Annotated in this window: 63 protein-coding genes and 4 pseudogenes (1 of these 67 running past the window's edge); 37 read left to right on the plus strand and 30 right to left on the minus strand. The window is 62.2% G+C overall.

Translation table 11 applies throughout. From position 1 onward, the window contains the following. Positions 1–340: 340 nt before the first annotated feature. On the plus strand, positions 341–655 hold the full coding sequence (locus BOO71_RS08525; RefSeq protein ID WP_075831523.1) for a hypothetical protein: 315 nt from the start codon (positions 341–343) through the stop codon (positions 653–655). 173 nt (positions 656–828) lie between these two features. On the opposite strand, the gene BOO71_RS08530 is transcribed toward BOO71_RS08525, so the two are convergent. Continuing rightward, a complete protein-coding gene (locus tag BOO71_RS08530; RefSeq protein ID WP_075831524.1) occupies positions 829–1,341 on the minus strand; it encodes a hypothetical protein in 513 nt (170 codons plus the stop codon). Positions 1,342–1,814: 473 nt separating this feature from the next. Between BOO71_RS08530 and BOO71_RS28280 the strand changes: the two genes are divergently transcribed. The 5 genes from BOO71_RS28280 to BOO71_RS08555 all read left to right on the plus strand — a co-directional run bounded on the left by BOO71_RS28280 (position 1,815) and on the right by BOO71_RS08555 (position 6,459). Beyond that, on the plus strand, positions 1,815–2,918 hold the full coding sequence (locus BOO71_RS28280; RefSeq protein ID WP_439823021.1) for an IS1 family transposase: 1,104 nt from the start codon (positions 1,815–1,817) through the stop codon (positions 2,916–2,918). 73 nt (positions 2,919–2,991) lie between these two features. Beyond that, positions 2,992–3,999: a hypothetical protein gene (locus BOO71_RS08540; RefSeq protein ID WP_075831525.1), complete on the plus strand. Its 1,008-nt coding sequence runs from the start codon at positions 2,992–2,994 to the stop codon at positions 3,997–3,999. A 51-nt stretch (positions 4,000–4,050) separates the two neighbouring features. Beyond that, positions 4,051–4,587: a hypothetical protein gene (locus tag BOO71_RS08545; RefSeq protein WP_075831526.1), complete on the plus strand. Its 537-nt coding sequence runs from the start codon at positions 4,051–4,053 to the stop codon at positions 4,585–4,587. Between the two features lie 155 nt (positions 4,588–4,742). After that, positions 4,743–5,324 carry a hypothetical protein gene (locus tag BOO71_RS28695; RefSeq protein WP_254843089.1) on the plus strand — a complete coding sequence of 194 codons (582 nt, stop codon included), beginning with the start codon at positions 4,743–4,745 and terminating at the stop codon, positions 5,322–5,324. A 331-nt stretch (positions 5,325–5,655) separates the two neighbouring features. Further along, positions 5,656–6,459: a hypothetical protein gene (locus BOO71_RS08555; protein WP_139322841.1), complete on the plus strand. Its 804-nt coding sequence runs from the start codon at positions 5,656–5,658 to the stop codon at positions 6,457–6,459. Between the two features lie 63 nt (positions 6,460–6,522). On the opposite strand, the gene BOO71_RS08560 is transcribed toward BOO71_RS08555, so the two are convergent. From BOO71_RS08560 to BOO71_RS08570, 3 genes are all read right to left on the minus strand, one after another. Next, entirely contained in the window at positions 6,523–6,981 is a 459-nt protein-coding gene (locus BOO71_RS08560; protein WP_075831528.1) for a hypothetical protein, read from the minus strand. A gap of 287 nt (positions 6,982–7,268) precedes the next feature. Then, the gene (locus tag BOO71_RS08565) at positions 7,269–8,195 is read right to left on the minus strand and encodes a hypothetical protein (protein WP_139322842.1); all 927 of its coding nucleotides are present in this window, start codon (positions 8,193–8,195) and stop codon (positions 7,269–7,271) included. A gap of 334 nt (positions 8,196–8,529) precedes the next feature. Continuing rightward, positions 8,530–9,219, minus strand: coding sequence for a DedA family protein (locus tag BOO71_RS08570; protein WP_254843090.1), 690 nt, complete (start codon positions 9,217–9,219; stop codon positions 8,530–8,532). A gap of 147 nt (positions 9,220–9,366) precedes the next feature. Between BOO71_RS08570 and BOO71_RS08575 the strand changes: the two are divergent. Then, positions 9,367–10,077, plus strand: a pseudogene (locus BOO71_RS08575) (IS6 family transposase). A 116-nt stretch (positions 10,078–10,193) separates the two neighbouring features. Here BOO71_RS08575 and BOO71_RS28285 read toward each other — a convergent pair. Then, positions 10,194–10,448 (minus strand): hypothetical protein, encoded by a 255-nt coding sequence (locus BOO71_RS28285; protein ID WP_075831530.1) that lies wholly within the window; start codon positions 10,446–10,448, stop codon positions 10,194–10,196. A gap of 98 nt (positions 10,449–10,546) precedes the next feature. After that, positions 10,547–10,663: pseudogene (locus BOO71_RS29175) on the minus strand (transposase); the annotation flags it as partial. Positions 10,664–11,015: 352 nt separating this feature from the next. Between BOO71_RS29175 and BOO71_RS08590 the strand changes: the two are divergent. From BOO71_RS08590 to BOO71_RS08615, 6 genes are all read left to right on the plus strand, one after another. Then, positions 11,016–11,747: a hypothetical protein gene (locus tag BOO71_RS08590; RefSeq protein WP_075831531.1), complete on the plus strand. Its 732-nt coding sequence runs from the start codon at positions 11,016–11,018 to the stop codon at positions 11,745–11,747. 80 nt (positions 11,748–11,827) lie between these two features. Continuing rightward, positions 11,828–12,058, plus strand: coding sequence for a DUF302 domain-containing protein (locus tag BOO71_RS08595; RefSeq protein WP_175607406.1), 231 nt, complete (start codon positions 11,828–11,830; stop codon positions 12,056–12,058). Positions 12,059–12,218: 160 nt separating this feature from the next. After that, positions 12,219–12,464 (plus strand): SHOCT domain-containing protein, encoded by a 246-nt coding sequence (locus tag BOO71_RS08600; protein WP_075831533.1) that lies wholly within the window; start codon positions 12,219–12,221, stop codon positions 12,462–12,464. 105 nt (positions 12,465–12,569) lie between these two features. Next, positions 12,570–12,692 (plus strand): CBS domain-containing protein, encoded by a 123-nt coding sequence (locus BOO71_RS08605; protein WP_075831534.1) that lies wholly within the window; start codon positions 12,570–12,572, stop codon positions 12,690–12,692. 389 nt (positions 12,693–13,081) lie between these two features. Further along, positions 13,082–13,705: a class I SAM-dependent methyltransferase gene (locus tag BOO71_RS08610; protein ID WP_075831535.1), complete on the plus strand. Its 624-nt coding sequence runs from the start codon at positions 13,082–13,084 to the stop codon at positions 13,703–13,705. Next, positions 13,702–14,160 carry a hypothetical protein gene (locus BOO71_RS08615; RefSeq protein WP_075831536.1) on the plus strand — a complete coding sequence of 153 codons (459 nt, stop codon included), beginning with the start codon at positions 13,702–13,704 and terminating at the stop codon, positions 14,158–14,160. Before BOO71_RS08610 ends, BOO71_RS08615 begins: the two co-directional genes overlap by 4 nt. Here the strand turns inward: BOO71_RS08615 and BOO71_RS28700 are convergent. From BOO71_RS28700 to BOO71_RS08630, 4 genes and pseudogenes are all read right to left on the minus strand, one after another. Then, positions 14,151–14,341 (minus strand): annotated as a pseudogene (locus tag BOO71_RS28700) (IS4 family transposase); the annotation flags it as partial. The gene BOO71_RS08615 and the pseudogene BOO71_RS28700 overlap by 10 nt on opposite strands. A gap of 385 nt (positions 14,342–14,726) precedes the next feature. Continuing rightward, positions 14,727–15,887: a sensor histidine kinase gene (locus tag BOO71_RS08620; RefSeq protein ID WP_075831537.1), complete on the minus strand. Its 1,161-nt coding sequence runs from the start codon at positions 15,885–15,887 to the stop codon at positions 14,727–14,729. Beyond that, a complete protein-coding gene (locus BOO71_RS08625) occupies positions 15,877–16,578 on the minus strand; it encodes a response regulator transcription factor (protein ID WP_075831538.1) in 702 nt (233 codons plus the stop codon). The genes BOO71_RS08620 and BOO71_RS08625 overlap by 11 nt, the downstream gene beginning before the upstream one ends. A gap of 31 nt (positions 16,579–16,609) precedes the next feature. Then, positions 16,610–17,011, minus strand: coding sequence for a TlpA family protein disulfide reductase (locus BOO71_RS08630; protein ID WP_075831539.1), 402 nt, complete (start codon positions 17,009–17,011; stop codon positions 16,610–16,612). A 34-nt stretch (positions 17,012–17,045) separates the two neighbouring features. Between BOO71_RS08630 and BOO71_RS27745 the strand changes: the two genes are divergently transcribed. From BOO71_RS27745 to BOO71_RS08685, 11 genes are all read left to right on the plus strand, one after another. Then, positions 17,046–17,207: a hypothetical protein gene (locus tag BOO71_RS27745; protein ID WP_175607407.1), complete on the plus strand. Its 162-nt coding sequence runs from the start codon at positions 17,046–17,048 to the stop codon at positions 17,205–17,207. Between the two features lie 20 nt (positions 17,208–17,227). Continuing rightward, positions 17,228–18,292, plus strand: coding sequence for a peptidase C39 family protein (locus BOO71_RS08635; protein WP_254843091.1), 1,065 nt, complete (start codon positions 17,228–17,230; stop codon positions 18,290–18,292). Positions 18,293–18,592: 300 nt separating this feature from the next. Continuing rightward, entirely contained in the window at positions 18,593–19,027 is a 435-nt protein-coding gene (locus BOO71_RS08640) for a four-helix bundle copper-binding protein (RefSeq protein ID WP_075831540.1), read from the plus strand. A 93-nt stretch (positions 19,028–19,120) separates the two neighbouring features. Further along, positions 19,121–19,651 (plus strand): DUF305 domain-containing protein, encoded by a 531-nt coding sequence (locus BOO71_RS08645; protein WP_217694871.1) that lies wholly within the window; start codon positions 19,121–19,123, stop codon positions 19,649–19,651. A gap of 19 nt (positions 19,652–19,670) precedes the next feature. After that, a complete protein-coding gene (locus BOO71_RS08650; RefSeq protein ID WP_075831541.1) occupies positions 19,671–19,988 on the plus strand; it encodes an NADH-quinone oxidoreductase subunit A in 318 nt (105 codons plus the stop codon). Then, complete coding sequence (locus tag BOO71_RS08655; protein ID WP_075831542.1) at positions 19,979–20,887, plus strand: complex I subunit 1/NuoH family protein; 909 nt, start codon at positions 19,979–19,981, stop codon at positions 20,885–20,887. The genes BOO71_RS08650 and BOO71_RS08655 overlap by 10 nt, the downstream gene beginning before the upstream one ends. Beyond that, positions 20,884–22,047, plus strand: a complete 1,164-nt coding sequence (locus tag BOO71_RS28295; RefSeq protein WP_217694872.1) for an NADH-quinone oxidoreductase subunit J — start codon at positions 20,884–20,886, stop codon at positions 22,045–22,047. The genes BOO71_RS08655 and BOO71_RS28295 overlap by 4 nt, the downstream gene beginning before the upstream one ends. After that, positions 22,044–22,355 carry an NADH-quinone oxidoreductase subunit NuoK gene (nuoK, locus tag BOO71_RS08670; RefSeq protein ID WP_075831543.1) on the plus strand — a complete coding sequence of 104 codons (312 nt, stop codon included), beginning with the start codon at positions 22,044–22,046 and terminating at the stop codon, positions 22,353–22,355. Before BOO71_RS28295 ends, nuoK begins: the two co-directional genes overlap by 4 nt. Beyond that, positions 22,352–24,259, plus strand: coding sequence for an NADH-quinone oxidoreductase subunit 5 family protein (locus BOO71_RS08675; RefSeq protein WP_075831544.1), 1,908 nt, complete (start codon positions 22,352–22,354; stop codon positions 24,257–24,259). Before nuoK ends, BOO71_RS08675 begins: the two co-directional genes overlap by 4 nt. Positions 24,260–24,317: 58 nt before the next feature. Further along, positions 24,318–25,820, plus strand: a complete 1,503-nt coding sequence (locus BOO71_RS08680; RefSeq protein WP_075831545.1) for a complex I subunit 4 family protein — start codon at positions 24,318–24,320, stop codon at positions 25,818–25,820. Further along, the gene (locus BOO71_RS08685; RefSeq protein WP_217694873.1) at positions 25,817–27,250 is read left to right on the plus strand and encodes an NADH-quinone oxidoreductase subunit N; all 1,434 of its coding nucleotides are present in this window, start codon (positions 25,817–25,819) and stop codon (positions 27,248–27,250) included. The genes BOO71_RS08680 and BOO71_RS08685 overlap by 4 nt, the downstream gene beginning before the upstream one ends. Before the next feature lie 133 nt (positions 27,251–27,383). Here the strand turns inward: BOO71_RS08685 and BOO71_RS08690 are convergent, their stop codons facing one another. The 6 genes from BOO71_RS08690 to BOO71_RS08715 form a co-directional block, all read right to left on the minus strand. Then, positions 27,384–27,806, minus strand: coding sequence for a TlpA family protein disulfide reductase (locus BOO71_RS08690; RefSeq protein ID WP_075831546.1), 423 nt, complete (start codon positions 27,804–27,806; stop codon positions 27,384–27,386). A gap of 233 nt (positions 27,807–28,039) precedes the next feature. Then, positions 28,040–29,137 carry a sensor histidine kinase gene (locus tag BOO71_RS08695; RefSeq protein ID WP_075831547.1) on the minus strand — a complete coding sequence of 366 codons (1,098 nt, stop codon included), beginning with the start codon at positions 29,135–29,137 and terminating at the stop codon, positions 28,040–28,042. A gap of 34 nt (positions 29,138–29,171) precedes the next feature. Further along, positions 29,172–29,843, minus strand: coding sequence for a winged helix-turn-helix domain-containing protein (locus BOO71_RS08700; RefSeq protein ID WP_075831548.1), 672 nt, complete (start codon positions 29,841–29,843; stop codon positions 29,172–29,174). Between the two features lie 22 nt (positions 29,844–29,865). After that, positions 29,866–30,453, minus strand: coding sequence for a DUF305 domain-containing protein (locus BOO71_RS08705; RefSeq protein ID WP_075831549.1), 588 nt, complete (start codon positions 30,451–30,453; stop codon positions 29,866–29,868). Between the two features lie 148 nt (positions 30,454–30,601). Beyond that, positions 30,602–30,865: a metal-sensitive transcriptional regulator gene (locus BOO71_RS08710; protein ID WP_075831550.1), complete on the minus strand. Its 264-nt coding sequence runs from the start codon at positions 30,863–30,865 to the stop codon at positions 30,602–30,604. A gap of 85 nt (positions 30,866–30,950) precedes the next feature. Beyond that, the gene (locus BOO71_RS08715; RefSeq protein ID WP_075831551.1) at positions 30,951–31,154 is read right to left on the minus strand and encodes a CopZ family metallochaperone; all 204 of its coding nucleotides are present in this window, start codon (positions 31,152–31,154) and stop codon (positions 30,951–30,953) included. Between the two features lie 161 nt (positions 31,155–31,315). On the opposite strand from BOO71_RS08715, the gene BOO71_RS08720 reads away from it, so the two are divergent. Together BOO71_RS08720 and BOO71_RS08725 are read left to right on the plus strand one after the other, a co-directional pair. After that, entirely contained in the window at positions 31,316–33,841 is a 2,526-nt protein-coding gene (locus BOO71_RS08720; protein ID WP_075831552.1) for a heavy metal translocating P-type ATPase, read from the plus strand. Between the two features lie 60 nt (positions 33,842–33,901). Further along, a complete protein-coding gene (locus BOO71_RS08725; RefSeq protein WP_075831553.1) occupies positions 33,902–34,309 on the plus strand; it encodes a hypothetical protein in 408 nt (135 codons plus the stop codon). Positions 34,310–34,409: 100 nt separating this feature from the next. Here the strand turns inward: BOO71_RS08725 and BOO71_RS08730 are convergent, their stop codons facing one another. The 6 genes from BOO71_RS08730 to BOO71_RS08755 are packed head-to-tail and all read right to left on the minus strand — an operon-like array spanning position 34,410 to position 40,135. Then, a complete protein-coding gene (locus tag BOO71_RS08730) occupies positions 34,410–35,147 on the minus strand; it encodes a ZIP family metal transporter (protein WP_075831554.1) in 738 nt (245 codons plus the stop codon). Beyond that, a complete protein-coding gene (locus BOO71_RS08735) occupies positions 35,144–35,392 on the minus strand; it encodes a glutaredoxin family protein (protein ID WP_075831555.1) in 249 nt (82 codons plus the stop codon). Before BOO71_RS08735 ends, BOO71_RS08730 begins: the two co-directional genes overlap by 4 nt. Before the next feature lie 22 nt (positions 35,393–35,414). Beyond that, a complete protein-coding gene (locus BOO71_RS08740; RefSeq protein ID WP_075831556.1) occupies positions 35,415–35,849 on the minus strand; it encodes a hypothetical protein in 435 nt (144 codons plus the stop codon). Further along, a complete protein-coding gene (locus BOO71_RS08745) occupies positions 35,849–37,942 on the minus strand; it encodes a hydantoinase/oxoprolinase family protein (RefSeq protein ID WP_075831557.1) in 2,094 nt (697 codons plus the stop codon). The genes BOO71_RS08740 and BOO71_RS08745 overlap by 1 nt, the downstream gene beginning before the upstream one ends. Further along, entirely contained in the window at positions 37,929–39,149 is a 1,221-nt protein-coding gene (locus BOO71_RS08750; RefSeq protein WP_254843092.1) for an FTR1 family iron permease, read from the minus strand. Before BOO71_RS08750 ends, BOO71_RS08745 begins: the two co-directional genes overlap by 14 nt. Beyond that, positions 39,146–40,135 carry a hypothetical protein gene (locus tag BOO71_RS08755; RefSeq protein ID WP_075831558.1) on the minus strand — a complete coding sequence of 330 codons (990 nt, stop codon included), beginning with the start codon at positions 40,133–40,135 and terminating at the stop codon, positions 39,146–39,148. The genes BOO71_RS08750 and BOO71_RS08755 overlap by 4 nt, the downstream gene beginning before the upstream one ends. Before the next feature lie 172 nt (positions 40,136–40,307). Between BOO71_RS08755 and BOO71_RS28705 the strand changes: the two are divergent. The 6 genes and pseudogenes from BOO71_RS28705 to BOO71_RS08785 form a co-directional block, all read left to right on the plus strand. Next, positions 40,308–40,871: pseudogene (locus tag BOO71_RS28705) on the plus strand (IS701 family transposase); the annotation flags it as partial. A 95-nt stretch (positions 40,872–40,966) separates the two neighbouring features. Continuing rightward, entirely contained in the window at positions 40,967–41,401 is a 435-nt protein-coding gene (locus tag BOO71_RS28710; RefSeq protein ID WP_254843093.1) for a hypothetical protein, read from the plus strand. Continuing rightward, positions 41,398–41,874 carry a transposase gene (locus tag BOO71_RS28310; protein WP_217694875.1) on the plus strand — a complete coding sequence of 159 codons (477 nt, stop codon included), beginning with the start codon at positions 41,398–41,400 and terminating at the stop codon, positions 41,872–41,874. The genes BOO71_RS28710 and BOO71_RS28310 overlap by 4 nt, the downstream gene beginning before the upstream one ends. 42 nt (positions 41,875–41,916) lie before the next feature. Then, positions 41,917–42,363: a hypothetical protein gene (locus tag BOO71_RS29295; RefSeq protein ID WP_075831561.1), complete on the plus strand. Its 447-nt coding sequence runs from the start codon at positions 41,917–41,919 to the stop codon at positions 42,361–42,363. A 79-nt stretch (positions 42,364–42,442) separates the two neighbouring features. After that, positions 42,443–43,426 carry an IS4 family transposase gene (locus BOO71_RS08780; RefSeq protein WP_075831562.1) on the plus strand — a complete coding sequence of 328 codons (984 nt, stop codon included), beginning with the start codon at positions 42,443–42,445 and terminating at the stop codon, positions 43,424–43,426. 74 nt (positions 43,427–43,500) lie between these two features. Then, positions 43,501–44,733, plus strand: a complete 1,233-nt coding sequence (locus BOO71_RS08785) for an IS701 family transposase (RefSeq protein WP_439823022.1) — start codon at positions 43,501–43,503, stop codon at positions 44,731–44,733. A 217-nt stretch (positions 44,734–44,950) separates the two neighbouring features. Here BOO71_RS08785 and BOO71_RS26880 read toward each other — a convergent pair whose 3' ends face one another. Then, positions 44,951–45,418 (minus strand): hypothetical protein, encoded by a 468-nt coding sequence (locus BOO71_RS26880; protein WP_139322843.1) that lies wholly within the window; start codon positions 45,416–45,418, stop codon positions 44,951–44,953. Position 45,419: 1 nt separating this feature from the next. Then, complete coding sequence (locus BOO71_RS26885; RefSeq protein WP_075831563.1) at positions 45,420–46,061, minus strand: hypothetical protein; 642 nt, start codon at positions 46,059–46,061, stop codon at positions 45,420–45,422. Between the two features lie 40 nt (positions 46,062–46,101). Between BOO71_RS26885 and BOO71_RS08800 the strand changes: the two genes are divergently transcribed. Beyond that, entirely contained in the window at positions 46,102–46,407 is a 306-nt protein-coding gene (locus BOO71_RS08800) for a VIT1/CCC1 transporter family protein (RefSeq protein WP_083653261.1), read from the plus strand. Between the two features lie 144 nt (positions 46,408–46,551). On the opposite strand, the gene BOO71_RS08805 is transcribed toward BOO71_RS08800, so the two are convergent. From BOO71_RS08805 to BOO71_RS08815, 4 genes are all read right to left on the minus strand, one after another. Next, entirely contained in the window at positions 46,552–46,974 is a 423-nt protein-coding gene (locus BOO71_RS08805) for an IS630 family transposase (RefSeq protein WP_083653263.1), read from the minus strand. Continuing rightward, a complete protein-coding gene (locus BOO71_RS29055; protein ID WP_303046722.1) occupies positions 46,975–47,097 on the minus strand; it encodes a hypothetical protein in 123 nt (40 codons plus the stop codon). It lies immediately after the preceding gene. Then, the gene (locus BOO71_RS08810; RefSeq protein ID WP_075831564.1) at positions 47,094–47,561 is read right to left on the minus strand and encodes a rhodanese-like domain-containing protein; all 468 of its coding nucleotides are present in this window, start codon (positions 47,559–47,561) and stop codon (positions 47,094–47,096) included. The genes BOO71_RS29055 and BOO71_RS08810 overlap by 4 nt, the downstream gene beginning before the upstream one ends. Before the next feature lie 151 nt (positions 47,562–47,712). Beyond that, positions 47,713–48,204 carry a hypothetical protein gene (locus tag BOO71_RS08815; RefSeq protein WP_139322844.1) on the minus strand — a complete coding sequence of 164 codons (492 nt, stop codon included), beginning with the start codon at positions 48,202–48,204 and terminating at the stop codon, positions 47,713–47,715. A gap of 48 nt (positions 48,205–48,252) precedes the next feature. On the opposite strand from BOO71_RS08815, the gene BOO71_RS08820 reads away from it, so the two are divergent. Then, complete coding sequence (locus BOO71_RS08820) at positions 48,253–48,972, plus strand: hypothetical protein (protein WP_139322845.1); 720 nt, start codon at positions 48,253–48,255, stop codon at positions 48,970–48,972. A 324-nt stretch (positions 48,973–49,296) separates the two neighbouring features. Here the strand turns inward: BOO71_RS08820 and BOO71_RS08825 are convergent, their stop codons facing one another. Next, positions 49,297–50,805, minus strand: a complete 1,509-nt coding sequence (locus tag BOO71_RS08825; RefSeq protein ID WP_083653267.1) for an outer membrane protein assembly factor BamB family protein — start codon at positions 50,803–50,805, stop codon at positions 49,297–49,299. A gap of 542 nt (positions 50,806–51,347) precedes the next feature. Next, on the minus strand, positions 51,348–51,617 hold the full coding sequence (locus tag BOO71_RS08830) for a hypothetical protein (RefSeq protein ID WP_139322846.1): 270 nt from the start codon (positions 51,615–51,617) through the stop codon (positions 51,348–51,350). Positions 51,618–52,264: 647 nt separating this feature from the next. Between BOO71_RS08830 and BOO71_RS08835 the strand changes: the two genes are divergently transcribed. From BOO71_RS08835 to BOO71_RS08845, 3 genes are all read left to right on the plus strand, one after another. After that, positions 52,265–53,920: a molybdopterin-dependent oxidoreductase gene (locus BOO71_RS08835; protein WP_075831568.1), complete on the plus strand. Its 1,656-nt coding sequence runs from the start codon at positions 52,265–52,267 to the stop codon at positions 53,918–53,920. A gap of 89 nt (positions 53,921–54,009) precedes the next feature. Beyond that, positions 54,010–54,798 carry an IS5 family transposase gene (locus tag BOO71_RS08840; RefSeq protein ID WP_083653269.1) on the plus strand — a complete coding sequence of 263 codons (789 nt, stop codon included), beginning with the start codon at positions 54,010–54,012 and terminating at the stop codon, positions 54,796–54,798. A 114-nt stretch (positions 54,799–54,912) separates the two neighbouring features. After that, positions 54,913–54,956 carry the 5' end (the start) of a non-heme iron oxygenase ferredoxin subunit gene (locus BOO71_RS08845; RefSeq protein WP_075831570.1) on the plus strand. The gene runs 262 nt beyond the window's last position, so 44 of the gene's 306 nt are visible here — the first part of the coding sequence; the start codon lies at positions 54,913–54,915; its stop codon lies off the right edge, out of view.

Genomic DNA, 54,956 nt, shown 5'->3' on the forward strand with positions numbered 1-54,956 from the left:
ACCAACAGCACCTGAAGATAGGCGGCCTGGGTGGAACGCAGGCTGGTTCCAGGGAGCAGGGCCGCTAGAATCTGGCTGGGGGTCGTCCGTTTTGTTGCCACACATCAACATGGACGATCCCCACCCCATTCGTCAAAAACCTTCCGGAGTACTGCCAAGAGAGACAGGATTAGGAAAGGTTCTCGAACAGGCAGTACACCAAGTTGTCTTGGAGGATGGCTGGAGAAAATGTTGGGGCTGTGGAAGTGCGCTAGACTTTCAACTCAAAAGACCGCTTTCAGGATGTTAAGTTCTTGCAAGAACCGCTCTGCACAGGGTTGTACGAGCGGGGAGGCTCACCATGAAAAAAGCACTGCTGCTGTCCGCCGTGGCCGCCCTCGCCCTCTCCTCCTGCGCCCCGCGTTACAACCCCAACGCGCAGAAGCCCGACGTGGATCTGTCCTGCTCCGAGGTCCGCAGCGAGATCACCCGCGCAGAGTCAGCCCGTGCCGAGGCCACCAGCAACCGGGGCCTCAGCACCCAGAACGTCGCATGGGCCATCTTCTTCATCCCAGGCGTTGTGGCGAACGAGTACACCAACGATCAGGTGCAGAAGGCCGCCGACGAACGCATTGGCAAACTGAACCAGTTGTACGCCGTTAAACGCTGTAACTAATCTTTTCGGCAACACGACGAACCCGCCCCAGTCGGCGGGTTTTTCCATGCACCTTCCGCTGGCCGACTTTCTCGGCCAGCCCTGTCGTCATCCGCCCAGATCGTGGTTGACGCCCGCCACAGAACTCTTGCTGTGCCCCACACTCTCGCACGGAATCTGCCCAGTTGATGACGTTATTTACTGGTCCATTCAATCGTCTGCGTGGAGCCGCCCAGGTTCTTTACTTCGCCCGTAGAGGCGGTCAACGTCAGGGTGGCGGATGTGCTGGCGGTGGCATTCAAGAGGAGTGTCACGCTGCCGTCCACGCCCGTCATGGTCTCATATTTCACCGTTTGATCTGGCGAGATGGTGGCTGCAATCGCCGTGGATTGGTTATTGACGATACTGGAGATCACATAGAGTGGGTTCTTCCCGGTGTTCTTCACTTCCCAGGTCACCGCCACGCCTGCCACCGGATTATCGTTCTTGTCGGTGGCGACCACCGGGACCATGATTTCACCCTGATCCCCGCTGGCAACGGTGGGCGTGGCGTTCGTGCTGACTGCGGCCTTAACCTCTAATTCCTCGATTTCCACCTTGGCGACGGGGCCAACAGCACTGGGTGGAAGAGCGGGAATGTCTGAGACAGACACCTGAGCGGAGGCAAGGGGCAGCAGTAGGGCGGCGGTCAGGATCAGGTGACGCATCAGGAACTCCTTTGGGGTAAAACTTGATTTCAGGTGGATAGGCTGGCGGCTTCAGACGATGGGGCACTTCATCCCTCATCAGCCTGGGTGTCCAAAGTGTACTTGGTCATGCCTCAGAGGTCACGCGCCGGACCACACCCATATGTCAAACAAGACGCCGACAGAAATGGCTTGCATTGCGGCACGTGTGAGGCTGGATGCAACCCAGTCAGGCCGTGTGGTAGAGGACTGGTGCCTGCTGGCGCTGGCTTCAGCTCCTGAAGACAACGCTTCCTGCCACTGGCGCACCTATTCTCTTGAATGTCAGGTGCTGATGTTTTTCGCTCAAAAGCGCTGTCCTCATTATCTCGAGGCGGAGGCCCGACAGCGTCATCCAGAAGCTGGGTGTTCCCGATGGCCTTCTCGCGGTAGAAGGCTGGAATCATGCCCGACATGCCTGACATGAGTGGCGTCCGGGGATACGCCCCGGACGTATGCAATCACCCTCACTCGACAGTTTCCGCTGCCAGGGCCCTGCTTGTCCAGCCGCTGGCCAGCCAGGTCTCGGGAATATTCGTCACCGCAAGTGGTACGACACGCGCTCGGGGCCGCGCCGGTTGCTCCGCTGCTCGACCTGCGCCCGGGAATTCAGTGAACTCAAAGGCACTGCCCTCTGGAACGTGAAGCTCCCCTGTGAGCGGGTGGAGAGCATCGTGGAGCACGTGACGCGCGGGAACAGCTTCAAGCAAACCGCTGAACTCACCCATACCCACCGCACCACCGTCTCCCGGCTGGCGTGCATCGCAGGTGAACACGCTGCGCGTGTTCACGATCAACACGCCCAGGATCTGCACGTGACGAGCCTCCAGGCCGATGAACGGCACGGCTTCGTGGGGCGTAAGGATCAGCCGTGCTGGGAGGCCACGGTGATCGACCCATGCTCAAAATTCATCGTCCAGAACGCTCTGGGGGCGAGAGCGACTGATCTGGCAGTGCGGTTGCTGTTCGGCGCCCGTTCACGGCTGCACGATCCACATGGCGTTGTGCTCTTCACCGATGGCTGGCTTCCGTATGAATCGCTGTTCCCAGCCGTGTTTGGACGCCCCTTCCAGCCCCAGCGTCAGGGGAAGCGTGGACGCTTCCCCAAACTTCAGTACCGCATTCCCCGGACTTCAGGGCACGTGCGCATCATCAAGACGTATCAAGGCAAGCGCGTCGTGGACATCCGTATCGAACGCGCCGCTGGGAGCCAGCGGCGCGTCAATCAGGAGCTGGCCTCTCTCGGCGACAACACCCCCAACACCTCGGCAGTGGAACGGCACACCGGGACGGCCCGGCGCATGAATCCACACCAGGTCCGCAGAAGCCTCGCGTTCGCGAGGCTTCCCCACGTCCGTCAGACGGTGAGCGATCTGGTGGGCGGGGTCTACAACTTCTGTCGGGTGAACCGGAGCCTGCGAGTCAAGCTGGATGAACCGGTGGGGCGTCGTCAATATGCGCAACGGACGCCAGCAATGGCCATCGGGATCACGGACACGGTGTCGAGCGTGCTGCGCCTGCTCGGCACCGTGGTCCTGCCGAAACCATGTCGGTCATGATTCCAGCCTTCTACCCTTCTCGCCACGTCGGAAATGCGGCAACCCTCATCATCCCCGCCGCGTATCGTGGGGTATGCACAGATCCCTGCTGACCCTGACCACCATCGCCCTGATGGCCTCTACTCCAGCGCAGGCGCAGACTTTGCAAACCTTGACGCAGGCCAAGGCCATCACGCGGCTGCTGTCCGCGCCGGAAATCAAGGCAGAATGGTTCTCGCCGGACTTTCTGGCGCAGGTGTCATTTGAGACCGTTGCGGCGCAATTGCAGAGCGTCAGCACCACCTACGGCAAGTTCATACGACTGGACACCATCCAGGACCGCCCCTTGGCCATCTACGAGCGCGGAACCCTGGTGATCACGGCCGCCTCTCTGGACGGTCAAGGCAAACTGACCGCTTTCGGTACAGCAACTGGCCCGGCCTCAATGGCGGCTGATCCGGCGGCGGCGCGGGGCGAACAAGCCAAGGTAGCGACGCTGCTGGAGAAGCTTTTCAGGTCCGATCCGCTCGACCTGTCACTGATCAACCCGTCGTTTCTGGAGCAGGCCAGCGCGGAAGACCTGACCACGTTATTCGCCAGCATCCGCGCCGAGTACGGGGCGCTGCAAGACGTGCAGATTGCAGACGGCGGCTACCGACTGACCTTCGAGAAGGGTCAGTGGGACGCCACCAGTATCAGTCTGGACGGCCAGGGCCGATTCACGGGCCTGCTGCTGCGCCCGGCCGAACCGGAAGCCGCTGTGGGCAGCAGTGATGAGGCCGCCCTACAACTGACCAGCCTGTTTAAAACCGATCCTGTAGACGTGTCGCGCTTTAGCCCCGAGTTCCTGGCAGAAGCGAAGACGGACGACATCAGGGCTTTGTTTGCCAGCATTCGTGCCCAGTTCGGAACCCTCCAGAAGGTTGACCCGCAAGGTGCGGGCTGGCGTCTGACCTTTGAGAAGGGCGCGTGGGACGTGACCAGTTTCAAAGTCGATGTTCAGGGGCGGATCTCCAGCTTCTTTCTGCGACCTGTCCCGCCAGAAGTCTCCTACAAGACTCTGGCGGAAGCCCGCGCCGTCTTCGCTGCTCTCCCCGGATAGGTCAGCCTCCTCGTGCAGGAATAGGGACAGCCACAGCCTCTGGCCGCCCGCATGATCAGCGTGAGCGATAACACTGCCGCCGATCTCCTCCTGAAGTCCGTGGAGCGCGCGGGTGTGGAGGCCAGATTGGGACAGACCGACATGCCCAGCACCCGCGAGTTCTTCGTCCTCAAGAACCCGGCCAATATCGAGTTGCTACGCGCCTACCGTTCAGTGGGGCTGGACCGGGCCGCGCGAAAGGAAGTCTTGAAGCAGGCAGACGCCGCGCCACTGTCCAATGCCATGGTCTTCGTGCAGGGCCTGACCATTGCAACGGACGTGGAATGGTTTGTCAGCGCCCAGGGCCTGTGCCGCCTGATGGCGGAACTGCCCGAGACCTGGCAGAACCCTGGTGTGGCCGATCCTGCCGATTTCCCCAGTGTCAGCTTCAAGGGCGGCTCCGAACCCGGTGTGCTCAACCTGACCAACCAGCTCACCAGCAAGGTGGGCAAGATGTGGTGTGTCAGCGCCACTCGGAACCGACCTGAACCGCTGGATGAGCAGATGTTTATTGCCATGTACGCGGGCATGCTGAAGCTGCCGCACTGAACGGCGGCAGGCTCTCATCAAGGCAGGTGACCAGTCAATTGTCAGGAATCTCTTAATAATAGTATCCGAAGACTCAGTCTTAAGCCACCTGCCCCTTATGTTTGATCAATGTAAAAATCACCCATTTGACCGAAAAATATAGGAAAGTAAGAGGCATGAAAAAAATAATGATGGCAGTGGCAGCTGTAACCATGACCGGCCTTCTGGCGAGCTGTAACAGCGGCCGTGCACCGGATGGCAGCGGCAAGGGGAAAATCGACAGCATTCGCACCGAATACAAGCTGAACTCGGCTTCCGGTCGATTCGTTGCGTGTGACAATGTCACCGGTAACGGAGCGCGGAACAAGAAAACGGAAGTCGCCATCAATCTGACCTTGGAAGGTTTTGTTGAATCAGTTGTTATTGGTCTGAAGGGCAACTCTACCAGCCAGTACGACAGTAACTTCACAACTACGGTGACTGGCCAACAGCTTGCCAGCATTGGCAATGGTAAATACAGGGTGGAATTTGAGGCAAATTCCTCAACAGGCAGCGGCCTGCTTCCGCAAAGTATTATCGTCACGCCTACCACCCAGAAGGTCAAGATCGTGACTGCCGGCAATAGCCTGGGCAGCTTCTACCCTCAGCTCAAGGTTAGGACCGGATCGTCGAACTATCAGATTGACGACATTGCTCTTGGCAGTATTTCCGTATATGGCACCTGTAATGTCACATCTGTAACCAACGAAGATATCTAAACAGCATCTTTTTTATGCGCCGGGGCTGACAGCTCCGTCGTTTTTTGAAGACTCATTCGGAAGTGATTTAAGAGTGGGAAGAAGTTCCGATCCTCTCTGAGGACCTTAAAGTGTGCCGATTCTGAAGTCGCTGTGCTAAGAATCCTGCACTTATTTGGCATTCAGTCTTCGGGTATATCAAAACTCTTTACAGAAGCAAGGTTGCCATTTCATTCTGGGCAACTTGACGATTCATATATCCAAATGCCAAGACGTGGCCGATTAAGGACGCATAATCGACTCAAGACTAACTTCAATTGCGTTTTGCTTCTTAAAGCTGAACAATAGGAGCATGAAGACGCAAGCCCGCCCACTCCTCGCCCTCAGTTTTTCTGTGCTGGCTTCTTCCAGTTTGGCCGGTGGGGGAAGTGGACCTCTGCCTGTTGAGCCACTGCCCACAGTGAACTGGAATCAGGCGTTGTTTCCCCAGGCTGGTCCGCTGCGGGTGGTTCAGGGGGAAGCGAGGCGCGAGGAACCCAGTTTCTTCCCTCCGACTCACCTTGAGCTTCAACTCCAGGGTGCCCCCGACGCTTATGGCATCGAAACCACCGTCAGCATTTATCCGTTGGCCGCCCTGCTTCAGAAATACCCCGAGCAGACCGAGGGCAGCGTGGGTCAACAGGTAAAGGCCCTCCGCTCACTCCTTGAGAATCCGGCCCCACTGAACACTGCCGCCGCCTTCCGGTTGCCCGCCATAGACACCGTGAACGCGTCGCTGGCCGTGGCTGGGGCGCGCAAGAGCCTGTCGTCAGCCAATCTGCGCGGTGTACGTTACTTGGGGGCGTTCTCGCAGGACGTGCGGCGTTTCGCCAGCACCGATGTGCGTTACGTGTTCCAGGGCATCAGCCGCGACGGCAGATATCTGGTGACGGTGAACGGCTCGTTCTCTGGCAACGTGCTGCCTACCCGCGAGAGCCTGGAAGGCAGCGGATATGACGTGGCCCCCCAGCCTCAGGACAATGACAAGGACCGCGCCCGTTACGAAGGTGAAGTGAATACCTATTTCGCGGGCGTCAACAGCACGCTGGATCAGAGCAACTCCAATCCTGAGGTCACGCGGCTGGACCAGTTTGTGGAGTTGTTGCAACTCCGCTGAATGCAAGGGTCAACGAAAAGCGTCCTGACCTCATCGGTCAGGACGCTTTTCGTTGGATCAAGGTCAGTCGCCCTGGCGTTCAAGGACGTAATACACGCCGTCCCAGAGGGTTAAAGCCTCGCGGTCCGAGATCCTGAACACGGTGGCACCGAACTCAGTCCAGTCGTTGCCCGCGCACCGGATGGTCACGGTTTCCACGGCACTGCCCTTGATGCCTATTGAGGCCAGTGAAGTGCGGTAGTTCTCCAGAAAAGCCTGGTCGGTGGTGCGTGCCAGTGAATAGGTCGGGGTGTCGCAACTCTCATCAGAGACGGCGCGGTTGGCGCTGTAGGTCAGCATTTTGCCCAGGTTGGCCTTGGCCTGGTCTTCCCCCACCGAGATGCCGTCACCGAAGCGGTAGGCCGTGACCTCCCAGGTGCCGAAGATACTGACAGGCGCGCCTCCTCCCCCCGCCAGAGCCGACGGTACGAGCGCGAAACCGATGGCAAGAGATGCGGCTTTGAACCAACTCGTGTTCTGCATGATGGACCTCCCTTTGGAACACAGGCCAGGCTGTACAGACCTCTTTCCTGATCGGACTTTACCCAAATCCATCCGGTTGCGCATGCGTTTTTGCCGTTTTGCCCATCCACACGGCTTGAGCTTTTACTGAAACTTGTGCAGCCAATCGGGCGCAGACCAACCTCAGCCGCCTGCGTTCTTGATCAATCCCAGGACTCAACATCTATGTTCAGACCATGGTGATGACCGCGTGACTGGGAGGGGATTTGTCTTTCAACGCCCTACATGCCATGCCCAGGCCCGCAACCTCACTCAGTCCGTATCTCCTCTCGCTGTTGAGGTGATGACACCTGCTCCCGAAGCTCCCGGTCCTCTCGGGCCCACTCGTCAGTCTCGATTTCCGCCTCGCGCCGTTCCTGTTGCTCGGTGGCCTCCTCTGCGGCGTGGACCTCCTGCTCGTTTTCCAGTGCCACTTCCTCACCTTCGTTTGTTTCAGCGTCCAGGATGGCCTTGGCACTGCTGACGCGTTGCAGGATGTCCGAGTAGTTCAGCAGGGCGCTGGTGTTGTGGCGGATCAGCAGGGCGGTGACACTGCGGCTCAGGATCACCAGCAGGATCAGCCAGATCAGGTCCCGCACGGGGCCAGACATCGCCGCGTTGTCGCTGAAGGCGCGGGTGAGGGTGGCGCTGGCCGCGATGCCCAGCCCAATCAGGCCCAGGATGCCCCCCGCCTGCGCTGGGCCAACCACAAGTCCGGTGCGCCGGGCCACCCGCGCCTCGCGGTCCCGGTACTCATCGGCCACGAAGTTCAGGCTGGCACGGCCAAAACCCAGCAGGGCCACCACCAGTTCCTGATGGCTCACGGCAGCGCGGGTGGCAGTCTCCAGACTGTCCTCGCGGCGCCGCTGCCAGTCCTCGCGGAACTGCCGCACGGACACGCCGGTCCAGACCATCACGGTCAGCAGGGCCACCCCTACGCCGCCCAGCGTCGCTAGGTCGTTGTTGACATGCAGACCCCAGAAGGCAACTCCCCAGGCCAGCACTTCGACAACCGGAACCCACAGCAGCGGCCAGCCCCGTAGCCCGTCACGTGGGCGGGGGACAGGTTCGGGCCGGGACCGGCGGCGAACGTCTGCCAGCAGCAGGGCGCGGACAGCTTCCACGTCCGTCAGGAAAGCGCTGTATTTGCCTGCCGCCGGGACGTCCTGCGTCCGCTTTGCCATCTGCCGCGTCATCGCCCGATTATGACAAAGGCGGTCAGACGTAGAGGGGCGCGACAGAGATGTTCAGCGGGGCTACCGAAAAATCAGTCTCCGGACAAGCCGATGAATCGTTTGGCCATGGGGAAGCGGCGTTTGTTGAAATGACGGTGCATTTCTTCGATCAGCTCGGCCAAGTGGCTCAGCCTGCCTTTGGCGGTTTCTCAAGACCTATAAAATAGGGCTTGTTACGCCCAGGATCTGTTGGTGAAATTCCCAGCGAGACTGTTCGGGACCTTCGTACAAACCTGCCAGAAACTATCTATTTCATGTGGCAGTCCAAAACTGTTGTAGATGGGTGAGGACCAGGTCAGTTGTCGCCCTCTCCAGCCCCGCCGTAGGCAGACGAATCCTCGCCCCTTTCAAGTATGTTGACGCCGTCTCGCGCCTGGTAGACCTTCAGTCCCCAGATAACCAGCACGAGCAGCACCGCGCCGATGGCCAAGTCAACGCCCCAGCGCCCAACCTTTGGTAGGATCTGCGGACCGAATTTCCACAGGATCGTCTGCCAGACGCCCACATGTACCGCCGCCCCCAGCAGACTCAACAGGGTGTATTTGGGCAGGGGATAATGGCTCAGGCCAGCAAGCAGAGTCACGGGCGTGCGCAGACTACCCACTGTGCGGCTCACGATGACCAGTCCCGCGCCCCAGCGTTCCAGCAGCTGTGCCGCGCGTTGGGTACTGCGGGCTTTGAGCCAGCGGGCGGGCAGGAGATGTGCGCCCCAGCGGGCAACGGCGTAGCCCAGCAAGCTTCCCAGCCAGTTGCCCAGCACGCCCCAGATGAGCGCCGCCGTCAGGGTGGTGTGGCCCGCGTCAATGGCCGCCGCCTGGGCAAGCATGGGAATCACGCCGGGAATGCCGGGAATACCTGCTCCCTCCAGCGCCATCAGGCCGAAGGTGGACAGATTCAGGACGGCCGGATCAAGGCTGGACAGCCAGGACCACAGCCGGGAACCATGTTCCGTGGCCAGAGGCAGGGCTTCTACGAGCGTGCTCACCGGAGAAAGGCTTCCACTGCACAGCAGTGTAACCTGATCCTGATCTACACGCCTGGACTGGACTCTCTGTTCAGCGAACGGCTAGCTGCGTCATCTGTAGAATGTGCAAAGGGTTGTGGCAAGTTGTTTTGGTAGGGTGGCGCGGTGTTGAGCGGTCAGAAGCTTCCCAGATATCGGTTCCCTCGTGAGGTCATCGGGTACGCCGTGTGGCTATATCACCGGTTTACGCTGAGCTATCGGGATGTTGAATAACTCCTGCTGGAACGAGGGATCTGCGTCACCCGCGAGTCAATCCGCAGCTGGTGCATCAAGTTCAGCGACGTATTCGCCCAGGGTCTGCGCCATCGGGAGTCCCGACGGGGTTCCCGATGGCATCTCGACGAAATGCATGTGGACGTGGGCGGCATCACTCACTGGTTGTGGCGGGCGATTGATGAATATGGCATCGTGCTGGACGTTGTCCTTCAGCGGCACCGCGATACTGAGGCAGCCAAGTCCTTCTTTGTCCGCCTCCTGGGTGAGCACGACATTCCAGAGACGGTCCACACTGACAAGCTCTGGAGTTATGGGGCGGCCCTTCGTGAGCTTCCCGTGCTCCACAGTGTGGAGCACGTCCAGGTGGTCTCCACGGCCCGCTGCAACAACCTCGTGGAGCAATCTCACCGTCCCACCCGACGACAAGAGCGCCAGCAACGCGGCTTCAGATCACGACGACGCGCACAGGGATTTCTCGACCTGCACGCCCGCGTTACGAATCTGCACTACCCGGCCCGCTGCACCGTACCAGCTCATCACCGTCGCCACCACTTACAACAGGCGTTCACGCTATGGCGCGAAGTGGTGCGGCAGACGGCCTGAACTTCAGGCCGCCTGCGATGCTGAGGCGCTTTGGGTGCTGAGGAAACAACAACTTGCCACAACCCCCAGGACTGGTGGCTTGTCGGACGCGGCAGTGCCGCGTCCTCGCTTGCCTTTCAAACGTCGTCTGCGGCCAGGCCGAGATTTTTTTTCACCAGATCGCTTTGCCCCTTGTGCCCCGCCACCAGATACACCTCGTCGATCTCGACCGTGCCGGCGAGGGGAGGCGTGATGGACGCCTCCACCACGCCTTGCCGGAGACTTCGGGTCATGTTCTGAGCATCATCTTCGTTCAGGCCGAGTTCATGCGCAATCTGACGGTGACTCAGATTGAGGCCCATCAGATAGAGGCAGCGGTCAAGCGTCGTCATCGGCGCTGCTCTGACCAAGAAAGCCACCCACTGCCGGAGGGGGTGGTGGTGGCCGGCAAAGACCGTGCCGGTCAGGTCATCGAACTTCCGCTGGCAATTCAGACAGCGATTTCGCTGTCTGAACCGCTGGGTGTCTCCCGGCCTTGTTTGACGACATGCGGTGCGTGGCAGTGCGGGCATGTCACGCCACCGGGCCAACGGAGTTCCCGCACGACTTTGAAGCATTATTCATCGTCCAGGAGCTGAATCAAATTCAGCATGCCGACAGTTTACCAGAGCGTTCTCAGCTCCCTGGAATCCAGGAAGAGCCAAGATTTAATCGGAGTCCGTATGACACGCACACGACTGATCCGCACGCTGGTGGACCTTTCTGACACAGGGCTGGCCCGGCCTTCAGGTACAACCATCTGTGTTCCTGGAGCCCCACACCCACCAGTAATGCCCTGGTAATGACTGACAACTACGTTCAGAGTGCAGCGCTGGGTTCAGGACAAGCGGGTTCACTTCTGAACGGTGCTGAACACGCCTGGAAGGGATCACCACCTTCAGGTTCAACGGAGGTCCAAGATGAAAAAGACGAGCAATCAACTGCTGATCGGCACCGGACTGCTCCTGTTCGGCCTCATAGGAAGCGTGTTCGCCCAGAGCATGATGGGTCAGCCGGGAAACGGTGGGATGAGACAGGGGAATGGCCAGGGGATGATGGGCGGCAATGGCGCCAGTGTGGGAATGATGGGAGACAACGGCATGGGCAGCACAATGATGGGCCTCTACGCGCCCTCGTCACGCCCCATCTCACAGGACGAGGCCCGGCGGCGCGCACAGGGATTCGCGGGTCGGTACAGCGCTCAGGTCAAGATCAGGGACTTCATGGTCTTCGCCGAAAATGACTACTTCCAGGTGGTGGACGTTGCAACTGGCGCAGGCCTGGCCGAGGTGCTGGTCAACCGCTATACCGGGGTGGTCCAGCCTGAACCCGGCCCGAACATGCTTTGGAACACCCGCTTCGGCATGCAGGGCGGCCAGTTTGGCAACGGCATGATGGGCGGCCTCAACCAGGGCCGTCAGGTTCCTGTAGCCCCGGCCCGATATACCCAGACGGCAGCACAGAAGCTCGCCAGCACCTTTGTGGCCGGATACCTGCCCGGAAGCAAGGTGTTTGAAGGGATGCCGTTTCCTGGGTACTACACCTTCGATTATGGGCGGAAGGCCACCGAAGGCATGCTGTCGATCAATGCCTTCACCGGAGAAGTCTGGGTGCACGGCTGGCACGGCGCTTATCTCGGTGAGGTCAAGTAGACCCGTGCCGATTCAGGAGGGTCAAATGACCGACTTTGCCGTCAAGCGAACTTTTGAAGCCGATCCGGCTTCGGGGCCGTGTGGTTGGGCCTAGGGCCAGCTCGCCGGATCTGGCTCGACAGGCCCTCGAACTCGACCCGAGCATCGTCGCCCTGCTGCCCTGTGGCGCGTTCGTGATCGGCACGCAGAACGGCACGGAGGTGGGCTTTCTCAACCCGGCCCTGGCCCTCGGATTGACGGACAATGAGGCGCTCGGCCCACTCGGGGTCCAGGCCAGGGCAATGCTTCAACGGGTGCTGGCCGAGGTGTGATGCGGCGAGATCCTGATCCGCTCAACCACACCCTGAATGCTGGGCGCGAATCCATGATCCAGATCCCTTCATCCACGCGAAGACCTGGCAGACCCCGGGCGCAACCTGCCGGGAACAGCGTCAACCTCAAACGGTCACTCAAGAGAACAAAGGAGTCAAGATGAACGGTTACGGCTATGGGATGGATTCGGGAGGATTTGGATGGATCGGCATGCTGCTGTTTATGGTGGTGATCATCGTCGGGCTGGTGGTGCTGGTCCGCGCCCTCAACCAGGGTTCGCATGGGGGTCATGCGGGCAGCGTGTTCGACACGGACCGCACCCTTCAGATTGCCCGGGAGCGGTTTGCCCGGGGTGAACTGACCAAAGAGCAGTTCGAGACCCTCAAGCGCGATCTCGGACACTGACCGGCTGGCGTGGATTGGCGGCTCCGGCGCTACCGCCCAGGCTGCGTTTGATCAGCCTGGGCGGTAGCAAGGTCTCTCGCCCACACCTGTGTCAAGGAAAAGTCTATGCAAATGAAAGAAGTGATGACCGGCAACCCCGCCTGCTGCCTGCCTGACACGCCCCTGCCAGAAGCGGCCCGCACGATGGAACGACACGACTGCGGCTGTCTACCTGTGGTGGAAAAATAGAAAAACAGAAACCCTATCGGAATGATCATTGACCGGGACATTGCCGTGCGTGGCGTGACACAGAAAAAGGACGCCAATAATACGGATTCCGTATAACATGAAAGCGGCTGAGTGCCTGTCCAGCTTCGTCGTGACCGTCACCCCAGACGACAGTGAGAATGACTGCTGTAAGGTGACGGCGGACAATCAGGTACGAAGGGGTGCCGTTGTAGACGACCAGGGCGGTTGCTGCGGGCTGGTGTGACAAGCCGACGTCGCCCTCGACACCAACAGCAAGGTCGTGGGGAAAGTTTCCCGGTCGACGGACAGTTCGAATAGCCTTCAGGGCACGTCCATCTGTTTTTTGGGGACGTAACAAGGCGTCCCTGACTTCAAGGAGGAGAGCCAGCGTGGCGAATTCCGAGCGCGTCCAACACCTGTATGACCGGGCCGCAAAACGGTACGACGCCGTGACACGCCAGGCAACACTGAACGCGCTGCGCGCCAGATTGCTTTCCGGTGCCTTCGGCGACGTGCTGGAACTTGGGGTGGGAACGGGCGCGACCTTCGCGCATTATCCGCTGTCCCTACACAGCCTCACCGCCCTGGACGTCAGCGGCGCGATGCTCCGAGGTGCGCGAGTGAAGGCGCTGCCTCTGCCGTTCCCCGTTCGGCTGATGCAGCGCGACTTTCAAACCCTGCCATTTCCTGAAGGCAGCTTCGACACGGCTGTCAGCTCTCTGGCGCTGTGCGGCATACCCGATCCACAGCGCCTGTTCTCCGAGCTGCGCCGGGTCTTGCGTCCGGGCGGCCAACTCCTCGCGCTGGAACATGTTCGCCCACCCAATGCGCTGCTCGCCAGCGTCGCCAACCTGCTTGATCCGCTGTTCGATCACGTCGTCGGGTGCCATCTGAACCGGCCCACATCCGAGTTGCTGCACAACGCTGGCTTTCGGGTCGAAGTGCGGGAACGCCGCCTGGGAGGCATTCTCGTCGCGCTCAAAGCCACGCCCGAACAGGACGGTAGCGCATGACGCCTGACCGGCTTGAATTGACGCAGGCGTTGCTGAGAGTCTACGGCGTGGCGTTCGCGCTTAACTTCGCATGGGAGATGCTGCAAATGCCGCTCTTCGGCGACATGGACTGGTCGCCTGCTTCATGGGTCCTGTGTGCGGCGGCCTCGCTTGGCGACGCGGCCTTTTCGGCCGCTGCCTACGCGGCACTTGCCGTGTGGCATCGGGACACCTGGTGGATACGCCGCCGGCGTCTCCTCGATCTGACGCTGGTGGTCATGGGCGGCACTTTGTCGGCTTTCCTCGGGGAGCGGATCACGCTGGCCCTCGGCTGGTGGTCCTACCGTCCCCTGATGCCGCTCGTACCGGGGCTGGGCGTGGGTGTGGTGCCGTTCGTGCAACTGGCCGCGCTGACCGTCGTTACGTTTGAAATCATGCGCGCCTTCGGACCGGGCCGACGGACGCTTAGGAGCTGAAGGCTGGCCCCGGAGACGACTCGCTCCCACCTTACGGCCTGACTGACCTGTGTCTGGCCCCTCCGTCCTTGACTCCGCACCAGTCTCCCCTGGTTGTCATGTCCTGCTGGTCCTTCGCCCCGACATGGGTCATCCAGGCCAGCGCGATGCACAGCAATCCGAACAGTCTATATATCCGATCCGGTCCGCAGCCGTCGTGTGCAGACGCCTCAGGCCATCCGCGAGCGCTTTCACTCCCTGAAGTCGGCGTTTTGCGTCCACCCAATTGAATGGTCCCCATTCCATATTACCGCTGGATAGAGGCGGGGTTCGCACCTGAATACCCGGGCCACCGCAAAAGCTGCGGGATGGCCCAGCCCATCTTCCACGTCTGGCGAATTCTATTGCCCCCTGACAGCGGACGCCTGGCCCATCCCGCAGTCGAAAGCAGAGATTATCTGTGGCATAACGCCAGCTGGCGGTTCCCAATGGTTTTGTCAGGAGTGTCACCAAAATTCCTGAACGTCACACACCCTGCGGATGTTCAGCGGGCCGCCAGTGACGTTGGCGGCCCGCTGTTCCCTACGTCAGGCCATGTCCTGCTGGCCTGAACGCAGCCCGGACGCCGCCAGGGGAAGTTCCACGGTCACCGTGGTCCCGACACCCACCTGACTGCTGAGTGAAACGCGTCCGCCCATGGCCTGGACCAGATGTTGCGAGACGGTTAAGCCCACGCCCACGCCCACGTTCTCTTCCGCGTCCCGCGCCCGCGACTGATCTGAACGGTAAAACCGCTCGAAGACGTGCGGCAGGTCCTGCTCACGGATGCCTTCACCTGTGTCCGTAACCGTGACCTGACCGCAGGTGGGCAGTCTGCTGACCTGCACCGTCACCCCGCCACCTGTGGTGTGCCGCAGGGCATTGGACAACAGGTTGACCAGCACCTGCATCAACCGGTCAGGATCAGCCAGGACCGCCGTTTCCTGCTGCACATCCAGTTTCAGGTCCAGGTCCTTCAAGGCAAAGGGGCGCTCAAACTGGGCGAGGGCGGCGCGCGTGATCTCGCCCAGAATAACGGGCTGGTTGACCACCGACATCATTCCGGCCTCTGCCTGTGTGACCAGGGACAGGTCCTGCGTCAGCCGCTCCAGGCGGCGGATCTCGCGGAGGATGTCAGGAGCCGCCTCCTCGATGCTGAACACGCCGTCCAGCAGGCCCTCGGTCAGACCGCGCATACCTGTGAGCGGCGTGCGCAACTCGTGGGCGACGGTGCCGATCAGCTCGCGTCGCCGCTCCTCGGTGGCCTCCAGCGCCTGGGCCATGCGGTTAAAGCTGCTGGTCAACTCCCCCAGCTCGTCCCGGCCCATCTCCGGCAGCCGCTCGGCGTAGTGGCCCGCCGCGATGCGCGTGCTGGCGTGGCTCAGCCGCTGGACCGAGCGTAGGATCTGACGACTCACGAACGCGCTCACGGCCAGGGACAGCATCAGCGTCGCCACACTTGCCACGAACAGTGCGCTGCCAAATGCCCCGGTAAAGCCGTCCGAGAGCTGGCGGCGCATTTCTGGAATATCGCGAATCCCAAACATCTGCATCATCTGCTTGATGTGCGTCTGGTAGAACAGCGGCGCGCTCCACTCCGCGATCAAGATCATGGTCACGGCGGACAGGACGATCACCAGCAGGTAAGACAGCAGCAATCTGGCCCGCAAGCCGGGGCTGGTGAACCGGGACCATCCGCTATTCGGCATGGCCAAAGCGGTAGCCCACACCGCGCACGGCGTGAATGAGCCGGGGCGATTGCCCGGACTCCCCCAGTTGTTTGCGCAGGCTCACCATGTGGACGTCCACCACCCGGTCAATGCCCGGAAAGTCCTCGCCCCACACCCGCTCGATCAGCTCCGTGCGGGTGAAGACCCGCCCCGGAGTCTTGACCAGAACGTACAGGAGATCAAACTCCAGCGCGCTGAGATCCAGCCTTTGCCCGGCCAGGCGGGCCGTGCGCGTGACCGGATCAATGCGCATGTTCCCGTAGACCACGGCTGCCGGGGCCGCCTCACCGGACACGCGCCGCAGCACGGCCTTGACCCGCGCCACGAGTTCGCGTGGACTGAACGGCTTGACCATGTAATCGTCCGCCCCCAGTTCCAGCCCCAGCACCCGGTCAAGCTCTTCTCCGCGTGCGGTCAGCAAGATGATGGGGACATCAGACACGGCGCGCAGCCGCTTGCAGATTTCCAGGCCGTCCAGTCTGGGCAGCATCACATCGAGGACCACCAGCGCCAGGCCAGGAGCCTGCGCCGCCTGCAACCCGTCCAGACCGTCAGATGCAGTCAACACCTGGAAGCCCTCACGCTCCAGGTAGGCGGCCGCCACCTTGCGCACGCTGGGTTCGTCGTCGACCACCAGGATGGTTCTGGCCCCTTTTTCTGAATAGGTCATCCCGTCCTCACACCCTGAGTTGGCGCTGCGTTCAAAACGACACGCCAATCTTCCGGGCGTTCAAACGCAAACTGTCCCGGTTGAGGGGACCCGAGTGCTTGGCCTGCACGACGCCCTGCGCGTCAACGAAAAAGGTTTCTGGCACGCCAGCAACCCCAAAGTTGATGGCGGTTTGGGCTTGAGGGTCCAGGACACTGGGATAGGGTACGGCAAACTCCTGTTTGAACGCCCGCGCCGCGTCCGCCCGGTCCTGAAAGACCACACCTATCCCCCGGACGTTCCGGGCCTGCTGGGCAAATTCCCGGAGCAGCGGGGCTTCCTCCCGACAGGGGACGCACCACGACGCCCAGAAATTGATCACGGTGGGCTTGCCTGCCTGCCCGCCCAGGCTGAGGGACTGACCGCTGAGGGTCACCAGCGTAAACGCCGGCACCGGCTGTCCAATCAGGGGAGAACCTGGCCCAGCGTTGGGCTTAAAACCTGTACCGCAGGAGGCATTTGAGGCCTGGCTCGAGACCGGTCAGTTCACAGATATTCCGACGTTGGCCCGCCGCGCGCTCAAGCTTTACCCGGCCAGCAAGGAACTCCTGCGCTTCCAGGCCCAGGTCAGCCAGCAGGTGGGCCAGTGACGCTGGACGGCGGCAGGGGCTTGACACGGCGGCCCCGTGCGAGTGTGCTGCCCCTGACTTTACCCGCTGCTCTGCTGCTTTCGGGGGCGATGGCGGCCCCCTACACGCAGCAGACCAGTTACGGCGTCCCGTCTCCCCTCGTCCGGGTTGCGCAACTCAACGCCAGCGTGCCATCCACCTGGCAGGCGTTGCCGCAGATAACGGGCGGACGCCTTCAGGGGGGGGAGGTCCGCGTCGCGCCGTTCAACGAGTTGATTCCCAGTTGGAACGTCACCGGAACGCCCACCAGCGCGGCAGAGGTGGAAGTGCGGGTGCGGCGTCCTGATGGCAGTTGGACGCCCTATTTCGGCTTCGGTACCTGGAGTGCGTCCGGTGTTCGGTCCAGTGACCGCGCGGTCCGAACGCCGGACGGTGAGGTCAGGACCGACACGCTGGCGCTCCCGTTTCTCAGCGTCGCTTTTCAATTCCGCGCGGCGCTGGGGCCGGGGCTGGTCCCCCGCCTGATGTCGTTCAATACCTCGGACACTGCCCTACGCTTCCAGGACCAGGGCCGGGCGGGGCAGCCCACAGCCTGGAACAGGAGCCTGACGGTGCCAGGGCGCTCGCAGATGATCTACCCGAACGGGGGAGAGGTGTGGTGCAGCCCGACGAGCGTCAGCATGATCCTCGGCTTCTGGAAGCGCCCCGTTCGTGTGCCGGACGCCGCCCGCGCCACCTTTGATCCGGCGTATGACGGGTTTGGCAACTGGCCGTTCAACACCGCTTACGCCGCCACGCAGGGCCTCCAGGGTCTGGTGACCCGGATGGGCAGTTTGCGTGACGCTGAAGCGTATCTGGTTCGGGGCCTTCCGCTCGCCGTGAGCCTGCGCCTCAAAGCAGGGGAATTGCCCGGCGCACCCCTGTCCTGGTCCAATGGGCATCTGCTGGTCCTGCGGGGGTTTGATGCCGGGGGCAATCCAATGGTCAATGATTCGGCGGCCCGCAGCGACGACACGGTCAGCCGCGTTTATCCCCGGGCGGTGTTTGAGCGGCTGTGGCTTGGCCATGCGGGCGGCATGGCTTACGTGATGGCCCCGCAACCCTGAAAACAGTGAACTCAGAAAGTGGTCTGGTGCTGGAGCCACATGACCCTATTGCCGTGAATTCCAGGCGTTCCTCTGCTGTTATCCAGCGCTACGACTGCACGTTTCCCAGTCCATTCACCTTGAAGGATACTTAACGCAAGCCTGCGCTTTACACGAACTTAACAGGAAGCGACTTAGATCAGTGGTGCATCAGAAATTGTTCACCCGTCGGCCCGAACCCTGGCGGCCTCTCCCGACGATGATCTGATGCTCCCGGACCGCTCCGCCATTTCTTCCCATCCCATTCCTGGAGGTTTTGCCATGACCCAGAACGCCGGTTCCACCATCACCCGTATGCTGCAGATGCACCCGCAGATTGACAAGTCGCCTTTCGATCTGGGTGCGCTGACCGAGTGCATCGACGCCTGTTTCGAGTGCGCGCAGATCTGCACCTCCTGCGCCGACGCTTGCCTGGGCGAGACCGAACACGCCGGACACCTGATGCACTGCATCCGTCTCAACTCGGATTGCGCCGACATCTGCATCACCACCGGGCGCGTGCTGGTGCGCCAGACGCAGCCAGAACTGGCCGTGATCCGCGCGCAACTTCAGAGCTGCCTAGCCGCCTGCAAAGCGTGTGGTGACGAATGCCAGCAGCACGCCGAGAAGATGAGCATGAAGCACTGCGAGGTGTGCATGGAGTCTTGCCGCCGTTGCGAGCAGGCCTGCCAGGCACTGCTGGCGACCCTGAACTGAACGCCTGAAGTTCACGACGCTCGCTGCCTGCCAGGGACATCAAGCTGGCAGGCGGTTTTTTCCGCGCCCAGATGTGCGGCCCAGGAGAAATCCATGAACGAATCCATGCATCGTACGCCGGGCCACGGCGACGACAACGCCATGCCCGATCATTCCAAGAAAAAGTCGATGGGCGGCAGTTACGGACGTTTTGCCGCCATGATTGCCACCTCCACCGTGATCATGTACGGTCTGATGTACCTGAATACCTATCAGTGGGATCATATTTACTTCAGCCAGACGCGGATGTGGATGGCGCTGTACATGGGCGCGGTGATGGCCCTGATCATGCTGGGGTACATGCTGAACATGTACAAAAACAGCCGGACCAACATGGGCATCCTGATCGGCAGCGTGGCGGTCTTTGCTGGCGCGTTGTACCTGGTGCGGTCCCAGGTTACCGTGGGTGACGTGGCGTGGATGAAAGCCATGATCCCGCACCACTCCATTGCCATCCTGACCAGCGAGCGGGCGCAGATCAAAGATCCGCGCGTGCGCGAACTGGCCGACGGCATCATCAAAGCCCAGGTCCGCGAAATTGCTGAGATGAAAGTGCTGATCGCCGATCTGGAGAGCAAGAAATAATCTGGACCGGGGAGCCTCTATGCTGCTCAACCTTTACTCCGCTGTTGCGCTGGCCGCTCTGCTGGTCTTCGGGCTGGCGCTGCTGGCCGCCGCCCTCTGGCGTCCCCAGGTCCGGCACCTCACACTGCCCGACGCCTGGAAGCAGTACCGCTTCGGCTTCCCCACCTACGCCCTGATCTTTCTGGCTTTCGACATGGAAATGATCTTCATGTACCCGTGGGCCGTCGTGTTCCGGGGCATTGGGCTGGAGGCTTTTCTGGACATGCTGGTCTTTATCGCCATTCTGCTGACTGGTCTGACCTATGCCTGGAAAATGGGCGGGCTGGAATGGGAGTAGCTGGAATAGGTATAGTCGGCGGCGCTTTCCTGACCCTGCTGGCGCTGTGTGTCGGCGCGGCACTGACTTTCTGGCTGGAACGGGCGCTGACGCCCGCAGTTGGGGCCGCGCAGCCGCTCACTCTAGATCAAGACGTGCAACTGGGCCATGCGGACCGCTGGATGTATCCTGCTGGCCCCATTTCGGCGCTGTTCGGCGTGACGGCGGCGGCAGCAGTCCTGCCGTTTGGACCGGGGCTGATCGGAGCAGACCTGGGCATCGGGGCTTTTTACTTCATCGTGGTGGTGGATTTTGTGGTGCTGGGCGTGGCGCTGGGCGGCTGGGGCGCGGGAAGCCGCAACGCGGTGGAAAGTTTTTACCGCATTACTGCGCAGCTCGTGTCGTACGTGGTGCCACTGGGACTGGCCTACGTCGGCGCGCTGATGATGGCCGCCTCGCTGTCCACCACCCGCATCGTGGAGGCGCAGAGTGACGTCTGGTTCATCGTGTTGCAACCGCTGGGCTTCATCCTGTACCTGATCACCGGGCTGATGCAGGCGTACCGCGCGCCGTTTTACGAGCCGCTGTCCGAACACATTGGCGGCGGCGTGTTGAGCGCGGTAGGCGGCTGGAAAGCGCTGCTGTGGCGCGTATCGCTGGCCGGGCTGCTGTTCGTGGTCGCGGCGATGGGCGCGCTGCTCTATCTGGGCGGCTGGCTGGGACCGTGGCTGCCCGGCCCGGTGTGGATGCTGCTCAAGACCTTCGCGCTGATGGCGTTGATGCTGTGGCTGGGCCGACGCTTCAAGCCGCTCAGCACCGCGCAGATGCTGTCTCTGTCATGGCGCATCCTGATTCCCGCTGGACTTCTCAACGTGCTGATCGTCGGCGGGCTGATTCTGGCGGGGGTGGGGCCACAGTGATCCTGAGCGTAGCGATGCAGTGGCTGGCCTTCGGCCTGTTTGCCCTTCTGGCAGTGCTTGGCGCGCTGGGTATGACCACCACCATGAGTATGTTCCGCAGCGGCATCTTTTTAATGGCCTCGTTCATCGGCGTGGCGGGGCTGTTTATCCTGCTGTCCGCTGACCTGATCGGGCTGCTGCAAATCATGATGTACATCGGCGGGATGTTGGTGATGATCCTGTTCATGCTGCTGTTCTCGATGGACCCCGGCGGCGCGATGATGGCCGGGATGCAGATGTCGCCGGTGGAGCGTCTGTTCAGCCGGGGCCTGAAGCCGCAGGGCGAGAACGACGGGAACGGGCATCAGGGCCACGATATGGCCGGGATGGGCCACGGCGATGCTTCCTCCAGCGCAGATGACGGACACGGTCAGGCCGACGCACCCAGCGACGGTATGGCGGGCATGGATCACGGCAGTATGAAGATGGACATGGGCGACGGGAACCGGGCGCACCCCGCCCACCACCACGCCGCCATGAATCACGCTGGAGCGGATGAGGCGCAGATGACGCATGGGGACTCTGGCCCTGAGCAATCAACATGGGGTGCTGATCATTCCAGGATGACCCACGGTGAAATGGATGCAGGCCAGACCCAGGCCCACCACGCCATGCCGCACGGTGAAGAGCCGGGGCCGGTGTCACCGGAAAGCGGCAGCGGGCAGGCACAGATGGACCACTCCAGCATGGATCACGGGAAGATGGATATGGGTGGTATGTCCGGCATGGATCACGGCGACATGCAGATGGACGGTGACATGGGCGGTATGAACGGCGATATGGATATGGGCGGTATGGACATGAGCATGGTCACGCCCGCCCGCCCCTGGGCCGCGTGGCTGGGTCTCGCCGTGACCGCCGTGCTGGTGGGCCTGCTGCTGTGGCGTCCGGCGTGGCCCATCAGCAACGTCGCCTTCAGCACCGATTCGCCGCAGCAGATCGGCATGCTGCTGATGGGCAAATACATGATCGCCTTTGAGGGCGCGGGCCTGCTGATCCTGCTCGGCATCTTCGGCGCGGTGTTCCTGCAACGTCCCGGCTCCCATCCCTCCGATCCGGGGCGGGAGGCTTATGTGACTGCCGACAAGAATCCTGTCCCCATCTCAAAGGACGAACCGTGACCCTGCCCCTGAGCGCTTACCTGATCGTGGCGGCCCTGCTGTTCGGCATCGGCATTTACACGGTGGTGGCGCAGCGCTCCGCCGTGATGGTCCTGATGGGCGTGGAACTGCTGCTCAACGCCATTGGCCTCAACCTGATCGCCTTCTGGCGTTACGTGCGGCCTGACGACTACTCCGGCCAGATCTTTACCATCCTGATCGTGACCGTGGGGGCCATAGAAATGGCGGTGGGCCTCGCCATCATGATGCTGCTGTACCGCAACCGCCAGACGCAGCAGGTAGACGACTATCAGGAGCTGAAAGGGTGACGGCGTTGCTGCTGCTGGTGCCGCTCGCGCCGCTGACCGCCTCCCTGCTGATCGCTGTGTGGGGCAGATACGCAGGCTGGCTCAACGTCCTCGGCGTCAGCGTATCGGTGCTGGCGCTGCTGCTGATTGGCAGGGCAAGTCCGGCACTGTCGGGACCGTGGTTTGAGTCAGGATCATTTCAACTGACGGTGGGCCTGTCACTGGACGGCCTTTCCAGACTGCTGAGTTTCCTGGTTGCAGGTGTGGGCCTGCTGGTCAGCGTCTATGCGGTGGGCTACATGCGCGGCGAGACCCGGCAGCCGCGCTTCTTCGCCACCCTGTCCTTCTTCCTCGGCGCAATGCTGACGCTGGTGCTGGCCGACTCCTTCGCACTGCTGTTTGCCGCGTGGGAGGGCGTGGGACTGGCCTCTCACCTGCTGATCGGCTTCCACTTCACCCAAGTAGAGGCCCGTAAAGCTGCCCTGAGGGCGTTTCTGATGACGCGCGTGGGGGATGTGGGGCTGCTGCTCGGCTGGCTGCTAGCATTGAATTTGACGGGCACCAGCGATATTGGCGCGCTACTAGGACAGGTGGTGAATCTGCCTGCTGGAACGGTGGAACTACTGGCCCTGCTCTTTTTAATCGGGGCCATCGGCAAGAGCGCCCAACTGCCGCTGACCGCCTGGCTGCCGGACGCGATGGTGGGGCCGACGCCCGTTTCGGCGCTGCTGCACTCGGCCACGATGGTGGCGGCAGGGGTGTACCTGCTGTTGAGGCTGGAGCCACTGTTCGCCGCCGCGCCCGCCGTCTTGCTGGCGGTGGCGGTGATCGGCGGTCTGACGGCGCTATTTTCCGCCCTCGTCGCCACCGCCCAGACGGACCTCAAGCGGGTGCTGGCGTGGTCCACGGTGTCGCAGCTCGGCGAGATGTTCTTCGTCTACGGGCTGGGCGGCCCTTACGCGGCAGCCTTTCACCTGGGCGTCCATGCGCTGTTCAAGTCGGCACTGTTCCTGAGTGCTGGAGCAGTGCAGCACGCGGCAGGCACGCTGAACCTGGGCAAACTGGGCGGCCTGGGGCGGACCATGCCACTGACAGCCACGGCCTTCACCCTGGCGGGCCTGACGCTGGCGGGGGTGCCGCCCTTCGGCGCGTTCTGGAGCGAAGAAGCGATTTTAGGGACGGCGGTCCAAAGCGGCGCGTGGACCGGCCTGTTCATGCTGGGGCTGATCTTCCTGGCAGGCGTCTACATCGCGCGGGCGGGCGTGACGACATTCTGGCCGGGGGAGAGGAAGACAGAGGCGCGTGAGGTGGGCGCTTTGATGGTCTGGCCCGCGTTGATCCTGGCCGTTGCCGCGCTGTTTGGCGGTCTGCTGGGCGGGGCGCTGCGTGACCTGCTGCCGTTCCCCGAAGCCCCGGAAGTGGCGCTGGGCTGGCGAATTGCCGCTATTGCCGCCAGTGTGCTGGGCCTGGTCTGGGGCGGCGTGCGGGCGGCGCGGCTCAGCGACGCCCCCGCACTCGGAATGTGGCCGCGTGCGCTGGGTGCAGCGCTGGAAAGCCTGACTGTGGGTGTGGCGCACCTGACCTGGGCGCTGTCTCTCGCCCTGCAACGGGTGGAAGCTGGACTGGACGGCGCGGCGCGGGCGGTGGCCCATGCAGCCCTAGGCAGCAGCCGGGGCGTTCAGCATGCGGAATCCGGTCTGGACACCTCTGGGCGGGCCGTCGCCGATTTCGCCGTGTCGGGCGCGAACCTGACCGCACGCGCCGAGGAAGGCGGTTTCGCGCAGGGGGCCGATGGTCTGGCGCGGGGATTAGGCAGCCTGGGGACGTGGCTGCGTGGCCTGGAAAGCGGGAAGATCTACCTCTACACCTTGATTCTCTTCGGCTGGATGCTGGTTATGACGCTGGGGGCAGTGCTATGGCGCTGAAGGCCGCCGCTTCGGCAAAAAGTGTTTTGAATAACTCACAACAATGGATGGCCCAATCATGGTGAACCTCATCATCTTTCTGCCCCTGTTGACCGGCCTGCTGATTCTGGCGCTGCCCGCCTCGCGCCCCGCGTTGCTGCGCTGGACGGCGCTGGGCGGCTCGGGACTTACCCTGCTGGGCAGCCTGTGGCTGTGGCTAGGCTTTGACCGTTCAGGTCTCGGCGGCGCGGCGGGCGGCGTCCAATCGCGCACATTGCTGGACTGGATTCCTTCCATTGGCGCGAGTTACGACGTGGGCCTGAGCGGTCTGGGGCTTGCCATGATCGTCCTGACGGCGCTGCTGATGCTGCTGGTGATGGTCTACGTGTTGCCCCAGCGTGAGCGCGTCAAAGAACACGCCTTTCTCTTTTTACTGATGGGAACGGGCTTGCTGGGCCTCTTTGCAGCTCAGGATCTGCTGCTGTTCTATCTATTCTTTGAAGTGGCGCTGGTGCCGATGTATTTCATCGTGGGCATCTGGGGCGGCGAGGGACGACGCTACGCGGCCATGAAGTTCTTCCTGTACACGCGCGCGGGCAGCCTCGCCATGCTGCTCTCGTTTCTGGCGCTGTACCTCGGCACCCCTGGCACAAATGGCGCGGCCCATAGCTTTTCCATCACAGCCGTCGCGGCGGCGCAGCCCTACGCCGGAACGCCTGCCGCCTTCTGGGTCATGCTGGGGCTGCTGCTGGGTTTTGGGGTCAAACTGCCCACCTTCCCGCTGCACAACTGGCTGCCCGACGCGCATGTGGAAGCGCCCACTGAAGGCAGCGTGATGCTGGCCGGGGCGCAGCTCAAGATGGGCGCGTTCGGATTGCTGTACATCCTGCTGCCACTGATGCCGGACACGGTACGGCAGTATGGCTGGCTGCTGGCCGCACTGGGCGTGATCTCTATGGTCTACGGCGCACTGGCCGCTCTGGCCCAGCGCGATCTCAAGCGGCTAATCGCCTACACCTCCATTAACCACATGGGCTACGTGATGCTGGCTGCGGGCCTGTGGGGGCTGACGAACAGTCCGGCGGTGCGGGAACTGGTGTTAGGTGGCGCGGCCTTCCAGATGGTCAGCCACGGCCTGCTGACCGGGGGGATGTTCTTCCTGGTGGGCATCCTGGGCCACCGTGCCGGAACACGGAACATTGACGCTTTCGGCGGGCTGATGGCCCTGCCCCGCTTCGCCGGACTGCTGGCATTGCTGGCCTTCGGCTCGCTGGGGCTGCCGGCACTATCAGGCTTCGTGGCTGAGTTTCAGGTGATCGGCGGCGCAGTGGGCGTGAACGTCTGGTGGGCGGTACTGGCGGTCATCGGGTTGCTGGTTTCGACGGGTCTGTACCTGCGTGTGCTGGCGGGCGTGCTGATGGGCCAGAAACCCGACGGCCTGGACATTCAGGATTTGAACGGGCGTGAGTTGTGGGCCATTGTGCCGCTGGCGGCCCTCTCGCTGCTGCTGGGCATCTTTCCTTCCCTGCTGCTGGGTGTGGTGGCCGCGACTGACGCCGTGACCGGGGCAACGGGCCGGTGAAATGCCTGGAGCTGTGGGCCGTCGGACCGGAACTGGCGCTGGGGTTGATGTGCCTGCTGTTGGTCCCGCTGGCCGGATTCGTGCGCGGCAAATGGCGCAGTCTGCCGTCCATCGTCGCCGGATTCGGTTTAACCGCCGCCCTGATCCTGACCGCGCGGATGCTGCCCTGGTCGGGTCAGGAGGTGTTCTGCGGCACTTACGCGGTGGACGGCTTCGGCACTGTGTTCAAGGTGCTGATCATCGGCTCGGCGCTGCTGGCGCTGCTGCCCATCGCCGCTTATTTTCGCGGGCGCGACGCTGAACCGCACGCCCCGGTGGCGCTGACCTTTGCCACGTTGGGCGGCGTCGGGCTGGCTGGAAGCCTGGACCTGGGGTTGATCGTGCTGTTTCTTCAGATGCTCAGCACGGCGTCGTACCTGCTCGTGGGTATGACGCGCGGCGGCAAGCGGGCTAACGAGGCGACAATGAAGTATTTCATCTACGGCGCGGTGGCGCTGGCCGTGATGGCTTACGGATTGACCTTCCTGTACGGCCTGACCGGCAGCCTGTCGCTGACCGAGATCGGCATGGCCCTTTCCGGCGCTGACCCGGTGTGGGTGTGGGTGGCGCTGAGTTTGGTGCTGGTGGGCTACGCCTTTGAAATCACTGCCGTGCCGTTTCAGTTCTGGGCACCCGATGTCTACGCCGGGGCGAGCGCGCCCGTCACGGGGTTCATCTCGGTGCTGCCCAAGATCGCAGGCTTCGCGGGCCTGCTGCGGCTGATGCTGGTTGCCTTCCCGGATGGGCTGGCGGGCTGGCCCACGCTGATCGCGGTGCTGGCTGCCGTCACGATGGCGCTGGGCAATCTCGCCGCCCTGCGCCAGACCCATCTCAAGCGGCTGCTGGCGTACTCCAGCATCGCGCAGGCGGGCTACATCCTGATCGCGGTGGCCGTCTCAGGCACGGTGGACGGGGCGCTTCCAGCGACGGGATATTACCTTGCCGCCTACACCTTCATGAATCTGGCGGCCTTCACGGTGGTGGCGCAGTTGGAACGCGTTAGCGGGCAGGACGCCCTGACGGGGCTGCGCGGCCTGTCTAAAACTGCGCCCGGTACGGCGGCGCTGCTCACGCTGGCCCTGCTGTCGCTGGCGGGCATTCCGCCGCTGGCCGGGTTTCTGGGCAAGGTGCTGCTTCTTCAGGTGGCACTGTCGGGCGGCCTGACCTGGCTGGCGGTGTTCGCGGCGCTGAATATGGTCATCGGGCTGTACTACTACCTGCGGCCCGTGGTGGAGATGTACCTGCGTGCGCCGGAGGGGGAAATCCGGCTGCACGTTCAGCCCGGCTACCCGTGGGCGCTGGGCCTGACCACGCTGGGAACGCTGCTGCTGGGGCTGTGGCCCGCCCCGGTGCTGGCCCTGCTGGCGAACCTGACCCGGCTGCTGCGGTAACGGGACAACTCAGATCATCTGGTGATAGACGCGAGGGCCGCGTGGTGACCGTGCATGGATAGCATTGAAGGACAGGGTGTGGAGTAGGTTCACCAGCTCCACCCCCGATGTGGGACACGGCACTACACTTGATCTACAGGATCAACTTCAATCCATCCAGAATGTCCTGTTGCGCGAGAGCGCCGTGAACAGTTTTCATGACGTGGCCTGAGGGGTCAATGAACAGGATGGTTGGAACCGTGTGGACGCCGTAGGTGCGGACCAATTGCTGCCGGACATCAACGGTGCTAACCATGCCAAGGGCAAAGTCGCGTTCGTACCGATTCAGATTGGCGCGCGTGTCCTGTTCCAGCACCCCGACGACAAACAGCCCACGGTCAGCGTACTCAAAGCCCCAGCTGCGCAGCAGCCAGTCATTCGCCTGGCACACAGCGCAACGGGTGTTCCAGAACTGAAGAATTAGGGGGTGACCACGCAGCACGGCGCTGGAAAATGGCGTTCCTGTGGCTGAAACCAGCGGTGCAGCCAGAAGTGAAGCCATGCTGGGACTGGTCATGGTCAGGGGTGCTCCCCCGCGGCGGCAGGCGGATTGAAGGCTGCCAGAGTTAACACCACAGCCAGCGCGCGCACCAGTCCCTCTTTTCTATTCAACATGCTGAACCTCCCAGACGGCGACCAGTGGGGGTGTTCCTAAGCCTCTGATTCTGCCGCGCGTTAACCCGTTTCAAAGTGAATACCGTCATGTAAACAATACGGTGTCCTGCGCCGCTCACACCAGACAACTGGCGCTCATGTGGCAGGGTGGGCGACCAGCAGGGTGAAGGCGAACACGCTTCCGGCGCTGCTGGAGGTGGCAGTCAGGGTGCCGCCCATCCGTTCGGCCAGCCCCCTGGCAATGGTCAGGCCCACGCCGCTGCCTTCACCCTCACCGCGTGTTCGGGCCGCATTCGCCCGGTAAAAACGCTCGAAGACACAGCTCAGATGTTCCGGCGCGATCCCCGGACCCGTATCCCGCACCTCAAAGCGCACCGCCGCCCCCTGCTGCCTGGCGCTGAGTGTCACCTGACCGCCGCTGGGCGTATGCCGCAGGGCGTTGCTCAGCAGGTTGGCCAGAATCTGCGACGTGCGCTCGACATCCCCGGTGACAGGGGGCAGCGGAGAGGAGAGTTCAAGGGCCAGGCGCAGTCCGAATTCCTCGGCGGCACCCTCAAAGCGCGTCCTGGCGGTGAGCAGCACCTCTTTAGGCTCAAAGGTGCTGAGACGCAGTTCCACAGCTCCTGCCTCCACCTTTGACACCAGGCTCAGGTCCCGGGCCAGACGTTCCAGCGCCCGCATTTCGCGGAGAATGGCCTGCGAAGCGGTTGCCGGAGCCATCACCTGATCTTCGAGCGCCTCGGCATAGCCGCGCAGGGCACCCAGTGGCGTGCGCAGTTCGTGGGCGACATTGGTGATCAGGTCAACGCGTCCGCGCTCAACTTGCTCCAGTGCGCGGCCCATGCGGTTAAAATGCCGGGCCAGATCGGTCAGTTCATCCTGGCCTTCCTCGGGCAAGCGCAGGGTGTATTCGCCCGCCGCGATGGCGTGGCTGCCGTCACGCAGCAGCACCACACTCCGCATCACCTGACGGGCCGAGAACAGTGCGGTGAGGGCTGCGACCGTCAGTGACAGCGGGACCGAGGCAAGCAGCGCCGAGGTGAGGGTGTTGCGCATCCCGAGTTCCAGATCCGGGCGCAGTGACGCGCCGGTGGGTCCGATGAGCGCCGCCATCTGCTCGACATGGTGACGCACCAGTGCAGAGGCGAGCAATTCGGTCACGATCAGCAGCGCCCCCACGGCCACCATGATGACCAGCAGATGCGAAAGGAACAGCCGCGAAAAGAGTTTCACGGCTGGGTATCCCAGAGGTGCAGGTGATCAGTGGTCATGCTGGATCGTCCTTGAACCGGTAACCGACGCCGCGCACGGTTTCAATGTAGCGTGGACGTTCCGGGTCGTCGTACAGTTTCTTTCTGAGGCTGGTGATGTGGACGTCCACCACACGCGAGGAACCGGAGCGCGCGCTGTCCCAGAGACGCTCACGCAACCGCTCACGGCTCCAGACCAGACCGGGATGCTGCGCCAGGGTGAGTAGCAGATCGTATTCCAGCCGGGACAGCTCCAGCGCGGCCCCGTTCAGCGTGACCTGGTGGCTGCGGGCGTCGAGCAGCAGGTCACCGCTGCGCGCTTGATGGCGCACGCCCGCGCGGCGCGGCAGGACACGCACGCGGGCCATCACCTCACGCGGACTGAACGGCTTGACCACGTAATCGTCGATGCCGGTGTCCAGGCCACGCAACTTGTCCTCTTCCTCACTGCGAGCGCTCAGCATCAAGATGGGCAGCTCCAGGCCGCCTGACCGGGCCTGAGCGGCCACCTCCAGGCCACTGAGGCCCGGCAGCATCCAGTCGAGAATGACCAGATCGGCGCGGACCATCAGCGGCAGGGCAGCGTCGCCACTCACGGCTTTGATGACCGTATGGCCCTCGGTCAGCAGGTAAGCTGCCAGGATTTCCTGAATGGCCGGGTCATCGTCCACGATCAGGATCTGGGCCATGTGCCTCCCCCGGCCAGTGTTCTTACATGCCGCGTTTGATCAGCCACTGCCGGTACAGGTACATCTCGTCGGCCTGGTCACGGATGATCTCGCGGGCCAGTTTGGTGACGCGGGCGTCGCTGCTTTTCTGGAGGGCCAGGGCCGCCATCTCGATGGCGCTGGCATGATGGGGCAGCATGCCCAGGACAAATCCGGCGTCGGTGTCCTTGTTGGCCTTGAGGGCTTTGAGCATGCCGTCCATTTCTTTGGCCATGCCGGTCTGCCAGGTCTTGTCCACACCGCCGAGCGTCCCCAGCCAGGTGGTCATGTCGCTGATTTCTTTTTGCTGGGCGCTGATGACGTCTTTGGTCCAGGTCTTGACCTGCGTGTCCTTGACGTTGTTGACCACCGCCTTACTCATGTCAATGGCCCCCTGGTGGTGGGCGATCATCATGGACAGGAAAGCGCGGTCAAACGCCTTGCCACTGAGTTTGGCCAGGTCTTTGTTTTCCTGGGCGCTGTGGGTCATACCCGGCATGCTCATCCCGTCCATTTTCTGTGCGGGGGCCAGGCCCAGCAGGGTCAGGGAAAGGGCGGCGAAGAGCGAAGCAGTCTTGAGCGTATTTTTCATGGGGTAACCTCGCTCATCACGCTAAAGCAGGGCTGTTAAGTTCGCGTAAAGCGGGGCGTGAGGTGAGAAAAGCGAAGGTTGCAGCGCGCAGCAAGATCTTCCCGCCGCCAGATTGGCCCACGGGAAGACGCTGTGCTGACTCGGTTGTTCAGGTGTACTTGAGAGCTTCCATCAGTTCCTCGACGATCTCGATGCTGTCGCCGCGCTGATGGGCGGTGGCCACATGCGCTTCCAGGTGTCCGCGCAACACCACTTCGCCCGCACCAGATAGTGCGCCCTGTACCGCCTTGATCTGCCGCAGCACATCCACGCAGTAGGCGTCTGGATTATCCAGCATCCCCACGATGGCGTCGAGGTGGCCGCGCGCGATCTTCAGGCGGCGCGAAGCCCGTTTGCGGGCGTCTTCGGGCATACATAGCCGATCAGACACCCCGCAGGGGGGCGAGGCGGGCTGACTGACGGGGCCGCTCTGACTGGTGGAACTTCTTTTACCAGTCTTACTGGCGGAGCTGGGCACCGTAGCCCTCGTCCTTGACGGCGGCCAACAGGGCCTGGGGATCGGCCTGGCCCTGCACCTGAGCGGTGCCGCCTGCCAGGTCGACATTCACGTCCTGTACGCCGGACACCGATTTGAGGGCTTTGGTCACGGCACTCTGGCAGTGTCCGCAGGTCATGCCGCTGATGTTCAGTTCAGTAGTCATGCCCGAATGCTACACCCTCCCCGGGAGGGTGTCAAGAGTGCTGGAAGAAACTCCTGTTCTTTGGGATGTTTTAATGGTGGTGTCATCACCATTTTACTTGATTTTAAAGACTACCCGTCCTATATTATCTTATATCCCCCCAGGGGGGATCAAGGAGAATCATGACTGCAAGCGAGCTGACAACTCTAGAAATTGGTGTCCAGGGGATGACCTGCGCGAGTTGCGTGGGCCGGGTGGAACGTGGCCTGAAAAAAGTGGCGGGCGTTCAGGAGGCCAGTGTCAACCTCGCCACCGAGCAGGCCAGGGTGAGCTTTGATCCGGCCCAGACCGATGCCCGGACCCTGATCGCCACGGTGCGCGACGTGGGCTATGAACCCATCACCGCTGAGCTGGACCTGCCCATCACAGGCATGACCTGCGCGAGCTGTGTCGGAAGGGTCGAGCGTGCGCTGGGCAAGGCGGACGGCGTGCTCAGCGCCAGCGTCAACCTCGCCACCGAGCGCGCCCATGTCCAGTACCTCCCAGCCAGCACCACGCCCGGCCAGCTCCGGGCCGTTGTTCGTGACGCTGGATACGACGTGCCGGACACGGCACAGGGACCGTCCGGCGCGGATACCCAGCGGGCCGCCCGCGAGGCCGAGGTCCTGCATCTGCGCTCACAGGTGATTTTCAGCGCTGTGTTTGCCGTGCCGCTGCTCCTGATCGCCATGTTGCCGATGCTGTGGCCCGCTCTGGAACGCAGCCTGATGGCGTCTGTGGGCATGGGGGCGATGAACTGGGTGATGCTGGCGCTGGCCGTGCCGGTGCAGTTCGGCCCCGGACGGCGCTTCTACCGCCTGGGCTGGGCCAGCCTCAAGCACCGCAGCCCGGACATGAACGCCCTGGTGATGATCGGCACCTCCGCCGCCTTCTTTTACAGCCTGGTAGTCACGCTGGCCCCGCAGATCTTCCCGGTGGGGACGGCGCATGTCTACTACGAGGCGTCGGGCGTGGTCATCACGCTGATCCTGCTGGGCAAGTATTTCGAGGCGCTCGCCAAGGGGCGCAGCAGCGAGGCCATGAAATCGTTGCTCTCCTTGCAGCCCAAGGAGGCGCGGGTGTTGCGGGACGGTGAGGAACGGCTGCTGCCCGTGGATGACGTGCAGGTGGGAGACACGCTACGGGTGCTGCCCGGCGAGAGCATTCCACTGGACGGTGAGGTTCTGAGCGGTCAGAGCTACGTCAACGAGAGCATGATCACGGGTGAGAGCGTCCCCATTCAGAAAACTGGAGGCGCAGCCGTGATCGGCGGCACCCTGAACGGCAACGGCGCGCTGACGCTCAAGGCCACCCGCGTCGGCAACGACACCGCCCTGGCACAGATCATCAAGTTGGTAGAAACGGCCCAGGGCAGTAAGCCGCCGATTCAGGGTCTGGCCGACAAAGTGGTGGCCGTGTTCGTCCCCGTCGTGCTGGTGATCGCCGCCGTGACCTTCGCGGTGTGGTTGCTGCTGGGCGGCGAGGGCGCGCTCAGCCAGGCCCTGATCAACATGGTGGCGGTGCTGATCATCGCCTGCCCCTGTGCGATGGGCCTGGCCACTCCAGTCAGCGTGATGGTGGGAACCGGCAAGGCCGCCGAACTGGGCGTGCTGTTCAAGAGTGGCACGGCGCTGGAGGGTCTCCAGGCCACCCAGGTCATCGCCCTGGACAAGACCGGCACGCTGACGCGCGGCCAGCCGGAGTTGACGGACCTGACGCTGGTGTCGGGGTTTGAACGCGGTGAGGTGCTGCGTCTTGTCGCGAGCGCCGAGCAGGACAGCGAGCATCCGATTGCCCGCGCCATCGTGGACGCGGCCAAGCGGGAGGGCCTGAGCCTGAGTGCGCCGGAGTCGTCCCAGGCCGTGCCGGGGTTCGGCCTGGAGGCTGTGGTGGACGCCACGCGGGTACAAGTGGGCGCAGACCGCTACATGAGCAAGCTGGGCCTGGGGCTGGCCGACTTCGGGGCGCAGGCCGAGCAACTGGGCGATGAGGGCAAGAGTCCACTGTACGTGGCGCTGAACGGTCAACTCGCCGCCATTCTGGCGGTGGCCGATCCGATCAAGGACGGCAGTCGGGAGGCGGTGGCGGCGCTGCACCGCCAGGGCCTGAAGGTGGCGATGATCACGGGTGACAATGTCCGCACTGCACAGGCAATTGCCCGGCAACTGGGGATTGATCAGGTGCAGGCCGAGGTATTGCCCGGCGACAAGGCCAAGGCGGTCCGGGCCTTGCAGGAGGGCGGGCAGAAAGTGGCGTTCGTGGGTGACGGCATCAACGACGCGCCCGCACTGGCCCAGGCCGATGTGGGCCTGGCCATCGGCACTGGTACCGATGTGGCGGTCGAAACGGCGGACGTGGTCTTGATGTCGGGCGATTTGCGAGGCGTTCCCAACGCCCTGGCCCTGTCCCGCACCACGTTGCGCAACATCCGGCTCAATCTGTTCTGGGCCTTTGCCTACAACGCGCTGCTGATTCCGGTGGCGGCGGGCGTGTTGATTCCCGCCTTCGGCATTCGGCTGAGTCCGGTGCTGGCCGCCGCCGCGATGGGCTTTTCCAGCGTGTTCGTGCTGACCAACGCCCTGCGGCTGCGGGGATTCAAGCCGCCTCTGCCGCCCAGTGCACCCAAGCTCCAGCCCGGTGACCACGACGGGCAGCTCGTGACCACCTGAGCGCTGTCCGCGTTGCCCCCTGTTCTCCCGCCTTTCTCGCCATTACAGGAGTTCTGTCTCATGCCCAAACTCACCGTCGGTCCGTGGATCGCCACCCAGAAATTACCCAGCAAAGCGCTGGCCCGTGACCGCCAGGCTTTTCTTGAGCGGGCGCAGCACCGGCTGCAGGTTCACGAGGTGGCCGGACTGCCATTGATCGGTCTGGGCGGCAGTTGCGGGAAACCCTGCTTCGCCCTGCCGTACACGCTGAGCTGGAACGACACCAACACGCGTGAGCTGGAACAGATCGGCACGGAATTTGAGTGTTTCGTGGAGTACGGCGTCTACCCCCACTTAAAACTTCTCGACGGTGAACAGGAGGTGGCGGCGGTGCAGGATTGGACCACGTTTGCCACCGTGTACCTGCGCCCAGGATACGAGCGGGCCGAGGAACTGCTTATCACGTTGCGTGACCGACTCGCGCCGTAAGGTCAATCACAGCCTTGGCTGCAATAACAGAAAATCGAGAGGCGCACGTTGAGCTGCGCCTCTCGATTCTGACTGACGTTTTCAGTCTTTGACGCCACAATCACAGCCCCAGTTCAACCAGGTAAAGCGCGATAAAGCCCAGAAAAAAGGCGCTGGTGATCCACGGCGTTTCTTTGACCTCATGGGCCTCCACCAGCAGTTCCTCTGTCACCAGGAACAGCAGCGCCGCCGCGCCGAAGGACAGCACGATTTCCAGCGGGAGCCCCGAGAGGCCCTGAAGCAGTGTGCCGCCCAGCGTGGCCCCCACGATCACCAACAGGCTCAGGCCGCTCACGGTCAGAATGCTCCGGCCCCTGCTTGCTCCGCGTTGTCCCAGGCTGGCGGATACCGATAAGCCCAGGAACAGCAGTTCCAGCGTCAGCGCCACCACCAGCAAGGTTCCCACGCGCTCGCCTGCCGCGAAGCCCACACCGATCAGCAGGCCGTCAATCAACACGTCGATGCCCACCGCCGCCAGCAAGCCAGTGACGGCACGTGGGCTGTGCTCATCCGTATCTTCAGTTTCTGGTTCCAGCCGTCCCACCAGCGCCCGCACCGCCAGCATCACGGCCACGCCCAGCGCGAAGCCAATCACCACACCCAGCGGCTGATGGCCCGCCGTGATCTGGGGCAGCAGTTCCCCAGCCACGGCAGCGAAAACCACGCCCGCCGCGAAGTGCTGCACGAAGCTGCGGACATGCGGACTGGGGGGACGGAAGCTGGCAATCACGCCGCCCAGGATGGTGGCAGCCACCGGAATCAGCGTCAACAGCAGAATCTGGGCCAACGTTGTGGTCATGGACGCCGGGCGAGCGCCTCCAGGATGCCGGGCCGCTGGTCATCAAAAAAGCCGTAAAAGACCTGATTGTCAATCACGGTCACGGGCGCGATCCGCACGTTGGCCTTGGCCTGCATCTCGGCCAGTGCCGCCGGGTCCTCGCGCACGTTCTTCTCGGTGAAGGTAGCCCCCTGGCTGGTCAGCAGCCGCTTGACCGCCTCGCAATCGGCGCAGTTCGGAACAGTGTAAACGGTGATCTGGGCCATAAGCCTCCTTTGAACTTCAAGATTACGGCTTCACTGTGAACTGCCGGGTGACTGTTCTGACGGTTTCGAGTGCCTGAACCACCACGGCCTGGGGCTGCTGAGTCTGGATGGCCCGTGCCGCCGCGTCCAGGGCGCGGTCAGCCTGCGTGAAAGACTGAGGATACAACTGCTCGAGCGCCGTCGCCTGGGCAAGCTCCGAACGGGCCTGTGCCAATGCCTGCACGCTGGCCTGCTGGCTGGCGCGGTTGCCCTTCAGGGCGCGGGCGTACTCCAGTTCCACAATATCGAGTGCGCCCACCGCCTGCCTCACATGCTGAGCTGCCGGTTGAAGCAGGCTCTGGATGGTCGGCTGGGGGGCGCTGCCGCGGCCTCCCAGAAAACCAAGCAAAAGGCCAAGAATGCCCGCCCCGAGGATCACTCCCCAGGAGGCCGGGCCGCGTTGTTTGCGGTACAGCATCAAGTCTCCTGACGTACGATCAGCGCCACATGGCCTTCGAGCCGCAGGCGGTCATGCAAGTGTTGCCGGAGGAGGACCGGGTCATGCAGATGAGCGAAATCACTCAGGCGGGCGGGCGTCAGGGCCGCCACCTGCGGCGCAACCGGGGAGACGAGCAGGCGCTCGAGATCAGACAACACCTGCGCTGGAGTTCCACTCAACACCTCGGCATCATCAAAGCGCAGCAGGCGTACGCCGCATTGATCAAGCACCAGCGCCGGGTGCCTGACGTGCCGCCCGAACAAGCCCCGGCGCTCAATGCTCGCCGTGAACAGGCTGTGATACCGTCCGCCGAAAACCAGATGGGCGCTGTCACCCAGCACCAGCCGTGCCTGGGCATGCAGATCGTCCTCGCCCAGCACGCGGGTCTGTGCGCTCAGGGGATGTGCGCCCACAGCGACGGCCCGCAGTCGCCCCTCTGCGGCCAGGTACTCGGTCTCGATCCGCAGACTCGCCGGGTCAGCCCCCAGCCGCACCGCCTCGTCCCCGACTTCGCGCTCAAGCAGGTCGGCCACCGTTGGGTCCTGGCGGGTCACGCTGCGTTCCCGCTCCACCCGGATGACCGCCAGCGCCGCCCCGATGGACGAGATCACGTCGGCATTGGGCAGGGTTTGAAACGGCACGCCGAGCCGCCGGGCCATCACCGGGCCAAGTACGCTCGCCGCCCCACCCCCGCCGTATAGCGGGAGTCCCTGGAGGCCGTGTTCCTTGATCAGTTCACGGATAGGCGTGACCAGCTTCTCCGCACTTGCTTCCAGAACGGCAGTGGCTGCCGCTTCCACGCTGGCCCCCAGCCGCCCTGCGAGCAGCGCCAGCGCCATACGGGCACTGACCTCATTGCCGTAAGCCCGTCCAGTCTCGCCGATGGCGCCCAGGGCGTTCGCCGCACAGGTAGGTGTGATGGCGAATCTCTCTCCCGAAGGCGTTTCCAGCAGAGCGTAATGCCCGGTGTCCTGACCCGGCAGCGTGACTTCAATCAGCCGCGCGTCTCTGAGCTGCTCAGGGCGCGCAAAGCTGGCATAGGGCAGTCCCGCGATGTGGGCGCTGCGCGGGCCGACTTCTTCGATCTGCCGCTTGCCCAGGCGCACCAGACTGCCTCCAGCCACCCCAGCGATGCGGATATCGACGGCACGCAGTCCGGTAGGGACACCCAGCACGGTCATGTAACTCAGCACCGGGCGACCGTCCTTGATGGCCCCGATATTAGTGCTGGTCCCACCCACCTCGAAGAACACCCCGTCCATCAGCCCTTCTTGCAAAATGGCCCCGCCCAGTGAGGCCGCCGGGCCACTCACCACGGTATGCAGCGGCGTTTCCTCAAAGGCGCGCAGACTGGCGGCCCCACCATCGCCGCGGATGATCAGCAGCGGCACGCCTGGCAGCCGGGTGCTGACCACCTGCCGGACGTGCTGGGCGGTGCGCAGCATGGTGGGCAAAATGCTGGCGTTGATGGCCGCGCCCAGGGTACGCATCTCCAGGCCATAACTGCCACTCAGGTCACTGCCCAGCGTGACCGGCAGGCCGAGGCCACGGGCAATCTCACCTGCACGCTGCTCCAGCGAGCGGTCGTCCACCCCGAACGCCTCGCTGATAGCGACGGCCTGGATGCCTGCTCCGCGCCACTGTTCAAGCTGGGATCGCAGACGGGTTTCAACGTCTGGTCCGTCACTGCTGACAAAAGCCCACTCGGCCTTCAGGCCCGCCGGGGGCTGGGTGACCCGCCGCACGCGCCGCTCGTCGCGGGCCGGGCCGAGGGCCAGCACCCCGATCCAGGCGGTGTCACCTTCCAGCAGGGCGTTGGTGGCCTGGGTGGTCGAATGCGCTACCAACAGCACGGGCGTGTCTTCCGGCAGAGCGGTGAGCAGACGGTCAAGCGCCGAGAGCACGCCCGCCGCCACGCCATGCTCTGCGCTGTGGGTGGTGGGAACGTGCGAGACCGCCCGAAGCGTGCCATCCTCCCCGAGGGCCACCCCTTTGGTAAAAGTCCCCCCCACGTCAATGCCGATCCGCATACCTGGAGGAGCTGACGTCGGCGGCACTTCAGCGGCGTTCAAGTTGGCCCGCCACTGGCCCGTGTGCAGCGCGTTGTGAATGCCGGAACCACAAAATGCCGATGACATAGACCAGGACCATCACGCCCTGGGCGGCCAGCGTTTCCGCCGTGGGATGCAGGCCAGTCAGGGCCGAGACGTTCGGATCGAGCGTGGGGAGGCGACCATACAGATTGGTGACCCCGATCCAGCCTGCCTCCTGAAAGGCCCGGACCCCGTTGCCCACGAACGCTACTGCGAAGAGTGCGGTCACCGTGACCAGGACGGGAAAGAGTCTGGCGGTGGGCAGGCGGCGGCCAAAGCGGAACAGCAGCACGAAGGTGACCACTAGGGCCAGCGTGGCCAGGGCCGCCCCCAGATACATGTACGGCAACACCGGACCGCTCGCCACAGCCAGCGCCTGATAGAACAGCACCGTCTCGAAGCCCTCGCGGTAAATGGTGGTAAACGTGATGGTTCCCAGTGCCAGCAGGCTGCCGCCCTGCACCGCCTGACTGACCCGCGCCCGCATGAATTCCACGCTGCGCTTGCGGTCACTCTGCTGCATCAGCCAGAACGACAGCGAGAAGAGAATCACGACAGCGATGACGCTGGTGACGGCACTGATCAGTTCGCGCGACACCGGGGCGATGGACAGCACATAGGTGGCCAGGCCCCAGGTCAGCGCGGTGGCGAGCAGCGCGGCCCCGCCGCCCCACCAGACGGCGCGGCGCAGCCGGGTGTTGCGGCTGGTGTCCAGGTACGCGAAGATCGCAGCCATCAGGAGCGCGGCCTCCAGCCCTTCGCGGAAGAGGATGGTAAAGCCCCCGGTGGCGGCCAGCGTCGGCCCGAGAACGCCGGTCCCGCTGACAATGCTCTCGGCTTTGCGCAGACTGCCGTTGATCTCACCGGCTATCTTTTGCAGTTCCCCCAGCGGTTGTCCGGCCTGCATGCCATTTCTCAGATCAGAGAAGCGGTACTCCATCTCCAGAATCAGATCGGGATTCAGGACCCGCAGCGGCGGCTCGGCGTACTCGAAGTGATCAAGGTAAGCGCTGCGGGCCGTTCTGAACGCCTGCTCCCGGTTGCCCTGGGCGTACTCGCGTAGCGACTGGGTAATGAGTTCGTGGGCGGTGCGGAGTTCATTGGGCACGCTGATCGTCGGAGCGGCCAGCGCGACGCTCAGCCCCAGCAGCATGAGCAGCGCCAGGACGACTCGCCGCAGGGTCACTGGAGCAGGCCTCTGGCGGTCTTCAACTCTTTGAGCGTGGCGTCGATGGCGGCACTGAACCTGGCGGGCGTGACACGCTGCCTGATCAGCTCACGCAGCCCGTTCTTGAGCGTTTCTTCGAGCTTAAGTTCCAGCGTCTTATTCTTGACGGCCAGCGGGGCTTCAAGCTGCTCGTAATGGTCAAGGTAAGCGCTGATGACGGCTTCATTGGCCGCATCGGTCATGCCGCCAGTGTAGTGCTGCCTGGCCGTCGTCAGCAAAGTTTCAATGCTGGCAAAGTCGGCCATCGGTCCACGGCTCGGAGCCAGCGGGTCACCGCTGATTTCGGAGAGTTCCGTTCTTGCCCGGTCAAGCTGGGCATTAAACAGCCTGGCATCGGCTTGGGCGGCCAGCAACGCCTTGGCCTGACGCAGGGCAGCGGCGGTCTGTCCGCCCTGATCCGCCGGGAACTTCGTCTGGTAACGGGTCAGCCAGCCCGTCGCCCGCGCCAGGTAAAAGCGGGCGTCCTGGTATTCGGTGAGATTGCTCACCTTGCCCCCGCTGACCCCGCCGCTGTACTCGGTCTTGGTGTTGCCTAGAATGGTGGAGATCACCCGAGCGCCATATTTTGGATCGTTGCGGGTAACGGCTGGAATTGTGGCAATGGCCTGGTCCACGTTCGCCGAGAACCCTGTTAGTGCGGCCTGAACGGCCTGGGGCTTGTTCGCCTTGAGCGCGGCATTGATACCTTGAAAATCCTTAAGAAAGCGGGCGCGCAAATCGGGCGTCAGATCGGCTTTCACAGCGTCATACAGCTCGTTGGCTGGGTGGCTGGCGTGCTTGAGGGCCAGCTCTTGATTTCCCGTTTGAACATTGAGCAGCATGGCATCGTAGTGACCGCGCATCTGTTCCAGTACCCCCACGAAGGTGACGGCGTCCCTCGGCGCAGCGAGGGCGCTGGCCGACAGCGCGAAGGTGAGCAGTAAAAAGCCCGAGCGAATGGTCATGAATGGATCATAGGCAGGCAATTCTATAAAGTCAATCGGATTAGTCGGGTATGAGACAGGGAGTGATCTGCAAGTTGTTACGCCAGGTGGCACAATCCGAATTCTCACCAGTGTTCAGGAGTTGCACCTGCATAACTGGCTGCAAAGGGCTCTCAGCCGGGAGAATCTAGGAATGTCAAAATCACAGATTCTGGGGGAGCGCGTCCACATTCTGGCAGACGAGGTTCTGGCCGTGCCCAACACGTCATGACAGCAGCGCAGCCTGGGGGCTGCGCTGTTCATGTTCCTAGACAACGCGTCCAGAACGGCGCTCCACCGCGCTGAGCTGGTCAGCAAGAGTGTGCTCAGCCGCCTCCTGAACGAATATGACTGGGATACCTCGGCGTGCTAGACGTTGTCGGAACACGCCCAGTGGGACCTTCTGCGTCTGGCGGCCAAAGGCAAACATCGCCCCATCCTGCGGCTCATTGTCGATCTGACTAGCGCGCTGCCTTTCGTGCGCGTTCATAACGACGTCCACGGCATTCATCTGGTGGTTTTCTTCGCTTAGTACTGGGACGTGAAGTTCCCGATAACGTACCGAGTGTATGAGGGGAAGAGTACGCTCACACCGACGATATTGGCGCGCGAGATGCTCCGCACCATTCCCGCTTTCATCCGCTCGCGGTTTCGCATCCAGGTCCTGGCCGACAATAGTTTTGGGCTCTTCCTGGATTCCAGGGAGCTGAGAACGCTCTGGTAAACTGCCGGCATGCTGAGTTTGATTCAGCTCTTGGACGATGAATAATGCTTCAAAGTCGTGCGGGAACTCCGTTGGCCCGGTGGCGTGACATGCCCGCACTGCCACGCACCGCATATCGTCAAACAAGGCCGGGAGACACCCAGCGGTTCAGACAGCGATATCGCTGTCTGAATTGCCAGCGGAAGTTCGATGACCTGACCGGCACGGTCTTTGCCGGCCACCACCAACCCCTCCGGCAGTGGGTGGCCTTCTTGGTCAGAGCAGCGCCGATGACGACGCTTGACCGCTGCCTCTATCTGATGGGCCTCAATCTGAGTCACCGTCAGATTGCGCATGAACTCGGCCTGAACGAAGATGATGCTCAGAACATGACCCGAAGTCTCCGGCAAGGCGTGGTGGAGGCGTCCATCACGCCTCCCCTCGCCGGTACGGTCGAGATCGACGAGGTGTATCTGGTGGCGGGGCACAAGGGGCAAAGCGATCTGGTGAAAAAAAATCTCGGCCTGGCCGCAGACGATGTTTGAAGGGCAAGCGAGGACGCGGCACTGCCGCGTCCGACGAGCCACCAGTCCTGGGCATGATTGAGCGAGGTGGGCAACTCGTTCTCCAGCTCTGCGCCAACGTTCAGCAGCACACCATTCGGCCCCACATCTTGACCGCCACTCAGCCAGGCAGCGTGGTCAATACTGATGAGTACGCGATCTATGCCCGGTTGCCGAGCTGGGGATTGATGCGTGTCACCGTGAACCACGGTCGCGGCGAGTTTGCGCGCGATGACGACGGTGTTGACGTGAACGAAGTTCACGTCAACACCAGAGAAGACGTGTGGAGCTTGCTCCGCTCATGGTTACGGCCCCATAGAGGGATTTCGCAGTGGTGGTTGCCACTCTATCTGGCCTTCTTTCAAGCGATGCACAACATCCGTTGTCGTGGGTTTTCGCTGTTGGAGCCGATGTTAACCCTGCTTCTGATCGCAGCTCCCCGGAACGCAGGATGAGCCTAGTTTTGAATCGCCGGCGTTTCTGGATAAGGAGACGAGGTGATCGCTGAGGGCAAGGTGTGGTGGAACGAGAAATCTTTTTTCAAGGAGGGGAATCATCAGTTCACAAAGCGAACTGCCGTGGGGTTGGACCGCTGGATTCTGTTGGTCTTCCTGGCTTGGACGTTGGCGATCCTGCATCGACATGATGGACTGACCCTGGAAGAGTGCGTATTCCTGGCGCTGGTCATGGTGCCGTCCTACATCATCTCCAATCCAGACAGTTGGGTGCAGTTCATGATGCACAACGAGTTGAGGCTCGAGGAGCCTGATCCCTGGCGGCCTGACAGATTTTATGAGAGTGAACCTCGGCAGCTGACAACTTCATTTTTTAGTCGTCCCAGACGGCGGGAAGGTCACCTTCCGGTCTGTCCCTCGACAGAAACGGAAAACGGCGGTGTTTTGAGGTGTGAAGCCACCAAACCCCGCCGCCTCACAGGCTACTGAACTCACCGCCCATTTCAAAGCCTGCGTCCCTTCGCTGCGCATCGACACGCATCAGCGTGCCGTTGACGTTGTTTTGGCGATGATCATGGCCCAGAGCGTCAACCACCTCGATCTGGCTCCTCATTTGCCCGGCACCAGTTCTCCTGAAGCCAAGAAGCGGCGCGTGGAACGCGCCGTCCACGATGAGCAGCTCACGGCTCAGGTCTTCCTGGCCCTGCTCTTGGTCCACCTTCCTCCGGGTAAGATCCTGATGAGCGTGGACCGCACGACCTGGGAACACGGGGATTCGCCGCTCAACCTGTTGGTTCTGGGTGCGGTGGTCCACGGCTTTACCATTCCGCTCGTGTGGGTGGCCCTGGATCACACAGGCAACAGCGACACCCGGGCACGCATGTGGCTGGTCTTACGACTGCTGGAGGCCCTTCCAGCGCGACGCTGGAAGGGCCTGGTGGCGGACCGGGAGTTCATCGGAGCTGAGTGGTTTCGTTTCCTGCGCCGAAAAAGGATTCGCCGGGCCATTCGGATTCGGAAGGACACGGTGCTGGACGAATTATCAGCGGACGAGTGGTTCCAGGATCTACAACCCGGTCAGTTCCGGATGATCGCGGAGCGGACTGAGGTCTTTGGGGAACCCATGCGGGTGGTGGCCACCAGGTCACCCACGGGTGACCTGGTGATCATCGCGACGGACTTTCACGTATGGGAAACGTGGCAACTGTACAAGCTTCGCTGGACCATCGAGTCCACTTTTGGCTTGCAAAAGTCGCGGGGCTTCGATTTGGAGCGGACCGGAGTCACGGACCCCACATGGTTGGAGCGACTGTTCGGTTTGGTGACCCTGGCCTGGTTGGCCTGCCTGCGGGTGGGGGTCTGGCGGCATGAGGCGAAACCGATCCGGGTGCTGGCCCATGGCCGGAAGGCCATGAGCCTCGTGCGCTACGGCTCGGAAGAACTACGCCACGTGCTGCGGTGGGTTCCCGAAAGAATCGGCGAGATTCTCCGCGTCTTGATACGCCCTTTTCCCGTACTGGGACAGCCGCAAACTGAAGTTGTCAGCTACTGAGCTGGACTTTGGCCATTGACAGGGGAGCAGCATGCTGCTCCCCTGTCAGACTTGAGCATGGCACTCCTTCCGAAGTGGTTCACTCGGATCTTGGACGAGTTCGCCCCGCTCTTTTCCACGCGGTCTGGCCGCAGGTTCAACGCTTGGTGATTGGGGCAATTTTGTCGCCTGGGAAGCGGACGGTGACCGCCGCTCTCCGGGTCCTCGGATTGGCAGACGATCCCAGGTTCGGTACGTTTCACCGCCTGTTGAGTCGGGCGCGCTGGTCCAGTCTTCAGGCCAGTCGGGTGCTGCTCAGCCTGCTCCTGGCCGCTTTCGTTCCCTCTGGGCCGCTGATCCTCGGCCTGGACGACACTATCGAACGACGAACCGGCAAAAAGATCAGCGCTCGAGGCATCTACCGCGACCCGGTGCGGTCCAGCCAGGGGCACTTCGTGAAAGCCGGCGGTCTCCGCTGGCTGAGCTTGATGCTGCTGACCCCCATTCCCTGGGCCAATCGTATCTGGGCGCTGCCGTTCCTGACGGCACTCGTGCCGTCACAGCGCTACCACGAAGAGCGCGGTCACCGGCATAAGACCCTGACCGACTGGGCCCGGCAGATGCTGCGTGTGGTGCAGCGTTGGTGTCCTGGACGGCAGTTGATCGTGGTAGCGGACAGCGCATACGCGGTCATCAGGTGGCTCGCCGACCTCCAGCAGGGCCGTCCGATCACCGTCATCACCAGACTCCGCCTGGATGCCGCTCTGTACGAGCCGGCCCCTGAACGACAGGCCGGCCAGAAGGGGCGGCCCAAAATGAAGGGCCAGCGCCTCCCGGCGCTGGCCGCTGTCGCGAACGCTGCAGACACGTGCTGGCAGCGTGTCCGGTTGACCCGTTGGTACGGTGAAACCCTGCGGGAGGTGGACCTCGTTTCTCAGACGGCAATCTGGTATCACCCTGGCAAACCGCCTCTTCCACTCCGGTGGGTCTTGATCCGCGACCCACAGGGCCAGTTCTCCACTCAGGCACTGCTCTGTACAGACCTTCTGCTGAGTCCAGTTCAGATCTTGGAGTCCTTCGTACAGCGCTGGCAACTCGAAGTCACCTTTGAAGAAGTTCGAGCTCACCTGGGTGTGGAAACACAACGGCAGTGGACCGACCTAGCCATTGCGAGAACAACCCCAGCGTTGCTGGGGCTGTTCTCGCTTGTGACTCTCATGGCTCACGAGCGCTGGCATGGCCATGATGTTTGGGTTCGTCGTGCCGCCTGGTATGACAAGACCTTGCCGACCTTTGTCGATGCGTTCGCCGAGGTTCGGCGAGCATGATGGAAGGTGCCGACTTTTCGCATGTCTGCGCCAGGACGCGAAATGATTAAAGTCCCACTGGAATTTATTGAGCGCCTTGCAGACGCACTCTGCTACGCCGCCTGACACGTCTCGATGGCCAAAGTCGAGCTGAGAGAGTGAACAGAAAACGAGCTGCCAGCCGACCTCCAGTGTGGTCTGAGGAGGGGCTTGAGGGCGCTTCCGTTGACTTGGGGGCTCAGGGTCTAGCCCACCCTGGAGTGTCAGTCGCGCGAACATCGCCTGACCACGACTCAGCGCGTGATGCACTGCCCGCAGACCGATTTTGAGGTCCCTCAGTGCGCGCCGCCAGTGGGGATCGACGACACGCCCGGTCCCCACGCTGCCCTACCTCGATGCCTTCAGAGACAAGCAGCAATGTCGCCACGGCCAGCACGGTCAGCAACCGTTCGAGACTGGGCGCATCTCGCACTTCGGAATCTTCCAACCCAAACAACCCACTTTTCTCGTCCAGGAAGCCTTCCTCAATCTGGAAGCGCTCGCCGTACTCAGCAAAGGTCTCCACGCTCGTCGGTTCGTCGCTGACCACCTGCCACTGCTCTGGGCCGTCCGACGGACGGCCCAGAGCGATATGAACAGGACCGAAATGCTTTTGGGTGAGGGTGATGTTGTGGAAGCAGCGCGTTTCTCTGGGCAAGAGCTGCACGTCACGCACCTTGCACAGCCGCTGGCCGTCGGGGGCCGCCAGAATCAGGCTTGACTTGATGCGGATGCGGGAGTGCCATCCGCAGAACTGAAGGCCTGCCCATCAGGTCTGTGTCGCAGAAGCCGCGGTCCGCCAGCAGGCGGACCTGATGGATGCCCACGAAATCCAGCAGCCCTTTGACCTCGGCCAAGATGGGCAGCAGGTGATCAGTGCTGACCTGCGCGCTGGAATGTTCGAGGACGCGTGAGACGAGCGGGACCGCTCGACCTCTGAAGAGGACCAAGACACGGATCAGGCAGAATTTCTCGAACAGGACGCTGGTGTCCAGCGCCAGGATCAGGGTCTGACCGCCCCAATCGCGCAGGGCACGGGTCATGAGTGGGCCGTAAATGCTGCCACAGTCGATGGCTGGATTCTCCAGCCACCGACGAACGCGGCGTTCGCTGCTTTGGGCGAACGTGGCACGGGAGTGGATGTGGGGGAGCCAAGCGGGGATGGAACTGCGCTGGGAAAGCAGAAAGCCCGTCACCATCCAGGCCAGTGGATGTGCGTTGCGGATGTCGTTCCACAACCCCTGCTGGATGTGGGCGAAAACGGCTTGATACAGTCGGGGCGCGTCCCCGGTAGCATTTTCGGTTGTCACAGACGGAAAGTGTCCCCTACCAGGGACGCTTTCTCATACTTTGTGTCAGGCCGTCAGGCCTGATCCCTCACGCGCCCCAAAAAGTGCCCTGACCATCGGCGGCTCGTACGTGGTGGGAGGGTTAATTCCGTTGATCCCTTACGCTTTCGGACTGCCTATCGGTGAGGCGTTAAGGATCTCGGTGATCGTCACCCTGCTGGCACTGGCCGTGTTCGGCGCGGTCAAAGCCCGCTTCACGGGGGTCAACGTGATGGGGAGCGCCCTGCAGACGACGCTGGTAGGTGGCCTGGCGGCTGGGGCTGCTTTCCTGATCGCGCGGGCCGTCGCCGATCTGGGCGTCGGCTAGACCCAGTCGTCTCGTATGCTCTGTGGGCTACCGGGAACTTAACCAGCGTGCCAGCCCAGCAACTGGGTCACGCGTTCTAGACTGTCCATTACAGGTCTAGTGGATCGGGTAATACGGATTGCGAAAAAATAACTAACAATTGGGTCACCAGTGGAAGTGGGTCAATCCACGAATCCGCATTTCCTGGGCCATCAGTCGAACGCACTGCGCGTCCACGACGCCCTGAAGCTCGTCCAGGTCTCCAAAGGTTCGGTTGGAGAGTGGGGCATCCACCCCATCCCACAACCGTTCTGCGGGCTGCAATTCTGGAGAATAGGGAGGCAGAAACAGCAGGGTGATGCCATCGGGCACTACCAACTCACGGCTGGTATGCCAGCCCGCGTTGTCCAGGACAAGCACCACATGCTTGTCCGGTTCTGCCCCAGTTGCCACTGCAAAGCTGTCCAGCACCGTCTGCATCGCGGGTGTGTTCACCGCAGGAAGCAGGTACCACATGGTTTTTCCGCTGTGGGGATGGACAAAGCCGTAGACATACAACCAGTCGAACCGATGGTTGACCCGTGCCACCTAGCGTTGGCCCTGTGGTGACCACACCCGCTTAATGATGGGCATGGCGACGTAGGCGACGGCCAGTGCGGTCAGGCCGAACCAGACGGCCAGGATCAGGTCAATATTTACCGCGCCCGTCACGGCCCTTTCCCAGAAAAGCTGATGGCCGGGAAGCCATCTGGCCGAACGAAGGACGCTTCCGGCAAGGACTTCAGCTCAAAGCCCGCCGCTGTCCAGGCATTCATGCCGCCGCGCAGCTCGCGAACATTGGTGTAGCCCCGGCGGACCAGGGCGCGCACGGCCAGCGCACTCATGCTGCCCGAGCGGCAGTACACCACGATTTCGGCGTTCTTCGCGCGTGGCAGGACCGGGGTGGCGTTCATCTGATCGAAGGGCAAGAAGAGATCAGTGTTCTGAAGCTCCCCCTCGTAGGGAATATGGACATTGATCAGGAGGAAGTCCTTGCTTTTCAACTGAGCGTTGAGTGTCTGGGGCGTCACCTGTGAGTAGGAGCCTCCGGGAACACGGATGGCTTGGCTGGCCGGATGGGCGAACGCACTGCCAGAGAGGGCCACCAGTATGAGAATCAGTCGTATACGGTTCATGTCGACCTCCTGGCCGCGAGCATAGGCTCCAAGTGTTCAGGAAGTGTTGCGGCCCATAGACTGCCCAGGTGGGCCGGGGGACAACACCCAGCAACCGTGTGTGGGTAAGTAATACCAGCGTCCCGAATAGGAGGTCACCAAATTCCAGGGGCTAAGCTGCTTTCCTGAAGGCCGGATACCACTGGCGGAACAGGTCTTCGAGTTCGTTGTTGAGGACCTGGGTCCTGATCTGAAGCAGCAGGTGGGCACCGCGCGGCGTCCAACCCATCGACTGCTTCTTGACGAACCGCTTGCTGATGACCTGATTGACCGCCGATTCGACAAAGCCTGTTGAAATACGCTCGCCCGCCCGGTACCACTCGCTATAGTTCACCATGTAGGCATGGTTGTTACCGATGTAGCCCATCGTCTCCACCACGTACTTTTTCATCTTCCGAAGGCAGGCGGGATCCACCTGTGGGCTGTCCAGCGCGCTGGACAGCTCCATTTCCAGGTCACTGAGTTCCTCGAAGCCCTGACCCACATGACCGTGCCAGAGATGGTACTTAGCTCGCTCCAATCGTTCAGGAACGTAGTTCAATGCCTCAATATCTCTGGGGAGGCCCCTGGCCATCTGGCCGAGTACGGTCAAGCGCATGGTCACGTGAAACCAGTCCAGCACGTGTTGGACGCCATCGACGTTCAGGGCTCTGTGTTACTGCTGAGCAGCGATGGTGGGCGTGAAACCTGGGGCAGTCCGACGGCACTCAACACCCTTCGGCGGGCCTACCGCGCGGCCCTCCCCCACTTCCGGCATGATGGACGGGTCTACACCCTGGGCATCTCGATGGGCGGCCTGCCCGCGACGCTCACGGCGTACCGGCGCACGCTGGGCTTTCCCATCAATGCCGTGGCCCTGGTGGCGGGGCGCGTCAACCTGAACAACGCGGTGCGGACGTCCAAGAGCCGGGGCCGGAGTGTCGCGGCAGCTTTCGCTGGAGCGTCCACCCGGGGGCATGATCCCGTGAATGATTTCAGCGGGTTCGTGGGAACGAAAACGCCGCTGCTGGTGGTGAGCAGTTCACAGGATCAGGCCGTCAGCGGCGTCAAGAACGGCCTCCTACTGGCGACGCTGGCGCGCAGGGTGGGCGCGAAAACCAAAGTGATCGGGGTGATGGGGCCGCATCTGAACCCCTCAGTACGTGAACGCGGATATCGGGCGGCAGATCGGGTTGTTCTTCAAGACGCATCGCTGATTCAGCGTTTCAGACAACAAAAAATCGACGAATACGAATCGCAGGCTCTTTTGAGGAGAGGGTGCCATTTCAAGGAACATCCTGATCCTGGCCCGACTGTTCACCACTTATACCGATCCCCGGCCCGGTATCCCGCTGATCTTGATCATGCCCCGGCTGGCGCTGAGTTCCAATGAGCGCCTGCCTGCACTTACCCCAGAAGGGCAGGTGACCGTGCCTACAGCGATGTCGATTACGGAAACGATGAATCTGCCAACCGCGCCAGTTGATCTCTTGCCCGTTCCGGCACCGCCACCCGTCTTGTCGCCAACCAGCCTGCCACAAGAGGATAGGCGGGACCACCCTTCACACAGAATGGCTGGCCCAGCTTCCCTGACTTGGACGTTGGAGGAGGGGCTGACCCTGGAGGAATGTGCGTTCCTGGCGCTGGTCACGGTTGTGCCCCATCTGCATCTCAACCGACTGCTGCGACAGGCAGTCTGGAGACCAACCTTCCTTTATCAGCGTCCAGTATTGTTGTTGTCCCGACGGAACTTGGGCCAACTGCTGGTCGCCAGTCCACGTGAAAGCGAGTACAGGGCATAGACCTTGTGGCCTGAACCTATATAAACCGTACCATCCATGCCAAGAGCGGGCGAGGAAATGACCAGATTGCCCGTGTTGTACTTCCAGCGGGGCTGACCAGTCATCGGGTCAAGGGCATAGACGTAATTGTTGTGAGAACCAACGTACACTGCACCATCGGCACCAATGGCAGGCGACGAGGCGACGTAACTGCCTGTGTTGTACTTCCACCTGGCATGTCCCGTCGTAGGGTTGAGGGCATACACGTTGCCGTCATTGGACCCGACATAGATTGTGCCGTCTCCACCCACCGCAGGGGACGAGGTCACCAGACTGCCTGTCCCGAATTTCCATCTGGACTGACCCGTGGTGGCATCCAGGGCGTAGACGTTGCCATCATTGGAACCGACATACACCGTGCCGTCTTGACCCAGAGCGGGTGAAAAGAGGACGTAGCCGCCTGTGCCGAACTTCCATCTGGGCCGGCCCGTCCCAGGACGGAGCGCGTAAACGTTGGTGTCTGCTGAGCCAACGTACACCGTGCCATCCGCGCCCACGGCAGGTGAAGACTCAACCATTCCGCCAGTAGCGAACGCCCACCGGGGTCTCCCCGTTGTGGGGTTGAGGGCGTAGACGTTGTGGTCATCGGAGCCGACATACACCATACCGTCCACCCCCAGACCCACTGAGGAAATGACATAACCACCCGTCTTGAACTTCCACTTGACTGTGCCGTCAGGCTTAAGGGCATAAAGGTTGGTGTCAGTCGAACCCACATAGATCACCCCCTCTGGACTCAGGGCAGGCGAAGCGAGGACGTAACCACCCGTTTTGAACTTCCATTTCATCTGGCCTGTCGCGGGATTGAGGGCGTAGACGTTGGTATCTCCTGAACCTATATAAACTGTGCCGTCCTGACCAATGACGGGCGAGGAGTCCACACGATTGCCAGTGGTCATCGTCCACTTAACGGAGCCTTCCGCATGCAGAGTACGTTTTCCCAGCACACTGGCTGCATCTTTACAGTTGCCGGTGGAACTGACCCACACTGCAGCGTGGCTGGCTGTAAAGCTCCGTGCCGTCAGGGTAAAATGGGCTTGAGGGTCCAGAGCGCTGACCCTCAGTGCGGGGTGGTTGGTGCAGGCTTGAGCCTTTGAAGACAGGTGAACTTTTCCGTTCAACTTCAGTTGTAAGGTGAGAGCACCCTGTTGCCTCACAACCGTCGTACCATCCGAGAGGTTCAGGAAATGAGTCGGGGCGTTGGTTTGGATTTGCAGAGAAGCAAGGGGAGACTGGGGGGTGACTTGAGCGTCCGCCGCTCTGGCAACCAGGAGAAAGGAGCCGATGAGCAGGCGTGAGGCGAATCGCTGCATGAGCTTTTCCCGTTTCCGTCTCGGCCCGTCGCGCGAACGAACAGGCAGCAGAACGTCTGGCACCGGTATCATTGATTCGGCCGGTGTGGCGGCGTTCGCGCCAGGTTGAGCCACGCGTCATCGTCCGGGTCGTCTCCAGAGCCGCCCTCGTCCACCCAGCGCTCCAGAGCAATGATGAGGGGCGGGATCACCAGTGCGGGTGATCCAGAGGGTTGACGCCAGCCGCCACTGTGCAGGGCATTGTGGCGGCGCAACCTGAGGAAAGGTTTTTTCAGCCCTGCGGCTCGCCCAGAACTTTGGGCGGCTTGGGCGTCTCCGGCTTGCACGGGCATGTTGTGCTTGAGGGGATCTGATCGGTTCACGGGGTGCCTCCAGGGTTTACTTGGGGCTCGCCAGTAAACGGCCTGCATCATGGTGTCGTGGCCTTGATGCTGTCCACTGGCGGGCCATCCCAGGGGACACGCCTGCTGGACAGGCTTTTATACGGACTCCGATTAGAGGGTGTTGAAAAACCCGCAATCCGAGCGGAGCGAAAAGGAGAAAAACGGGTGCCGGGCGTGGAGTGTAGGAATCGGCGCAGTCCCGATTCCTACACGAAACAAACGGAATCCGTATTACATGTCCAGTGGATCAGATAACTCGCTGGCGCGCTTAGCCTCCTCAAGCATGATCTTGTGCCGGAAGAACCTGTCTCGTTGGTCCTCCCTGCCCATACTGGCCGTCTCGGGACCGAGTTCCAGCAATTCGTCGGAATGCTCGACAGTGGGATCGGGCGAGGTGAAATCACTTTCTGAGGCGTCGTGGTGGCTGCGGTCCGTCTGGTTGAGATCTATCTCGCCGCGCTGCTGTTCCAGACGTTCTTTGTCGGGACGGAGACTGGTCATGTTGATGACCTCCTGCTGAAGATGCGGCATGGTCCGTGGTGCGGTGGCGCGCCCGTAGGGCGTCCGCCCGTCCATTCGAGTTGTCCCCTATTGCCTCTAACAGCAACATCGGAAGTATGGGGGAGAATCGCCGCACTGGCGCTTGCCAGGATGTCGGGAGTTGAAGCTGCCCTTATCGACGTTGACCCTGTCGGGTCCACCCGATGAGCAGACCGTCATCTAGCCGTCTGCTCTGCGATGGTGGCCCAGCTCGCTGCTCACGCGTGGGTGGGCGAAGATGGTTTCCCCCTTCACAGGTTGCGCTTCTAAAGGTGTTAAGCGGGTAAGGGAGCCTTTAAAGATTTCAGGCCCTGCGGCTTGTTCCGGCTGGTTTGAGGTGAGATGAAGACCAGCCTGTCTGGTGGCTTCGCTGTGCGCGCCGCAACGCTCTGAGGGGAGTAGGCTGCTGGAGACGGAGCAGTCTTGCAACGCCGCTCGAAGGGTTTTCTGGAGTGTTGCTCCACCGCTTCCCACAACTTGCCGAGTGTCCCTGAAGACTAGGGTCTTTATAGCCAGACCGTGAACCCGTCAGTGTGGCCTTTGACTGGTCTGGCCGTCCTCCCTCCCGTGAGCACGACTCGATACCCTGATTTGGAGGCGCTGGATTTATGCACTCGTCACGTCCACGGGACAACAAGGTCCATTTTCCGCAAGATCGCCGTCCAGGACTCTGGATACGTCCGTCTCTCCTCATCGGCATAGCGGCGCTGGTCCTGTTGCCGATCATCATTGCCTGGATTCAGTACGGGGTATCTGGTTTGCCCGCGCTGGCTGACCCGGTTCGCACTTTCCCCGGTTCGTCCGGCTTCCCGCTCTGGCTGCGTATGGCGCACTACATCAGCTTCGTTCTGACGCTGCTGCTGATCCGCAGCGGTCTGTCGATCCTGGCGGACCATCCGCGCCTCTACCGTGATCAGGACTGCACCCCCGGCTCGGAGTGGATTCGCTTCACGCCGTTGACGGTGCCGACGGACCGGGTCTGGACGGCCAAGGACGATGCCCGCTACATCTCACCGCTGTGGAGCTTGCCGGGCTACCGCCATACCGTAGGCGTGGCCCGGCATTGGCATTTTCTCTCGGTGCTGTTCTGGGTGCTGACTGGCGTGGTCTACGTGGCGCTGCTGTTCGTGCAGGGTCACTGGGCGCGACTGGTGCCGACGTACTGGGGCATTCTCTCCGACGCCTGGAACATCTTCGTCCATTACGCAACTTTTCATCTGCCCCCTGAACCGGACGGCTTTGTTGCGTATCAGGCCTTACAGCAACTTACCTATTTTGCCGTGGTGTTCATCATGGCCCCGCTGTCCATCCTGAGCGGCCTCGCCATGTCGCCCGCGCTGGATGGCCACTTTGCTTGGTATCCACGCCTGTTCGGCGGACGGCAGGGGGCGCGGTCCCTGCATTTCCTGCTGATGGTGGGGTTCTCGGCCTTCCTGGTGATCCATGTGGCGCTGGTGGTTGCCACAGGCTTTGTCCAGAATATGAACCACATCGTCATGGGTACCGATACGGGTGGACCTGCCGGATGGATGCTGGGCCTGGTGGGGGTGACTGCCGCTCTCGCCGTGTTGTTTGCGGCCTACTGGGTGTCGTGGCACCGTCCGCGCGCCCTGCAACTCGCGGCCCGGCGCACCGTCGGGGCGCTGACCCTGCGGACGCTTGACCCGCTGAAACCCGTGGCCGAATTCGGCAGGGACGACATCTCCCCGCACTTCTGGTCCAATGGCAAACTGCCCACGTCTCAGGACTGGCAGACGCTGCTTGCTGAAGACTTTGGAGGCTTCAGGTTGCGTGTGTCCGGGTTGGTAGACCATCCAGTCGAACTCTCACTTGACGAAATTGTGGCCCTGGGTCAACACAATCAGATCACGCTGCATCACTGTATCCAGGGCTGGTCTGGCGTGGCCGAGTGGGGCGGCCTGCCGATGAGCGCCCTGATTGATCTGGTGCGGCCCCGCCTGGAGGCGCAGGTGGTGGTGTTCCATTCGTTCGGTGAGGGCCTGTACGGCGGCGAATATTACGAGACGCTGCCCTTGGCAGATGCCCTTCACCCACAGTGCCTGCTGGCCTATGAGATGAACGGTGAGCGTCTGGGGGCCGATCATGGCGCGCCGCTGCGGCTGCGGGCCGAGAATCAACTGGGGTACAAGATGATCAAGTGGATCAGCAGCATTGAATTCGTCGTCAGCGAGAAGGAGGTGGGCCAGGGCTTCGGCGGCGCGAATGAGGATCACGAGTATTTTGACCTCGTGCCCACCATCTAGAGCCTATGCAGACCGTGACAATCTCAGAGCGTGTTTTGAAAGTGCCTGGGACATAGCGCTATGGGCCAAGTTCTGGCACGTTGCAGTTGATGAGAAGACAACGTTACTCCAGTGACCTGACCCGCAAACAGTTTAAGCGCCTTGAAGCTCTTCTGCCCGCCTCCAAGGCGGGCGGACGGCCCCGCACGATCAATATGTATGAGCTGATATGCGCAATTTTCTATGTTCTCAAGAATGCCTGTGCCTGGCGCGATCTTCCTCACGATTTTCCAGCGTGGCAGACGGTCTACGGCTACTTTCAGCGGTTTCAGCAGGACGGGACGTGGGAAGCGGTCAACCGCTTCCTGCTGCGCCGAACCCGCATCAACGCAGGCCGCAACCCTGAACCCAGCGCCGGCAGCATCGACGCGCAAACCGTGCGCTGTGCGCCACAGGGAGGGATTCGTGGCATTGACGCGGGGAAAAAGACCAACGGGCGCAAGCGACACATCGCCGTGGATACGCTGGGCTTGCTGCTGCTGGTCATGGTGACCACAGGGAGCGTGCAGGATCGGGCGCAAGCGCCGATTTTGCTGGCGTTGCTCGCCCAGCGTTTTCCACGTCTGCGACACATCTGGGCCGATGGTGGCTACATGGGTTCACCCGTATCCTGGGCTAAAGAGGTCTTGAACTGGACCGTGGAGGTGGTCAAAAAACTGGCGGGACAACAGGGTTTTGTGGTGTTGCACCGTCGCTGGGTGGTCGAGCGCACCTTTGCGTGGATGACCCGCTGCCGCCGATTGAGCCGGGATTACGAGGGCTTGCCCCAGACGACGGAGGCGTGGTTCTACCTTGCCAACATCCGGCTCATGTTGCGCCGCCTAGAGCCGGGTGCCTGACCCTTTTAAAATACGCTCTCAGGATTTGATGACGGCCCAACGTTACCAGAGCCAGATCAGGGCTGCCTCGGTGCTGGGTGCCGCAGCGCGCACCGGCGACGTACACTGCACGGCATGCGCGTTCTCGTGGGTCAGGCGGCGGAGTTCCCCGAGGGGAG

Source organism: Deinococcus marmoris, assembly GCF_001949125.1.
GTDB classification, from domain to species: domain Bacteria; phylum Deinococcota; class Deinococci; order Deinococcales; family Deinococcaceae; genus Deinococcus; species Deinococcus marmoris_A.

Coding starts and splice junctions, on each gene's coding strand:
- BOO71_RS08525 (WP_075831523.1), top strand. CDS start 341: ATGAAAAAAGCACTGCTGCTGTCCGCCGTGGCCGCCCTCGCCCTCTCC.
- BOO71_RS08530 (WP_075831524.1), bottom strand. CDS start 1,341: ATGCGTCACCTGATCCTGACCGCCGCCCTACTGCTGCCCCTTGCCTCC.
- BOO71_RS28280 (WP_439823021.1), top strand. CDS start 1,815: ATGCAATCACCCTCACTCGACAGTTTCCGCTGCCAGGGCCCTGCTTGT.
- BOO71_RS08540 (WP_075831525.1), top strand. CDS start 2,992: ATGCACAGATCCCTGCTGACCCTGACCACCATCGCCCTGATGGCCTCT.
- BOO71_RS08545 (WP_075831526.1), top strand. CDS start 4,051: ATGATCAGCGTGAGCGATAACACTGCCGCCGATCTCCTCCTGAAGTCC.
- BOO71_RS28695 (WP_254843089.1), top strand. CDS start 4,743: ATGAAAAAAATAATGATGGCAGTGGCAGCTGTAACCATGACCGGCCTT.
- BOO71_RS08555 (WP_139322841.1), top strand. CDS start 5,656: ATGAAGACGCAAGCCCGCCCACTCCTCGCCCTCAGTTTTTCTGTGCTG.
- BOO71_RS08560 (WP_075831528.1), bottom strand. CDS start 6,981: ATGCAGAACACGAGTTGGTTCAAAGCCGCATCTCTTGCCATCGGTTTC.
- BOO71_RS08565 (WP_139322842.1), bottom strand. CDS start 8,195: ATGACGCGGCAGATGGCAAAGCGGACGCAGGACGTCCCGGCGGCAGGC.
- BOO71_RS28285 (WP_075831530.1), bottom strand. CDS start 10,448: ATGACGACGCTTGACCGCTGCCTCTATCTGATGGGCCTCAATCTGAGT.
- BOO71_RS08590 (WP_075831531.1), top strand. CDS start 11,016: ATGAAAAAGACGAGCAATCAACTGCTGATCGGCACCGGACTGCTCCTG.
- BOO71_RS08600 (WP_075831533.1), top strand. CDS start 12,219: ATGAACGGTTACGGCTATGGGATGGATTCGGGAGGATTTGGATGGATC.
- BOO71_RS08605 (WP_075831534.1), top strand. CDS start 12,570: ATGCAAATGAAAGAAGTGATGACCGGCAACCCCGCCTGCTGCCTGCCT.
- BOO71_RS08615 (WP_075831536.1), top strand. CDS start 13,702: ATGACGCCTGACCGGCTTGAATTGACGCAGGCGTTGCTGAGAGTCTAC.
- BOO71_RS08620 (WP_075831537.1), bottom strand. CDS start 15,887: ATGCCGAATAGCGGATGGTCCCGGTTCACCAGCCCCGGCTTGCGGGCC.
- BOO71_RS08625 (WP_075831538.1), bottom strand. CDS start 16,578: ATGACCTATTCAGAAAAAGGGGCCAGAACCATCCTGGTGGTCGACGAC.
- BOO71_RS08640 (WP_075831540.1), top strand. CDS start 18,593: ATGACCCAGAACGCCGGTTCCACCATCACCCGTATGCTGCAGATGCAC.
- BOO71_RS08645 (WP_217694871.1), top strand. CDS start 19,121: ATGAACGAATCCATGCATCGTACGCCGGGCCACGGCGACGACAACGCC.
- BOO71_RS08650 (WP_075831541.1), top strand. CDS start 19,671: ATGCTGCTCAACCTTTACTCCGCTGTTGCGCTGGCCGCTCTGCTGGTC.
- BOO71_RS08655 (WP_075831542.1), top strand. CDS start 19,979: ATGGGAGTAGCTGGAATAGGTATAGTCGGCGGCGCTTTCCTGACCCTG.
- BOO71_RS08680 (WP_075831545.1), top strand. CDS start 24,318: ATGGTGAACCTCATCATCTTTCTGCCCCTGTTGACCGGCCTGCTGATT.
- BOO71_RS08690 (WP_075831546.1), bottom strand. CDS start 27,806: ATGACCAGTCCCAGCATGGCTTCACTTCTGGCTGCACCGCTGGTTTCA.
- BOO71_RS08700 (WP_075831548.1), bottom strand. CDS start 29,843: ATGGCCCAGATCCTGATCGTGGACGATGACCCGGCCATTCAGGAAATC.
- BOO71_RS08705 (WP_075831549.1), bottom strand. CDS start 30,453: ATGAAAAATACGCTCAAGACTGCTTCGCTCTTCGCCGCCCTTTCCCTG.
- BOO71_RS08710 (WP_075831550.1), bottom strand. CDS start 30,865: ATGCCCGAAGACGCCCGCAAACGGGCTTCGCGCCGCCTGAAGATCGCG.
- BOO71_RS08715 (WP_075831551.1), bottom strand. CDS start 31,154: ATGACTACTGAACTGAACATCAGCGGCATGACCTGCGGACACTGCCAG.
- BOO71_RS08720 (WP_075831552.1), top strand. CDS start 31,316: ATGACTGCAAGCGAGCTGACAACTCTAGAAATTGGTGTCCAGGGGATG.
- BOO71_RS08725 (WP_075831553.1), top strand. CDS start 33,902: ATGCCCAAACTCACCGTCGGTCCGTGGATCGCCACCCAGAAATTACCC.
- BOO71_RS08730 (WP_075831554.1), bottom strand. CDS start 35,147: ATGACCACAACGTTGGCCCAGATTCTGCTGTTGACGCTGATTCCGGTG.
- BOO71_RS08735 (WP_075831555.1), bottom strand. CDS start 35,392: ATGGCCCAGATCACCGTTTACACTGTTCCGAACTGCGCCGATTGCGAG.
- BOO71_RS08740 (WP_075831556.1), bottom strand. CDS start 35,849: ATGCTGTACCGCAAACAACGCGGCCCGGCCTCCTGGGGAGTGATCCTC.
- BOO71_RS08755 (WP_075831558.1), bottom strand. CDS start 40,135: ATGACCATTCGCTCGGGCTTTTTACTGCTCACCTTCGCGCTGTCGGCC.
- BOO71_RS28710 (WP_254843093.1), top strand. CDS start 40,967: ATGCCCGCACTGCCACGCACCGCATATCGTCAAACAAGGCCGGGAGAC.
- BOO71_RS08780 (WP_075831562.1), top strand. CDS start 42,443: ATGATCATGGCCCAGAGCGTCAACCACCTCGATCTGGCTCCTCATTTG.
- BOO71_RS08810 (WP_075831564.1), bottom strand. CDS start 47,561: ATGAACCGTATACGACTGATTCTCATACTGGTGGCCCTCTCTGGCAGT.
- BOO71_RS08825 (WP_083653267.1), bottom strand. CDS start 50,805: ATGATACCGGTGCCAGACGTTCTGCTGCCTGTTCGTTCGCGCGACGGG.
- BOO71_RS08830 (WP_139322846.1), bottom strand. CDS start 51,617: ATGACCAGTCTCCGTCCCGACAAAGAACGTCTGGAACAGCAGCGCGGC.
- BOO71_RS08835 (WP_075831568.1), top strand. CDS start 52,265: ATGCACTCGTCACGTCCACGGGACAACAAGGTCCATTTTCCGCAAGAT.
- BOO71_RS08840 (WP_083653269.1), top strand. CDS start 54,010: ATGAGAAGACAACGTTACTCCAGTGACCTGACCCGCAAACAGTTTAAG.